Source organism: Nocardia sp. NPDC052112 (genome assembly GCF_040680135.1).
GTDB lineage: Bacteria > Actinomycetota > Actinomycetes > Mycobacteriales > Mycobacteriaceae > Nocardia.
This window is the reverse complement of record NZ_JBFAWD010000021.1, coordinates 1-56,674: the sequence shown is the minus strand read 5'-3', so window position 1 is coordinate 56,674 and position 56,674 is coordinate 1. Positions and strand designations below refer to the sequence as shown.

Here is a 56,674-nt window from a genome sequence, read left to right as displayed (position 1 = left end):
GCGCCCGAGGTCGACCTGGTGTGCGCCGGAGACCAGCAGCAGCACCGGATCGTCGTCCAGGAGGAAGACCAGTGATTTCGTAATGGCGCCCACATCGACACCGAGTGCCCGTGCGGCATCGGCGGCGGTGGGCGTGGGGGCGGACTGAGTGACGATGACACCGTGGTGGCCGCGCGCGATCAGGGTATCTGCGACCCGGCATGCGACTGGTGGAAGCGACCTGCGCATGGATCCAGAGTAGAGCGATTGCGGGCCGTACGCCGGTCGAGTTCGTCGATAAGTATTCGGGCCGATCAGTATTCGGGGTAGCCCTCGGCGGGGCCGAGCAGCCGGTCGATCCGATCGTGCACGATCCGCGCCAGCTCGGTCACGCTGCGCTGCGCGACCCGTTCGTGCACAACCGAATCGAAGGCGCGATCGAGATCGGATTGGGAAAGTGCGAGCAACTCGACATCTGCCTTGGCCAGCAGCGCATCTCGATCCGGATAGGGGCGGGCATCGGCGAGTGTGGCCGCCCAGGTGACATTGCAGCAGACTTCGAACAGTGCGTGGACGGCGCGGGCGGGCGCCATCGCGTTGAAGCGGTCCAGCCCTATTCCTTGATGCATCAACATGATGGCCTCCAAGCCGGATGATGCGAGTTTGCCGACTCGACCATGATGCGGCCGATGTCGACGTCGGAACCAGTGCGTGGCGGCAATTTTGCACAGCATTTACACGGGGGACGGACTGGACGACTGGCCTGCTCACACCTGCTTTACGCTGAACGAATGACTGATTGGCAGGCCTTCACCGTTGAAACCAAGGATCACATCGCGCAGGTCACCCTGACCGGCCCCGGCAAGGGCAACGCCATGGGTCCGGACTTCTGGCGGGAGCTGCCGGAGATCTTCCGCGGGCTGGACGCCGATCCGGAGGTGCGCGCCATTGTGCTCACCGGTTCCGGGAAGCATTTTTCCTACGGACTCGACCTGCCCGCGATGGCCGGGACCTTCGGTCCGCTGATGGCGGATAAGGCGCTGGCGGCGCCGCGCACCGACTTCCTCTATGAGGTGCGCCGGATGCAGGCCGCGGTGACCGCGGTGGCCGATTGTCGCAAGCCGGTCGTCGCCGCGGTCTCCGGCTGGTGCATCGGCGGCGGGCTGGACCTCATCGCCGCGGCCGATATTCGCTACGCGAGTGCGGACGCGAAGTTCAGTCTGCGCGAGGCGAAGGTCGCGATTGTCGCCGATATCGGATCGCTGCACCGGCTCCCCGGCATTATCGGCGAGGGGCAATTGCGCGAACTCGCCTACACCGGCAAGGACATCGATGCGGCGCGCGCCGAGAAGATCGGCCTGGTCAACGACGTATTCGCCGATCAGGAGGCGGTACTGGACGCGGCGCACGCCATTGCGCGCGAGATCGCCGCGAATCCGCCGCTGGTGGTGCAGGGCGCGAAGGATGTGCTCGAGCAGCGCACCAAGGATCAGGTGGCCGCCGGGCTGCGCTATGTCTCCGCGTGGAATTCCGCATTCCTGCCGTCCGAGGATCTGACCGAGGCCATCCAGTCGGTATTCGAGAAGCGAGCCCCGGAGTTCAAGGGCCGGTAAAGGCTCTTTAATCGCTTGCCCCAGCCGTTGGCCTGCGGACATACTTGTATCACGCAACTAATTGATTGATGCAAGTAAAGGTGAGTCGAGTGGATGAGGACGAGCTGTCGGTCGAGGCGATCGCGATTCAGCTCACCAAACTGCAGCGCATCCGCGAACGGACCGCGGCGCAGCTGCGCACCAGAGATGGCGTGGATCCCGCCGCCTTCGCCATTCTGTTCCGGCTGCTGTGCGACGGCCCGATGCGCTCGGGCGAACTCGCCGAGGCGGTGAATTCGGATGCCTCGACGGTCAGTCGGCATATCGCCCACCTCGTCGACCGACATCTGGTGGAACGGCAGGCCGATCGCAACGACGGCCGCGCCACCGTGCTGGTCGTCACCGAGCGGGGTCGCGAGACCGCCGAGCGGATCCGCAGGCGCAGGCACGAGAACCTGACCCGGGTGATGGCGGCGTGGACGCCGCAGGACCGGGCCGTATTCGCCCGACTGCTGCGGCAGTTCGTGGACGACTACGAGCGGGCCAAGCCCGCCATGATCGCGGCCCTCCGCAACGACCAGAACCTGTATGTATTCGAGACGGAGAACGATTCGTGACCGCACCGGCCGCGGTGGCAGAACCCACCGGCTTCACCCATAGACAGATCCTGACCATCATGAGCGGTCTGCTGCTCGGCATGCTGCTCGCGGCATTGGACCAGACGATCGTCTCCACCGCGATCCGCACCATCGCCGACGATCTCGACGGCTATTCGATGCAGGCCTGGGCGACCACCGCCTACCTCATCACCGCGACGCTCGCGACGCCGCTGTACGGCAAGTTGTCCGATATGTTCGGCCGCAAGCCCTTCTTCATGGCGGCGATCTCGATCTTCGTCGTCGGTTCGCTGCTGTGCACGATGGCGCAGTCGATGTACGAACTCGCGGCGTTCCGCGCATTCCAGGGACTCGGTGCGGGTGGCCTGATGTCGCTGGCGCTGACCATCCTCGGCGATATCGTCAGCCCGCGTGAACGGGCCAAGTACCAGGGCTACTTCCTCGCGGTATTCGGCACCTCCAGCGTGATCGGCCCAGTGCTCGGCGGCGTATTCGCCGGACAGGACAGCATCCTCGGGGTCAGCGGCTGGCGCTGGGTCTTCCTGGTGAATGTGCCGATCGGCCTGATCGCGCTCGGCGTCGTCTCCAAGGTGCTGAGGTTGCCGAAGCGGCCGCATTCCACCGATCGGGTCGACTGGTGGGGCGTGCTGGTGCTCGCGATCGGGTTGGTGCCACTGCTCATCGTCGCCGAGCAGGGACGCGAATGGGGTTGGGGCAGTGGACAATCCATCCTCTGCTATGTGATCGGCGTGCTCGGGATCCTCGGATTCGTGCTGGTCGAGAAGGCAATGAAGGACAAGGCGCTGATCCCGCTGCGGATGTTCGCCAACAAGACCTTCGCGCTCGGCGTGGTGATCTCGGTCGTGGTGGGCTCGGCGATGTTCGGCGGAATTTCCCTGCTGCCGCAGTACCTGCAGGTGGTGCGCGGTTCGAGTCCGACGCTGGCGGGTCTGCAGATGCTGCCGATGGTGCTCGGCATGATGACCGGCTCGGTCGTATCCGGCCAGCTGATCTCGCGTACCGGTCGCTATCGGATCTTCCCGCTCATCGGCGCGACCATGTTGACGCTTGGGCTGTTCCTGCTGCACTTCGTGAATGCCGACAGCCCACTGTGGCTCGCGATGATCTTCATGGCCTGCACCGGATTCGGCCTCGGCAATCTCATGCAGCCGCTCACCATAGCGGTGCAGAATGCGTTGCCGCCCAAGGATATGGGCGTCTCCACCGCCGCGGCCACCTTCTTCCGGCAGATCGGCGGCACGATGGGTGTCGCGGTATTCCTGTCGATTCTGTTCGCGCAGCTGACGCCGAATATCTCCACCGAGATGAGGTCCGCGGCCACCGATCCGGCATTCCAGCACGCTGTGGTCGAGGCCGCCCAGAGCAGCAATCCCGCCGATGCCGCACTCGCGAAAGGTCTACTCGCGCAAGATACTTCGGCAGCCGGTGGGGTGCTGAAGGACAGCTCGATCGTGCAGCAGTTGAGCCCGGAGCTGGCGCGGCCGTTCAAGGTCGGTTTCGCGGAGTCCATGTCGACGGTATTCCTGTCGGTGACCGGAATGGCCCTGCTCGCGTTGATCCTGGTGGTGTTCTGGAAGGAAGTGCCGCTGCGGACGGTCGGCGGCATCGAGGCGGCCAAGGGTGAGGCGACCACCAATGGTGGCGGACCGGATGTGCTCGAGCGCACCGGATTGTCGATCGCGGGTGGCGAAACCTCGAATCCGTCCGAGGACACGGTGGATGCCGTGGTGAGTTCCGCGAGCGGTGCCGGCAGCTCGACGAACGGTGCCGGACCGAAGCCGACCGAATCCGCCTGATCCGGTTCGACCGCCGCCGCGCATTTCCGGGCCTCGGGCCGACCTGGCCGTTATCCCGCAACGGTGCCGGACCGAGGTCTGGCGGAACCTATCCGGAGCGAATCGCTCCCGGCCCAGGAGTTTGCCAGGGCTGGGCGCGACCCGTTTCACGGGTGTTCGGCGAGTGCGGGAATCGTCTCGCGATACGGTCGGCTGGAATGACACCGATTCCGCCTCTGCCTCTACTACTGACCGATCCACTGATAGCCGAAATCGGCAGCACCGCACCATAATTGAATACGAAAGCGGGAAGTCCGAACGCACTGGACTTCCCGTCCTTCGTTATGGATCCGGTAGCCGAATCAGCCGACAGAACTCAGTGGCCGCCGTTCTCCTGCAGGCGCTTGAGCGAGGCCTCCACCTCGGCCTCGGCCTCGGCGCGGCCGACCCACTCCGAGCCCTTGACGTACTTGCCCGGCTCCAGGTCCTTGTAGTGCTCGAAGAAGTGCTTGATCGCGGCCAGTTCGAATTCCGGTACGTCGGCCAGATCCTGGATGTGGTCCCAGCGCTTGTCGCCCGCGGGCACGCACAACACCTTGTCGTCGCCGCCGGCCTCGTCGACCATCTTGTACATCGCGACCGGACGCACCTCGATCAGGCAGCCCGGAAATACCGGCTCGGGCAGCAGGACCAGTGCGTCCAGCGGGTCGCCGTCCTCGCCGAGGGTGTTCTCGATGTAGCCGTAGTCGGCCGGGTAGACCATGGACGTGTAGAGGAAGCGGTCGAGCCGGACCCGACCGGTCTCGTGATCGACCTCGTACTTGTTCCGAGAACCCTTGGGGATCTCGATGGTGACGTCGAACTCCACGCCATCTCCTTACTGATGCGTCTGTGGGACTGTCGTGTTGTGGTCGTCGGAACGCCGACTCGACAGGTGTTCGGGGGGAACGGTGCCCGAACGAGGATAGTGTGGTCCGCGGGCACGTGGGTGCGGTAGGTGGGTGGACCTGGCGACAGTGCGACGGTCGGGCGATACGAGACGGAGAGACGGCGGGCACGTGGTGGGTGGCAGCAGCAGGAAAATCGGTGGCTTGGCCACGAAGCGGCGCCGCAATATCTGGATCGGCGTCGCGTTCACGCTGGCCTTGCTGATAGGTGCTGGGGCCGGCGTAGTGATCGCACTGAAGCCGTGGACCGAGGAATTCCGGCACGGTGGGCTCACCATTGCCGCACCGCCCGACCCGGTCGAACCGTCTCCGCAGGTCGAGCCCGCGCCCTCGAATGCGTCCGCGCCGACTCCCGCCGGTATCGCCGCCGCGCTCGCACAGGTGGTCGCCAATCCCGACCTCGGTGCGTTCGCCGGTGAGGTCACCGATGCGGACTCCACGACCGTGCTGTGGAGCGCCGAATCCGATAAGCCGATGATTCCATCGTCGACCGCCAAGATCCTCACCACCGCCGCCGCCCTGCTCACCCTGCCCGCGGATCATCGCGTGACCACCCGTGTCGTCACCGGATCGGTGCCCAATGAACTGGTGCTGGTCGGCGGTGGCGATCCGACGCTGACCGCGCAGCCCGATGGCAAGGGGTATTACCCGAATGGGCCGCGCCTGTCGGATCTGGTGTCGCAGATCAAGGCCTCCGGTCATCCCGTCGACACCATCGTGGTCGACACCTCCGCGTATTCCGGCCCGCCGATGGCGCCCGGCTGGGATCCGGTCGATATCGGTGAGGGCTCCATCGCACCGATGGATCCGGTGATGCTCGACGGCGGTCGCCTCGACCCGCTGGTGGAGTACTCGCCGCGTACTCCCACTCCGGCGCTGGTCGCCGGACAGCGCCTGGCCATCGACCTCGGACTCGATCCCGCCAAGGTGCGGATCGGCAATGCCGCCGCCGATGCCGCCGAGGTGGCGAGCGTGCAATCCGCGCCGCTGCGGGACCGGCTGCGCGACACCATGGTCCACTCCGACAATGTCCTCGCCGAGGCCATCGGCCGCGAGATCGCGATCGCATCCGGTAACGAGGCATCGTTCACCGGGGCCGTCTCCGCCCTCGAAACCGCGCTGGGCAAGGGCGGATTCGACCTCACCGGACTTTCGATGCGCGATAACAGCGGCCTGTCGACCGAGGACCGGGTACCCGCCCGGCTACTCGACAAGATCATCGCGACCGCGGCCAAGCCGAACGGGGCCAATGCCGTGCAGCCGAGCAATACCAAGGCCAAACCGGAAACCGACCGCATTGCGACCACCCTCGCGCCATTGCTCGACGATCTGCCGGTCGGGGGTGCGACAGGGTCGCTGAGCAGCCGTTATGTCACGCAGAACCGGGGCGGCGCCGGATGGGTGCGGGCCAAGACCGGAACTCTGTCGGTGGCGAGCACGTTGGTCGGTTATGTGCTGGACAGCGACGGGCGGGTATTGACCTTCGCACTGATGTCGAACGATCGGCCACCGGAGCTGAGTCGACCCGCATTGGACGCCATCGCCGGCACGCTGCGCAACTGTGGATGCTCGTGACGGGTGGTTGACCATGTTCGAAGGCATTGATGAATCGGGCGCCGTGCCCGCTGTGAATTCGGGTGCGGACGCTGCGGCCGAGCGGCGACGCTCCGGATTTTCCGGTGCCGTCGATTGGCACCTTGCCGCGCGCACCGGTTCCGCGCTGGTGCCGTCCGGGCCGCGGACCTCGCGGTATTCGGCCGAACAGGTGGTCAGCGAGTTGGCCGAGGCGTCGGTGCGGGCGGAGGGGCCGGTCCGCGAGGTGAGCGGACTGCTCGACGACCAGCCGGTGCCTTCGGCACGGGTCGTCGACCGGCCCGGCTGGATCAACGCGGCCGCCGATTCCATGTCCCAGTTGACCGGCACCGGGCAGGCACCGGATAAAGGCCTGCTTGCCGGAAAGCCCGCGGGTGTGCAGGCGGGCGCGATGCTGGCGTTCCTGTCCACCGCGATCCTCGGCCAGTACGACCCGTTCACCGGCCCCGACGGGACGTTGCTGCTGGTCGCGCCGAACATCATGGCCGTCGAGCGCGCACTCGGCGTCTCGCCGACCGACTTCCGATTCTGGGTGTGCCTGCACGAGGTGACCCACCGCGTGCAGTTCTCCTCCGCGCCATGGCTGGCCGACTACATGCGCGCCAATGTCGACGTGCTGGGCGAGGTCGGCGACGAACCGCTCGCCGATATGCTCGCCCGTCTAGTCGCAGAGGTGCGCGACCGTCGCCGCGGCACCGGCCCCGAGGACCCGAATTCCCGCGGCGTCGTGGGTCTGTTGCGCGCCACCCAGGCGCCACCGCAACGTGAGGCTCTGGACCGCCTGCTGATGCTCGGCACGCTCTTGGAAGGCCATGCCGACCACGTCATGGATGCTGTCGGCCCCGCCGTCATCCCGACCGTCGAACAGATCCGTAGCGCCTTCGACAAACGCCGCAAGCGCCCGACCAACCCCCTTCAACGCCTCCTGCGCGCCCTCCTCGGTGTCGACGCCAAGGTTGCCCAATACGTCCGTGGCAAGAAATTCGTGGACGCCGTGGTAGCCCAGGTCGGCATGACCCAGTTCAACACCATCTGGACCAACCCCGAAACCTTGCCACTTCCAGCGGAAATCGAAGATCCGCAACGCTGGATCACCCGCGTCCTCGGGTAGTTCGCGAGTTATCCGCCGCGTACTCGACGGCACCTCGATCGCCCACCTTGCCAGCGTCCTGCTCGACGGCGCTTCCGGTCTGGGTGGCACGCATGGCGAACACATCCGTCGTGCGCGGCCGCGTCATCGAATGGCTCGGCGACGACGCGGCCTGGCCGATCGTCGACCAGTTGGCCACCGAATACATCGGTCAGCCGTACCGCGAGACCGAAAGCGCGTCGTCACGGTCATCGAACCCGAGCGACAGCAGGTGGGCATGGCATGAGCCGAGGCAGGGCAGGTGCCGGTTCGCGTCCGCGGCCCGCGCGCTGGCCCTGGTCGACTCGGTAGTCTCCGGAATATGAGCCGTACGGCGGGAGCGATGCCCGGAAACGCTCGGCGGCTGCCCGAGACCGAGGCGGTACTCGAGGTACGGCGGGCGGTGCGGGGGTGGTTGGCCGATTATGCGACGGACGCGCCGAGCGCGGTGGCGGTCGCGTTGTCCGGGGGTGCGGATTCGTTGGCATTGACGGCTGCCGCCGTAGTGGAGGCGGGTCGGGTCGACGCGCTGGTTGTCGATCATCAGTTGCAAAAGGGATCGGACAAGGTGGCGGCCGCGGCGGCGGCCGCGGCATTGGCGCTCGGGTGTCGGTCGGCGCATGTGCTGGCGGTCGAGGTCGGTGGGGACGGCGGGATGGAGGCGGCGGCGCGGGCGGCTCGGTACGCGGCGCTCGACGGGGCGCGGGGTGGGTTGCCGGTGCTACTCGGGCACACGCTCGATGATCAGGCCGAGACCGTGTTGTTGGGGTTGGGGCGGGGGTCGGGTGGGCGGTCGATTCAGGGGATGGCGGCGTTCGTGGCCCCCTGGGGGCGGCCGCTCTTGGCGGTGCGGCGGACGGTGACCAGGCAGTTGTGTGCCGATATCGGGTTGACGCCGTTCGAAGATCCGCACAATTCGGCGGCGGAATTCACCAGGGTGCGGTTGCGCAATGAGGTGCTGCCGCTGCTGGAGGAGGTGCTCGGGGGCGGGGTCGCGGGGGCGCTGGCGCGCACGGCCGAGCAGTTACGCGATGACGGTGCGGTATTGGATGCGCTGGCCGATGAACTACTGCGCGCCGCGAGTGATGACCGAACTCTCGTGATCGAGACCCTCGCCACTGCCCCCGCCGCCTTGCGTCGCCGCGCAATCCGTGCATGGTTGCTGGCGGGTGGTGCTAAAGCCCTGACCAACAAGCATTTACAGGCGGTTGACGAATTGATTACCGCGTGGCGCGGGCAGGGCGGTGTCGCGGTGGGTGGTGGACAGCCGGGGCGCAGGTTGGTCGCCACGCGCGAACATGGCAGGCTGACTTTGCGTCTGCACGGGAGCCGATGACACATAATGGATCGGCCGGGGAGACACCAGGGAAGGGAAACCAACTGACGTGTACGAGGGCGATATCGCGTCGGTGCTGATCACCGAGGAACAGATCGCGGCCAAAACCCAGGAGCTGGCCGAGCTGATTGCCAAGCGTTATCCGGCCGACGCCCCGGAGGGCGATCTGCTGCTGGTCGGCGTGCTCAAGGGTGCCATCTTCTTCATGACCGACCTCGCCAAGGCGCTGCCGATTCCCACCCAGATGGAATTCATGGCCGTCTCCTCCTACGGCTCGTCCACCTCGTCCTCCGGTGTCGTGCGCATCATGAAGGACCTGGACAAGGACATCGCGGGCCGCAATGTGCTGATCGTCGAGGACATCATCGACTCCGGTCTCACGCTGTCCTGGCTCAAGCGCAATCTGTCCACCCGCAATCCGGCCTCGCTCGAGGTCGTCACCTTGCTGCGCAAGCCGGACGCGCTACGCACCCACGTGGAAGTCGCGCATGTCGGCTTCGATATTCCGAACGAATTCGTGGTCGGCTACGGCCTCGACTATGCCGAGCGCTACCGCGATCTGCCCTATATCGGCACCCTCGACCCCAAGGTCTACGGCGGCGCGTAGACCACGGCATGAGCGAACGCGGTGAAACGGCTATGCCGGAGCCGCGCCCTGGCGAGGCAGCGGCGTCAGCGCGAATATCGTTGCGGGCGAACCGGATCCGCCGCTGTACAGCGCACCGCCGACCAATACCCAGGCGCCGGTGGCGGGCAGTTCGGCGAGATTGGCCAAACATTCCAAGCTGATCCGATGTTCGCGATACAGCAGCTTCGACACCGTATAGGTGTCGTCGGTCCCCAGATCTGGTCCGAACGTATCGATCCCGAGCGCCCCACGCCGCCCCAGCCGCCCGGTCCGCAATAACCATTCGACCGTCTCGACCGCGAATCCCGGTTGATGATCGGCACCTTCGCCGATTCCGATGAATTCCGGCGTCCCCCACTTCTCGTCCCACCCGGTCCAGGCCACCACCGCCGACCCATCGGGTATCCGCCCGTGCCGACTTTCCCACTCCCGCAGATCACCGATGTCGATCGCGTAATCCCGATCGCGCGCACACTGCTCCCGCACGTCGATTTTCACCGCGGGCAGCAGCAGATCGTCGAGATCCAATTCGTCCGCGGCCAGTCCGTCGGCATGGAAGTGGATCGGGGCGCCCCAATGGGTTCCGGTGTGCTCGCCCTGCTGGATATAGCGCAGGTAATAACCGTCGTTCGCGACGGTCGCGACAATATCGGTCCGGAATTCGGGATCACCGGGAAATAGCGGAGCCGTCGCCGGATCGTGGAGGTGGGAAAGGCTGACCAGCCGTCCGAACGGCCGCGGGCCGGTCATCGCTTCCGTTGTGGAATCGCGCGTGCCAAGGCCAGCAGATCGGCCTCCAGCATCCGGAACAAACGATAGGTGAGCACGAATGCCAGGATGCCCCCCACGCTGAGCACCCGGACCGAAACGATCACCAAATCCAGATCGGCGGCCTCGACAAAGGTCGCGCTGGCCACACCGAGCAGCGGAACGGATGCGGCGACGCCCAGATAGAAGTTCCCGCGTTTCGCGAGTTTGCGCAGTTGCTCCTCGTCCTCGGCACCGATACCGCCGCGCACGAGCAGCTGTGGATAAATCGAACGCACCGCGTAAACCATGATCGGGAAGAACGGATACGCGAGCGCGATCGCGGCGCACACCACCTGTGCGGCGAAGAAATGCAGAAAGGTTGCGCGCGGTAATTCGACGCCGAAGAGGACCGGCGCCAATGGCCAGACGAACCCTGCGACCAGCCAGAAGCCGAACGGCACCCAAACCGCCCAATCACCCATCTGTAGCGTGTCGCGTCGCGCCGCGGCCAGGGTGCGTGGGGAGTATTCGTGACCGCGGGCCAGGCGGAATCCGATGGTCAGCGGGCGGCGGGTGAGGAATAGCAGCAGCAGTCCGGCGAGCGGGAAGGCGATGAGATTGGTGATCAGGCCGCCCGTGGCGAACCGTTCCTGATCGGTCGGCGTCATCCGATCGATGATCAGTGAGTTGTTCAGGTTGATGTTGTAGATACTGGCGAGGACATTCGGCACGCCGACACACAGCGTGAGGATCGGCACCAGCCAGCCACGCGCCCGATTCGCCAGGCTGTTCGGTGCGGGATCGACCAGTTCCCTGGCGCGTTCGTCGAGGCACAGATCCAGTTGGGCGGCGAGTTCGGCGCCATTGCGCCAGCGCCGTTGTGGATCCGCCCGCAGACATTCCAGCAGCACCCGCCGCAGCGCGTTCGGGGTGTCGGCGGGCAGCCGCTGCAGTGCCGCCGCGCTGACGCCGCGCTCGCGCAGCGCCAGCATGGTCGCGATGGTTTCGGCGCGGGCGTCCGGATCGGCGGGCATCGGCGGATCGTCGAACGGCACCGCGCCGGTCAGCATTTCCCACAGCAGTGCGCCGAGGGAGTAGATATCGCTGCGCGGGCCAGGTGGCGCGGCGGCCGGATAGAGGAGTTCGGCGAGTTGTTCGGGCGAGCGGTACGGCAGCGCATCCGGTGCCACGGCCAGCGGATTCGCCGCCGTACGAGGTGCGGCCGCACGGACCGCGAAGTCGGCGAACTTGGGAATGCCCTCCGCGGTGAACAGCACATTCGCCGGTTTGATATCGCGATGCAGTACGCCCTGCTGTTCGGCGTAATTGAGCGCGTCGGCCAGCCGCCTGCCGATCCAGGCCACCGTCTCCGGCCAGCTGAGTGCGGCGATTTCGGCGCGCACACTCGAATCCGACGGCCGGATCTCGCCCCTGGCCTCCATGGCGCCATCGACGGCACGCAACAGCAGGGCGCCGCCTGCGGATTCCGGACCGCGCCGCCGCTCGGCGAGCACCCCGGCCGCCGTGCCGCCGGGCAGGTACTGCATGTAGACCAGCCGGGTCGATGCGGGGGCCTCCGGTGCGGTGGACGGTGCGGCGGTGATCAGACGCTGATCGAAAACGCGCACCAGATGTGGATGGTCCAACTGCGCCATGCTGTGCCCGCCGGCCACTCGACCCGTCGAAAGCCGCACGGCGACAAGGCGTTGCATAGAGCGCTGCCTGGCGAGAAAGACCCGGCCGAGCGTGCCGGTGCCGAGATCGGTGAGCAGATCGAAGTCATCGATTCGACGGCCCGGTGCCAGGCCGGCGACCAGCGCGGCGGCGCGTTCGGTATCGGCGGCGGTATCGTCTTCGTCGGCGTAGACGGTCAGCCGCGCACGAATATCCTGCGCCAGTTCCGGATATTCGGCGAGGAAATCCGCCAGTTCCAGCGGGCCGTACCGGCGTCGGGCCAGGAACTCCTCACAGAGCAGATCGACCAGTTCCACACTGCGCTCGACCTCGGGAAATTCCTTGCGGTACTCGGCGATGCGCTTGCCGAGCCCCTCCCGGTCCCAGCGGTGGCGCAGATCGATGCGGACCAGATCGGTGAGCACCGCCAAGCGCACCTGGGTGCCGTCGGGGATGTACTCCGCGATCGGGGGCGGATCGTTGCGATCGCCACGCAGGCAGCGCTGCCAAGCTTCGGTGAATCTCGTTATGGGGTCGGTCTCGCCTCGGTCCGCGAAATCGGCGGTTGTCACGATCGCGGCTCCGGTACGGCGCGTTCGCCGTGCTGCTGCTCCGACGAAACCCGTTCGCGGTCAAAGGAATCCACTGGCGCCACCACCCGCTCCAGTGCGCGCAGATCAGCTTCCAGTGCCCGGAAGAGCAGGTAGGAGCCGATGAACGCGATGATGCCGCCGACGCAGAGCACGCGCACCGCGCCGATCACCCTCGGAATATCCTCGGGCGGCAGGAACGTCACCCCGGCCACCGCGAGCAGCGGCACCGAAGCCGCGATCGCCAGATATCCGTTGGCGCGGCGGTCCAGACCGCGCAACCAGACCGCGTCCTCGGTGCTGATCTCGCCGTGCCGCAGGAAGATCGGATAGATGCAGCGGACCATGTAGAAGCACACCAGGAAGAACGGATACGCCACCGCGATCGCACCGCACACCACGATCGAGGTGAGGAAATGCACCACCGCGCGTGCCGGTACATCCCCGGCCGCCAGTTGCAGCGCGATCGGGAAGGTGAAGCCGGCGAGCACCCACAGCGAGAAGACCACCATGACCGCTCGATCTCCGAACAGCAGGGAATCCGCCCTGGCCAGCCGCAACGTCGCCGCGTCGTAGCGGCGGTGGCGGCGCAGCCCGTGCGGCACAATGAGCATTCTTCGGGACATGTAGAGGATCAATATCGCGCCGAGTGGGAAGAAGATTCCGTTCACCACGGTGGTGATGATCACGAAGGTGCGGCCGGCATCCTCGGGTAACCGGTCCACGATCAGATGCTGGTTGTGCTGGATGTTGTACGCCGAGGCGAGGATATTCGGGATGCCGATGGCCAGCGAGATGATTACCAGTCGCCACCAGCGCAGCCGCAGCCGCCAACTGCCGGGCGGCGGATCGACCAGATCCCGGGCCCTGGCGTCCAAGCACACGTCGAACTGCTTGGCAAGCACCGCGCCATTGGCCCAGCGCCGCGTCCGATCCGCTTCCAGGCAGGTCAGCAGGACTCGCTGCAGCGCTGCCGGACAGTTCGCCGGAACTCGTTGCAGCGTAACGTCATCGACCCCTGCGGTACGGCGTTCCAGCATGCCCTCCAGCGCGGTATCGTCGCCGTGGTCGGTCGCGCTCGCGGTGGAATCGTCGAACGGTTTCGCACCGGTGAGCAGTTCCCACAGCACCACACCGAGCGAGTAGATATCCGAACGGGTGTCCAGATCCTCGGCCGAGCGATCGCGGCCGGGATGGCAGGCCTCCAGCTGTTCGGGCGACATATACGCCAGCGACCCGCCGAAATAGGCCACCGGGCTGGTGCCCGCCACATTGCGGCTGAAGCTGATATTGAAATCGGCCAGTTTCGGCACCGCCTCGGCGGTGAGCAGGATATTGGCCGGTTTCACATCGCGGTGCAGCACGCCGTGCGCGGAGGCGTATTCCAGCGCTTCGGCCAATCTGCGGCCCAGCCAGGCCACCGTCTCCGGCCAGCTCAGTCCGGCGATCTCGGCGCGCACGCTGGAATCGGTCGGGCGGATTTCGCCCTTCTCCTCCATGGCCGCATCGACCGCGTCGAGCAGCAGTTGTCCGCTGCGTTCGGCGGGCGGGGTCGCGCGCACCCAGCGCAGCGCCCCGAGCAGGGTGCCGCCGGGCAGGAACTGCATGTACAGCAGCCGGAGGCGGCGCATGGCCGGATCGCGGGCTTCATCCGAGCCGAGCAGCCGCTGATCGAAGACGCGCACGATGTAGTCGTGGTCGAGTTGGGCCAGGGTCTGCGGTTCGGTGCCGTGGTCGGCGGAGATTTTCACCGCGACCAATCGCTGCAGTGATCGCTGTCTGGCCAGGAATACTCGGGCGAAGGCACCGCTGCCGAGGCCGGTGAGCAGGTCGAAATCGTCGATGGACTGGCCGATCTCGATGCGGTCGAGCGCAGTGAATTGCCCCGGACCGGTTCCGATCGTGGTCGGAATGACGGTCGCCGTCTCTACCGGATCGGCGGTGGCTCGAGTCACATCAGTAATACGAACGAAACCCTGGGTTCGGTTCAGCCCGACGGTTTGATCGGACTGCACGGTTCGGCTCAGTTCGGCCGCCGCCCGCGTATTGGCGAACTCGGTCAGCACCGAATCCTCGAGCGAAGCCCGGCGGGTGCTCTGGTCGACATCGTCGGCATTGAGCAGCGCGCGCAATTCCGCCGCTTGTTCCGGATATTCCTGCAGACAATCCTTCGGATCGACACGTTCACCGCTGTGTCTGCGGATGACGAACTCTTCGTACACCAAACCGGCCGGAATGCTGCCCGGTTCGAGTTCCGGAAACTCGGCGCAGTAGTCGAATAGCCGCTTACGCGGCGTCGGCGCCTCGGCCCGCCGGACCCACCGATGTCGCAGGTCGACGCGGATCAATTCGATCAGGGCCGCCCGGCGCAGGGATTCGGCATCTGGAAGAAAGTCGGCGATATCCGGTGGTCGACGCGCCGATTCCCATGCGGTCGAGAAGGCCCCGACCACATCGTTCTCGTTGTGCGACATCGGTCCGCCCCAGTCTCTGGTCGGATCGGCCTGGATACCTGATCGGTGCGTATTTTCCGGATCAGCACTCATTTTCGGACCTACCTGCTGAGCGGATCTCGAGTATCCGCAGTGGCCGTTCGGTGGATGTGCCCGTGAATTTCCGCCACACCCGACGACATCGTCCCCCGAGCAGTAATCGAAATGATAACTTGCGCCACAACAGTGGATCACCCGAATTCGACAACCATGCGATGGGGGAGAACCAGCACATGAACAACACAGCGGCGCGAGCGACGGGCGCTGAGGCGGTAGCGGAGCGTGACCACGAGGCGCCTCGGGAGCGTCGCAATTCAGGGACTGCGGCGCGAGCGACGGGCGCTGAGGCGGTAGCGGAGCGTGACCACGAGGCGTCCCGGGAGCGTCGCAATTCAGGGACTGCGGCGCGTGCGACGGCCGCCGAAGTGGCGGAGCGCGACCGCGGAACAGCGCGGGAACAGCGCCGTAAATCGAATACCGTGGGTGACGTCGCGACGACAGACCCGACGGCGACGGATTCGACTGCTCCGGAGGTAGCAGCCCCGGAGGGGCAGACCGCCCGTGAGGTCGCGGTGGGCGAGACCGACACCGTACATGCTTCGATGGATTCCAGCATGCCACGCGAATCCGGCCTGTCACGCGGCCCGGCGGTGGCAATCGCGGCGAGTGTGCGCGATGGCTCGCTGACGCCCACCGAAACCGTCGATGCCGCCTTGGATCTGATCGCCGCCGAGAATCGAAACACGAATGCGTTCACTGTCGTTCGCTCCGCCAAGGCGCGGGCCGAGGCGCTCGCGCTCGAACAGCGTACCGATCTGGACGTGCTGCCATTGGCGGGCGTCCCCATCGCGATCGAACACAACATTGCGGTCGAAGGTGAGTCGACACTGGTCGGTTCCGCGGCCACCGATACCCGTCCGGCCGCCGCCGACCATCCGGTGGTGCGCCGACTGCGGGCCGCTGGTGCCGTGGTGGTAGGGCTGACCGCGGTATCGGAGTTGGGGCTGTGGGCAACCACTGAGAGTGAGGGCCGCATCAGCCGCAACCCGTGGAATTCTGCGCGCAGCACCGGCGGATCGTCGGGCGGATCGGCCGCCGCGGTCGCGGCCGGGCTGGTACCGGTGGCACAGGCCAATGACGGGCTCGGTTCGGTGCGCATACCCGCGGCCTGCTGTGGGGTGTTCGGGATCAAGCCAGGGCGGCATATCGTGCCCATCGAGGTCGGCGCCGATTCCTGGTCGGGAATGGTTGAAAACGGTGTACTTGCAACGACGGTCGCTGATGCGGCGCTCACGCTATCGGTGCTGGCCGCACGCCCGGACCTAGCCGATCTGGATCCGCCGGGCCGACTACGCATCGGGCTGGCCGTCGAGCCGCCCGCACGGTTGTTCCGGGTCGATCGACACTGGGCCGCGGCGGCTCGCACCGCCACCTCGGCCGCCCTCGCGGCCGGGCACCTGGTGGAACCCACGACCCTGCCCTACGGCGAATCGATCATCTCGGTGGGCCTGCGCTGGCTGGCATTCTGCGCCCGGGAGGCCGCGACGCTGGCCCGACCCGAACTTTTACAGCCGCGCACTCGCCGACACCTCGCACTCGGCCGGTTGGTCCAGCGCCTGCGGCTGTTCCGCCCGGCTCAAGTTGACCGGGTGGAGGCGCGACTGCTGGAATTCGTCGAGCGCTACGACGTAGTGATCACCCCGACGCTAGCCGCGCCACCGCCGCGGGCCAGAGCCTGGCACAGGCTGGGTTGGCTCGCGAATGTTGTTGTCAGTGTGCGGTATTCACCGTTCACGCCGTTGTGGAATATGGTCGGCTGGCCCGCCGCATCGATCCCGATGGGCATGCACCCGGGATCCGGAACACCGGTCGCCGCCCAACTCGCCGGCCCGCCCGGTAGTGAATCGACCCTGTTGCGCCTCGCGGCGCAACTGGAAGCCAGCCATCCCTGGCAGCGAACCATTCGGACCTAACGCCACGGAGTGTCCTACGGACCACCGCGAAGCGAGTCTTACGAGCGACGTTCGGCCCGTCTCGCGTCCGCGCCGCAGGCGCGACCATCGAACACAGCCGAGCCGTCGAAACGCACGCGATGAAGTCGCGAGTCTCGACACGCGCGCATCAGGTGCCGAACGCTCCGCCATCACCGACCACGACGGAGCGAGTCTTAGGGGTGACCCGTTCGCGGCCCGTCTCGTGTCCGAGTCGTCGAAGCGCATACGGCAGGCACCGGACTCACCCGTCCGACACGAATACACCGGGTGCCGAACGCTCCGCCATCACCGACCACGACGGAGCGAGTCTTAGGGATGACCCGTTCGGGCCCGTCTGGCGTCCGAACCGTCGAAGCGCATGTGCGGCGGGCACGGGATTCGCCAATTCGGCGTGTGTACCTCATGTGCCGGACGCCCGGCAGTGACCACCGCGAAGCGAGTCTTGCGAGCGACCGTTTGCGGCCTGAGACAGCAGGGGGCCGCGAACGGTCGCGCCGCAGGCGCGGCTAAGCGGACAGAGCCTGATGCTGCACTGCGAAACCGCCCTCTACCGCGCGCGCGGCGAATTCGAGGATGGTGGGTCGGTTGTCGTCGGCGCGCCAGGCCACGGCCAGCTCGCACGGGGCGAGGCCGGCGAGCGGGCGGGCGGTCAGACCGGGCCAGCGGTACATCGGCACATTGTTCTCGGCCAGCAGGCAGACGCCGAGGCCAAGGCTCACGGCCTCCAGCTTGTCCTCCGGGGTCGCCGCCTCGGCGCCGATCTTGGGCTGACGGCCGTTGCGGGCATCGTTGCCGAGCCAGAAGTCGCGCACCGCACCGGCCTCGGTGGGCAATGCGATGAACGGCTCGTCCAGCAGATCGGCGAAGTCGATGGTCTCGTTCTCGGCCAGCGGGTGGTTCTCCGGCAGCAGCACCCAGCGCGGTTCGGTGCGCAGCACCTGCCAGCGGTACCGGTTCGGATCGGGTAGCGGCAGCCAGACCAGGGCGAGGTCGGCCTGCCGACCGGCCAGACCGCTGGACGGGTCGGTCCAGGAGGCGGCGTGTAGCGCGAGGCGGTGCCCGCTCGCGCTCTCCAGATCGTTGAGCAGCCCGCGGCCGAGTGCGGACTGGATGCCGACGCGCAGCACTTCACCCGCCTCCTGCAGGGAGACGTTGGTGACCTCCCACAGCTCCAGGATCTTGCGGGCGCCTTCGAGCAACTCCTTACCCGCGACGGTCAGCGCGACACTGCGCTGGTTGCGGTCGAACAGGACCACGTCGAGCTGGCGTTCCAACTGACGAATCTGACGCGACAGGGTGGGTTGAGCGATGTGCAGCCGCTGAGCGGCGTTGGTGAAGTGCAGTTCCTCAGCGACGGCGACGAAATACCGCAGGTCGCGCAAATGCGGGTCCATAGCCCCTTGCTATCAGAATCGGTCCTGAATTTCCAGCCTATTAAGGCCAGAAAGTCTGGATATGGCAGCCGAAACAGTCGGCAGGTTTGTTAGAGACAGCATATGGCTTGTCATGGTCATTTGCATCATCGACTCCGCGAATCTCCGGCACTCGCGACCTGCGCTGCCGTTGGCGAGTTAACTGGGCGTATGACCAGCAATGATGTGCCGCAGGGCGGGTTCGGGGGGCGTATCGAAGGGGTGCTGAAGTGTGGCCGGTCACAGTCGAGAAACCGGCCCGCAACGGGAGCGGTGCTTTTACGGGGGTATCGAGTGATGTTGGTCACAATTGTGTTTGCCGTCTCGTTCGGACTACGCGGAGACCGCCGCCGCGCGGGTGCCCGAACGTGCGCAGGCGCCGTGGTCGATGACACGACCACCGCGCCTGCTTCGCCTCGCTCAGAGGCTGCGTGCCCGATCCTCGTAGGCCTGGCGCTTGGCCACATCCACATCGTCGAGGAACGCATTGCTCGAACCCAGCGCCCTCGCCAGCCCATCGGCCACCGGCTCGGGCAGCAGATTCACCAGCTGCGAGAGGAATCCGGCCACCGCGGTGACTCGGACCTTGGACTTCGGCTCGGCGATCAGCGCGACGATCGCATCGGCGATCTCCGCCGGTTCGGCGGGACGCAGCAGCCTCGGGCCGCTCACACCGGAGCCGAGTTCGGTATTGGTCAGCGTCGGCAGCACCGAGGAGAACGCGACACCCGAACCCCGATACTCCTCGCGCAGGGTGTCGGTGAAGCCGAGCACCGCATGCTTGCTGGCGTTATAGGTCGCCAGGCCCGGAATATGCGTCTCGCCCGCGAGCGAGGCGATATTGATGATGTGCCCGCGCTTGCGCGGCAACATGCGTGCCAGGCCCAGCTTGGAGCCCAGTATCACGCCGTAGATGTTGATATCGAGAATCCGCCGGGTGATCTGGTCCGGCTCATCGGCGAATCTGCCGGTCGGCATGATGCCCGCATTGTTGATCAGCACATCGATCGGGCCGACGGTGCGCTCGACCTCGTCGAGAAAGCTCTCGAACGAATCCGGATCGGTGACATCGAGCCGCCCGTACAGCTCGAAATCGCGGGCCGTGCCGGACTCCTTGACCGTGGTCTCGTCGATATCGCCGATCGCGATCCTGGCGCCGAGCGCCTGCAGTGCGATCGCCGCGGCCAGTCCGATACCGCGCGCGCCACCGGTGACGACGACGACCTTGTCGCGAATCTTCGCCGCGTCTGTCACTTGTTGTCTCCCTTGAGTTTCAGAATTGCCGCAATGTCGATGCGCCGCAGTCCGCGGGCACCTGCGGCACGCATCGCACCGAGCCCGAACAGCACCTTCGGCATCTGGTACGGGAACCAGAGCAGTTCTTTCTGCTGGGTCGGCAGGATCGGCGTGGTTATCGCCTTCTGCCTGCAGTACTTGCGAACTCCGTGCGCACCGCCCCAGCGCGCACCGACACCGGACTGCCCCCAGCCACCCATCGGCAGTGCGAAACTGAACAGGTTGACGAAGACATCATTGATATTCACCGCGCCCGCATCCAGGGCACGGGCCACGCGCTCGCCGCGCTCCTTGTCGCCGGTCCATACCGAGGCCGACAGACCATAGATCGAATCATTGGCCAGTCGAACGGCTTCCGCCTCGTCGGCGACCTTGATCACCGGGAGGGTCGGACCGAAGGTCTCCTCGGTAATGCAGGACATCGTGTGGTCGACATCGATGAGCACGGTCGGTTCGAACAGGGTGCCGACACCGGCGCGCTTGCCGCCGGTGGTCACCTTGGCGCCCGCCGCGACGGCCTCGTCGACATGCCGTTGCACGATCTGGACCTGGTTCTCATTGGCCAGCGCGCCCACGTCGTATTTGGATTCGCGGCCATCGAGGCCCTGGCGCAGATTCTCGACCGCATCGGTGAGCTTGGCGACGAATTCGTCGTAGACCGGAGCCTCGACATATACCCGCTCCACCGAAATGCAGACCTGGCCCGCGTTGAACATGCCGCCGAAGGCGATGCCGTGCGCGGCCCGATCCAGATCCGCGTCGGCCAGCACGATCGCCGGATCCTTACCGCCCAATTCCAGGCTGTAGGGAATCATCCGCTCGACACAGGCGGCGGCGATCTTGCGCCCGGTCGCGGTCGAACCGGTGAACTGGATGTAGTCGGCATTCTCGACTACGGCGGCACCGGTCGCACCCGCACCGGTGACCACCGCGAAGACCGGCGGCGCACCGATTTCGGCCCAGCCCCGTGCCAATTCGACCGCGGAGAGCGGAGTCACCTCCGACGGCTTGAGGATCACCGCTGCCCCGGCGGCCAGCGCCGGGATCACATCGATGACCGGCATGGCCAGCGGAAAGTTCCACGGCGTGATCACGCCGACGACCGGATACGGCTTGTACACCGTAGTCAACTTCTTGACCCTGGCCAGCGGGCTGTGCGGCGACGGATGGTCGTCGGCAAGGAATTTGGCGGCCCGGCGTGCGTAGTAGCCGATCAGGTCGGTGGAGAAGGCCGGATCGATCAGTGCGTCCACCCGTGGTTTGCCCGCCTCGGCCTGCAGCACATCGGCCAGCTGCTCGGTGTTGTCGATGATCCAGTCCTGCAGTTTCAGCAGCCACTCCTTGCGCCCGTCGGGGCCGATGGCCTCCCATTCCGGCTGGTACAGGCGCAGTTCACGGATCTTGGCCGCGACCGCGTCGGCGCTCTCGTTCGGTACGGTGCCGACCACCGCACCGGTGCCCGGATTGCGCACCTCGATGACGGCGGGAGCTGTGTCCGATCGGCCGCGTTCGCGTGGTCCTCCGGGGCTACGCTCCGCTACCGCCTCCGGGCCCGTCGCTTGTGCAGCGGCTTTCTTCGGCGCCGTCTTGCGTGCCGTTGTCTTGTTGGCCGCGCCGGGCACCGATTCGGTGTTGGTCACTGCTGTTCTCCCACTGACGTTGTGCTGAACCGCTGGTGCCGATTCTGTGAATCAGCTCACTGGTCTATGATCGTGACACAAGATTGCACGACTTTCTTGGGTCGATTTGTCAATGGACTCGGCCATATTTGTACTCAGAGAACAATCCGGAGGAATTATGGCCGCCGCCTCGGCAGGTCGGTTCGCCGCCGCGAAACCCTTGCGGACCGATTCCGATCCGAACGTCGAGGTTGTGCGCGACTGGCTGGCCGAATATGTCTACGAGACGATGCGGACCCAGACGCTGGAGCAGATCGTCGACCGTCTCGACAATGCGATCATCGCGCGCATTCCGGAACTGGCCGACCGCGATATCCGCCGTGATCTCGCGGCCAGCACCAGGGCGCACGCCAGGGTCATGCTGAGCGGACTCACCAGTGACACCTTCGATTTCACGCTGCCGGAAGAGGTGCACGCCTTCGCGCGCACGATCGCCCGGCGCGGTTTCCACCTGCGCCTGCTGCTGCGGACCTATCACGTCGGGCAAGAAGCCGTCCTCGATTACATGACCGATGCCATCGATGAGCGGCGTCCGCCACAGGAAATCGAGCGGGCGGTCATGTTGCGGCTGTTCGAGCGATCGACCAGGTGGGTCGGCAATTCGGTGGAGGCGCTGACCGACACGTACATGGAAGAACGCGAGCGGATCCTGCGTGCCGACCTCAATCGCCGCACCGAGACCGTCCGCGCGCTGCTGACCGACGACGAATCGGACCTCGACCAGGCCTCGGTTCGGCTCGGATACCGTCTGGCACAACAACATTTGGCGTTCGTGTGCTGGGCCGACGAAACCTCGGGCGATGCCGAGACGAGCGGGCAGCTGGATCGGGTCGCGGCTCGGCTCGCCGGTGTGCTCGGCAGCAATCGGGTGCTGACCGTTCCGTCCGGGGCGAGCGGGATGTGGGCCTGGGTGGGGTTGGACGATGAGGCGCGTGCGGCGGAACTGGCCGAGCCCGCTCGACTGGTCGAGTTGGTGGCCGGGCAGGTCGATGCGCCGGTGCGGGTCGCGTTCGGGGTGCCCGCGCCGCAGGCCGCCGGGTTCCGGCAGAGCCATCACGAGGCGGTCGCGGCCAGACACGTCGCCGAGCGCGGTCCGGCGGATCGCGCGCGGGTCACCGCATATCGCGAGGTGGAGATCGCCTTTTTGGCGGGCGCCGACGACGCGGCCATGCGCGGTCTGATCGGACGCGAATTGCGCGCGCTCGCGGGCCGCGATGTCAATGCCACACGACTGCGCGAAACACTGCACGCATATCTGAAAAGCCACCGCAGCCCGGAGGCCACGGCGAAATTACTCGGTGTGCACAAAAACACGGTCCGCTACCGGATCCAGCGGATCGAGGAACTGCTCGGCCATCCGATCGAAGCGCGCAGCCTGCCGCTGGAGATCGCACTGGCCTGCGTCGCCACCTACGGCACGGACGCCCTACCTTGAAACGCTACGAACTACTCCGCCTCCGCGACCTCGCGATCATGGCGTAGCTGCGGTTCGGTGACCGGTGCGACCCGCACATCCGGTAGATCGGCGAGCAATTGCGTGGTCGCTGCCGCGATTGCGTTCACCGCCTTGTCCACGGCTGCCTTGGTTGTCGTGCTCAGGCCGGACACGCCACCGACCGTACGCACGTACTGCAGTGCGGCAGCATAGATTTCCTGCTCGGTAGGCGCAGGATCCAGGCCACGAAGGAGGGTGATGTTGCTACTCATGGGAGCACATTAGCGGTGTTTGATTTGCAGTGCTGCGCGCTACGCGAACGTGGCTCGTAAGAGTCACGCCATGGTGGCCAACAGTGCGCATGGGCCGATCGCGGCCCGGTAACCGACAACCGCGAATTCGATTCCGAATACACAGGTTCATCCAAGATCGATGGGGAACAATCGGGATATGCCTGCCCGCGGTGTACCCACCTTGACGACATTCCCCTACGACGAGCTCGACAAGCGGGAAGAAGACCATTGGTCCGGCGCGGCGGTATCGGATGACGAGCTGCGCGCGCTCGCACTCGGCGGCTTCTATTCGGCGCGCTGGGATGCCTTCCACGATGCGCTGCTGCTCGGCCCCGAGCGCGACCATCCGCTCGGTGACCGGCGCGAACTCGCCATCGACACGCTCACCGGAGCGTGGGGCATCACCGACGGCACCGAGGCGCAGGCCTCCATGGAGCAACTGCTCGAAGGGATGCACGCGCCGCTGTACGCGATGGTGCATCCGCTGGTGATGGCATCGATCAATGCCAGTGAACGCGACCGGTTCGGTGAGCGGGCCGATCGGCACCGGGCCTTTCTGCGCCAGGTCGGCTCGTTCCGGGGGATGGACAATCCGGAGGCGCTGGTCCGCGATTACGACATCTGGTCGCAGGCGATCAAAATCGGTTTCACCGATCATCTGGCCCGCCCGCTGCCGAGCGATATCCATGCCTGGGATCTGGCCAGGGTGGTCGCGGTGGCTCGAATGGCCTTCACCGCGGGCTATCTCGACGCCGAGCTGGCCTGGGACTATCTGATGCGGGCGCTGCCGCTGGCCCAGCGCAAATACCAGAATTGGCGCCAATTCGGCGATGCCTACCTGACCGGCTGGACTTACTGGCAGGCCTGTGAGGATCTGGCCGAACTCAAGAACGGCGGCGTGGATCGGCGCATGGAACTGCTGCGCCTGTGGTTGCGTCCGACCAGCCCGTGGCGGCGGATCACGCTGCAATCAGTTCCCGTCGGGGAGTGAACGCAGAATTCCGCGGCCGTAGCGCTGGAACTGTCCGTCATCGACCATGCCGAGGGAATGCCGCTCCACCAGCAACTCCCATTCGGAATAGAGCTGGGCGACACCTGGATCGGCCGGGCCTGCCGCGCCGTCGGCCGAATCGCGCCGGACGGCGAAATTCACCGCGCAGGCGACGCGCTCGGTATCGGCCCGATCGGTGCCGGTGAAATGCAACGTGACGTTTCCGTCGTGTACATCGATGCCGGTCTCACCGCGCACCGAGCCGATCTCACCCGGTGTCGTCATGGCGCCATCGGTGGTGCGGGCCCACATGACGACCGGAATGGGTAGCTCGTGCGCGTACCGTTCGCCGGGGCCGATGGAGATGAACAACAGCCGTCCGGTGGTCGCGGCCAGCAGGCCGGGGCCGCTGCCCGCGGGTGCCTGGGCCACGACGATGGCGGTCTCCAGCACGTATTCGTCGATGGTGACGTAGCGATGCAGAGCGGCTATCGCCGCCTTGGCTTCGCGTTTGGGTGCCATCCGCCGCACGGCTCGGTCGACATCGGCTCGGCTCGGGCCGGTCTTACCCCACTGCGGCGCAGGCGGCTGTAGATCGGGTGCGGCCACATCGATGCGCTGGCTGGCCAGGATCTGACCGTTGATGCGATCGACGATTTCGGCGGCCGCGGGGAAATCGTGTTCGGCTATCAGTACCGGCAACGGGGTGCGGTCGGCGGGCACGCCCGTGAGTACAGGCGTGGGATAACGCAGATATATCTCGATGACGACCGCATCGTCGGCACGGCGGTTCAGCCGAACTTTGAGCAGGTCGGTGACCGGCACGTCGAGTACGCGCTCGCCATCGCTGCCAGGGCGTAGAACGATCAGTCGTCCACGGCCGTGCCGCAGTATCGCTGTGGGTGTCCGTAGCTCAACTATGTCCATACCCCCTGCGCTCAAATGTGTCGTCGCTCACGATAGGCCGAACATGACATGATTGTGACCACTTGGCGTAACCCGACCGGAGACTTCGGGAACCACGGACGTTCCCCGACCGTTTACCTGTCGAACTACACCAGCTGCCGAACTGCGCGATGTATCGACTAGACCGTACGCGGTAACGTGGCATGTCCGCATCCGAACCACCGGACGGGACGCGCCCAACGCCACGCTAGGCATGCACCGGAGACACCGGAAAGGACTGGCCGCCCGGCCTACGCTCTATGAACCGCAAGACTGTGTTTCGCACCCTGGCCATAGTCTCGGGCATCTTGCTCGTGATCTATGCGTTCAGCTATTTCGGCAATGACACGCGCGGCTGGAAGAGCGTCGATACCTCGGTGGCGTTGAGTCAGCTGAACGACAAGAGCAACGTCAAGAACGTCCAGATCGACGATCGCGAGCAGCAGCTGCGTATCGAGCTGAACAACGGGAACGACGCCACCTCCGGCTCGAAGAAGATCATCGCCAAGTATCCGGGCGGCAGTGAGACCTCCAACCAGGTCTTCGATACCGTGCAGAAGTCCGGCGCGCCGTTCAACACGGTGGTCAAGCAGGACAGCTGGTTCACCCAGATCCTGCTGTTCGTGCTGCCGATGGTGATCCTGCTCGGCCTGTTCATCTTTGTGATGTCGCGCATGCAGGGCGGTGGTCGCGGCGGCATGATGGGCTTCGGCAAATCGAAGGCCAAACAGCTGACCAAGGACATGCCCAAGACCACCTTCGCGGACGTGGCCGGCGCCGACGAGGCCGTCGAAGAGCTCTACGAAATCAAGGACTTCCTGCAGAACCCGGTCCGCTACCAGGCGCTCGGCGCGAAGATCCCGAAGGGCGTACTGCTCTACGGTCCGCCCGGTACCGGTAAGACCCTGCTGGCGCGTGCCGTCGCCGGTGAGGCCGGGGTGCCGTTCTTCACCATCTCCGGTTCGGACTTCGTCGAAATGTTCGTCGGTGTCGGCGCCTCCCGCGTGCGCGACCTGTTCGAACAGGCCAAGCAGAACAGTCCGTGCATCATCTTCGTCGACGAGATCGACGCGGTCGGCCGTCAGCGCGGCGCCGGGCTCGGCGGCGGTCACGACGAGCGCGAGCAGACCCTGAACCAGCTGCTCGTCGAAATGGACGGCTTCGGCGATCGCACCGGCATCATCCTGATCGCCGCGACCAACCGCCCCGACATCCTCGATCCGGCGCTGCTGCGGCCGGGCCGCTTCGACCGACAGATCCCGGTGAGCAATCCGGACCTGGCCGGACGGCGTGCCATCCTGCGGGTGCATTCGCAGGGCAAGCCGATATCGCCCGAGGCCGATCTCGACGGTCTGGCCAAGCGCACCGTCGGCATGTCCGGTGCGGATCTGGCCAATGTCGTCAACGAGGCCGCCCTGCTCACTGCCCGGGAGAACGGCGCGGTGATCACCGGCGAGCAGCTCGAGGAATCGGTGGATCGCGTCATCGGTGGTCCGCGCCGCAAGAGCCGCATCATCAGCGAGCACGAGAAGAAGATCACCGCCTACCACGAGGGCGGCCACACCCTGGCGGCCTGGGCGATGCCGGATATCGAGCCGGTGTACAAGGTCACCATCCTGGCCCGCGGCCGCACCGGCGGCCACGCCATGACGGTGCCCGAAGACGACAAGGGCCTGATGACCCGCTCGGAGATGATCGCCCGCCTGGTCATGGCGATGGGCGGCCGCGCGGCCGAGGAACTGGTATTCCACGAGCCGACCACCGGCGCGTCCTCGGATATCGACCAGGCCACCAAGATCGCGCGTGCGATGGTCACCGAATACGGCATGAGCGCGCGTCTGGGCGCGGTTCGCTATGGCCAGGAGCAGGGCGACCCGTTCCTGGGTCGCTCGATGGGCATGGGTTCGGACTACTCGCACGAGGTCGCCGGCGCCATCGACGAGGAGGTGCGCAACCTCATCGAGGCCGCGCACACCGAGGCGTGGGCCATCCTCAACGAATACCGCGATGTGCTCGATGTGCTCGCCACGGCGCTGCTGGAGCGGGAGACCCTGCACCGCAAGGATCTCGAGGAGATCCTGGCCGCGGTGGAGAAGCGGCCGCGCATCACCGCGTTCAACGATTTCGGCGAGCGGGTGCCCTCGGATAAGCCGCCGGTGAAGACCCCGGGTGAACTGGCCGCCGAACGCGGTGAGCCGTGGCCGCCGCAGGAGCCGCCGCGGCCGAAGCTGCCGCAGCGAGAACCCGCCGCGGCGAACGGCTATCCGGACGGCGGTTACCAGGAACCGCGCTACGGCGGCGGCTACGCCCAGCCGCCCGCGCCCGGTTACCCGCTACCGCAGGCGCCGTCCCCGGCCTACCCGCGTCAGGGCGCGACGCACGGCTCGCGACCGGATTACGGTGCCCCGGCCGGTTGGTCGGCGCCGGGGTGGCCGCCGCGCGACGAGCCGCAACAGCAGTCGGGTCAACCCGGCTACGGCGGCTGGCAGGGTGAGCCGCAGCCGCGCCACGGGTATCCGCAGCCGCAGCAGCCATGGGGCCAGCAAGGCCGCGGCCATGACGGCTATGACGAGCCCGCCAACGGCACCGGGAATAACGAGGGCGAGAACCACGATTGGGATGGACCGAACGGTCGGCACTGACACGTGCCGATTAGGCTCGACCATCTGGGTGCGGGGTTATTGCTCGCACTCGAGATTTTGGAGGTGTCCTCGATTGTCGGCCAACAATCACGTCGGTGGCCCCGGGTATCTGAACGGCGGTGCCGTTGCGAATGCCAGCGCTTTCGACGACTTCGACGAACCGGTCAGGTACAACGGAGCGGGCCCGGCCGAGCCGGACTTGATCGCACTGGAAACCGGCCGCCCATTCGATCAGGACCGCGCTGAGGCCGCGATCCGGGAATTGCTGATCGCGGTCGGCGAGGATCCGGACCGGCCCGGCCTGATCGATACGCCGGCCCGGGTCGCCCGCTCCTATCGGGAGATGTTCGCCGGGCTCTTCCTCGAGCCGGATTCGGTCCTGAACACCACCTTCGACGAGGGGCACCAGGAGTTGGTGCTGGTTCGCGATATCCCGCTGTACTCGACCTGTGAACACCATCTGGTGTCCTTCCACGGCGTCGCGCATGTCGGCTATATTCCCGGCCAGCACGGTCGGGTGACCGGACTGTCCAAACTGGCCAGGCTGGTCGATCTGTACGCCAAGCGCCCGCAGGTGCAGGAGCGGCTGACCAGCCAGATCGTCGATGCCATCATGCGCAAACTGGATCCGCGCGGCGCCATTGTCGTGATCGAGGCCGAGCACCTGTGCATGGCCATGCGCGGTATCCGCAAGCCCGGTGCCAGCACCACTACCTCCGCCGTGCGCGGTCTGCTGCAGTCCAACGCCGCCTCGCGGGCCGAGGCCCTCGATCTGATCCTGCGGAAGTGAGGCATCGCGCGGTGTCGACCCACGCCCCCGATGCCCTCCGGAGCAGTGTCGCGCCGCGCGATGGACGCTCGTGTGTGGTCATGGGCGTGGTGAATGTCACCAGCGATTCCTTCTCCGACGGCGGCCGTTATCTGGATCCGAGCCTGGCCATCGCACACGGCATCGAGCTGTACGAGGCGGGCGCCGACATCATCGACATCGGTGGCGAGTCGACCCGGCCCGGTGCGGTGCGGATCGACCCGGAAACCGAGGCCGCGCGGGTGGTTCCGGTCATTCGCGGCTTGGTAGCCGCCGGTGTGCCGACCAGTGTGGACACCATGCGGGCCGGTGTCGCCGAGGCGGCGATCGCGGCCGGAGTTTCCGTCGTCAACGATGTCTCCGGTGGTCGCGCCGACCCGGATATGGTGAAAGTCGTTGCGGCGGCGCAGGTTCCGTGGATTCTCATGCACTGGCGAGCGGGTGCGGACTATCGGCACACCGGTCCGGCCGACCACTACGACGATGTGGTCGCCGAGGTGCTCGCCGAACTGAGCGCGCAGGTGGAGTTGGCCGTGGCGGCCGGTGTGGACCGGTCTCTGCTGGTACTCGATCCCGGCCTCGGATTCGCCAAGAATGCCGAACACAATTGGGCGCTGCTCGGCGCGTTGCCCGAATTGGTCGGCAACGGGCTGCCGATTCTCATCGGCGCCTCCCGAAAACGATTCCTCGGCGCCCTGCTCGCCGATGCCGATGGCCCGCGCCCACCCGATGGCCGGGAGACCGCCACCGCGACGGTGTCGGCGCTGGCCGCCCTGTACGGGGCCTGGGGTGTCCGCGTCCACGATGTGCGCGCCTCGCTGGATGCCATTGCCGTAACCGACGCCTGGCGGCGCGCCACCCGAAACAGCACCCGAGGAGCCACGCCATGACGGCAGCAGCGCGCAGCGATTCGATGAGCGGCGCCCGCGAGACGGACCGGATCGAGCTGCGCGGCCTGCGCGCCTATGGCTATCACGGCTGTTTCGACTACGAACGCCGCGACGGCCAGGAATTCCTGGTCGATCTGACGGTATGGACCGATTTCGCCGCCGCCGCGGCCACCGACGACCTCGCGAACACCATCGATTACGGCGCCCTCGCCGAGCGTGCCGTGCGGATCATCCAGGGGCCGCCGCGCAATCTCATCGAAAAGGTGGTCGCCGAGATCGCCGACGATGTGATGGCCGATCCCCGCATCGAGTCGGTCGAGGTCGTCGTGCACAAACCGTCCGCGCCCATTCCGCACACCTTCGCCGATGTCCGCGTGGTCACCTCGCGGCGGCGGGGAGTGGAGCCATGAGTCGCGCGGTGTTGTCGATCGGCTCGAATCTGGGCGATCGGCTCGCGCAGCTGCGCGGTGTTGTCGCCGGGCTCGGGCATCGGGTGGTCGCGGTTTCGCCGGTGTACTCGACCGCGCCGTGGGGCGGTGTCGAACAGGACGACTATCTCAATGCCATTGTGTTGGTTGATGATCCGGAGTTCGGCGCGCACGACTGGCTGCGCTTCGGCCAGCGGCTGGAGCGGGCCGCCGGGCGGGTACGCGAAGTGCGTTGGGGTGCGCGCACTCTCGATGTCGATGTGGTGTGGTGTATCGAGGACGGCGTGGTCTGCCGCAGTGACGATCCGGAATTGACCCTGCCGCATCCGCAGGCGCACAACCGGGCCTTTGTCCTCATCCCGTGGCTGGATGTGCAGCCGGACGCGGAACTGGAGGTCGATGGCACCGTGCGGCCGGTGCGCGACTGGCTCGCCGGACTCGACGCAGCCGAGCGCGCGGGTGTCCGGCCGACCGAATTCGTGCTGTCGGCAGCCGCGGAGGGATCGGTGTCGTGAAACTGAAGCCGACCCGGATCCTCGATCTCATCGCGAATGTCGTCGTCGCGGCCCTTATCGCCTGGCTGCTCACGCGGATCGCCTATGGCAGTTTCCCGCCGATCTCGATTTACGCGGGCGCATCGCTTTATCCGGTGGCCGCGATCGAAGTGGCGCTCGGTTTCGTCATCCGCGCACGGGTCAATGAACATCAGATCGGCGACGGCAGTCATCAGCTGCATCCGATCACCGCCGCCCGCGCGGTCGCATTGGCGAAGGCGTCCGCGCAAGTCGGCTCGCTTGCCGCAGGTGTCTGGCTGGGTTTCCTTTTCTGGGTCTTTCCGCAGCGCGACACCTTGAATGCCGCGGGTGCGGATAGTCCCGGCGCCATTGTCGGGATGCTGGCGGGGGCGGCTTTGGTAGCTGCGGCACTGTGGCTCGAGTACTGCTGTCGGGCTCCGGAGGACCCATCCGATGATCCGGCAACTACTTAGCAAATAAACCCGTCGGAATCTTCGCGCGGGAATCTGGGCGCGGCTGGCTGATCAAGCTACCCTGGCGTGCATGGTTTCACCCTCCCGTAGCAGCACCTCTCGTCGACGGCGGGACGACGCGGGAAAATTGTTCATCGGCGTATTGATTCTGCTCGGTCTGGTTGCCAGCGTTTTCCTGGTTTTCAGTGACCGTCTGCAGTTTGTTCGGATCGGCTTGGTGGCGGCGCTGTGGGCGGCCGTCGTCGGCGCTTTGGCCGCGACGCGGTACCGCAAGGAAGCCACGATCGACAAGGCCAAGGTCCGTGACCTGCAGACGGTGTATGAACTCCAGTTGGAGCGCGAGGTGACCGCCCGACGCGAATACGAGCTCGGCGTCGAGGCGCGGGTGCGCGCGGAGGTGGGTGCCGACGCGGCCGAAATGGCCGCCCTGCGCGCCGAACTCACCGTGCTCCGGCAGAGTCTGCAGCGGCTCTTCGACGGTGATCTGCCGATGGACCGGCCCGCGTTGCGCGCCGATGCGACCCGGATTCACGAGCTGCCGAGCGCATTCGGAAATTCGTCGGACAATAGCTCGGCGAATGCCGACAGCTGGCTGGACACGGCTTTCCAGCAATCTCGTAGCACCTTCACCCCGGTCTTCGAATCGGATCATCCGCAGGCCCCGCAGTTCGCCAGTCCGTTCGACGATCCGGTGACCGCGGAGACCGCGATCGTCTCCGCCGACGACTTCGACGACGCCGAGATCGCCGAGGATGTTCGTGACACCGACCCGTTCGCCGCCACCACCGGCTGGGCCGATGCGTTCACCGAGGATCCGGAAAAGACCGGTGTCCCGCCGCGACTGCAGCCGCTGGAGTACACCGTGCCGCCGCACTCGTCGCCGCCGGAGCCGACCCCGTACGAAGCCGAGTCACACGGGTTCTCGACACCGGACCCGCACACCCCGCCCCCAGAGCCGGAGCCCGCCCCGCACCCGACGACCACGGTCCCGCCCCTCGGCACCGCAAGTTCCCGCCGTCGCCGCCGCGTCGATCCGGACGCCGACTCCGGCAACTCGTCGCGCCGACTTTCGGTCGCCGAGATCATGGCCAACCTGCAGTCGGAGGAAAAGGGACGTACCAACCGCTGACGAGCGTCCAGCGGTGACGATTCCGCACCGCCGACCACCACGGCTGTCTTATGACGACCCGCTCGCGAGACGGGCCGGAGTCGTCGAAGCGCACGCTCCGTGCGCGCGAGGCTCGGCGGCTCGGACGCGAGACACAAATCACGCGGATGCCCCGTGGCATCGGCGAGCCATGGGCCGATATTCTCGGTGCGCAACGTCTGGTACCCGGCTGTCCGGGACTGGAACGATATCGAGAGGACAATGTTGACCTCGAGAAGCGTCAACCCTGACAACGCTGCTTCGGGTGACCCCGCGCCTGCGCGCTTGACGGTGGGAATCGTCTCGGCGGGACGCGTCGGCTCCGCACTCGGCGCGGCCCTCGAACGCGCCGGACACGTGGTATTCGGCGTAGCCGCCATATCCGATGCCTCGGTGCACCGGGCCCGCACTCGACTACCTGAATCCGAAGTCCTGCCGGTCGAGGATGTGGCCGCACGCAGCGAACTGCTGCTGCTGGCCGTGCCCGACGCCGAACTGCCCGGGTTGGTGCGCGGGCTCGCATCCGCGGGTGTGGTCCGGCCCGGCACCATAGTCGCGCATACTTCCGGCGCCAATGGCGTCGGCGTACTGGCCCCACTGGCCGAGCGCGGCGCTCTGCCGCTGGCCATTCACCCGGCAATGACTTTCACCGGACACGACGAGGATGTCGCCCGTCTCGGCAATGCGTGCTTCGGCATTACCGCCGCCGACGAAATCGGTTTCGCCATCGCGCAATCGCTGGTGATCGAAATGGGCGGCGAGCCGGTCCGGGTCCAGGAAGAAAATCGCCAGCTCTATCACGCCGCTCTCGCGCACGGCAGCAATCACCTGGTCACGGTGGTTCTGGACGCGGTCGACGCACTGCGCGCCGCGCTGGCGGGCCCCGGCCTGCTCGGCCAGCAGATCGTCGACGATCAACCCAACGGTCTGGCCGAGCGGCTGCTCGCCCCCTTGGCCTCGGCCGCCCTCGACAATGCCCTGCGCCGCGGCCAGTCCGCGCTGACCGGCCCGGTTGCGCGTGGCGACACGGCTGCCGTTGCCGCACATCTGACCGCCCTGGAAGCGGTCGACGTCCGGCTGGCCGCGGGCTATCGCGCCATGTCGCTGCGTACCGCCGAGCGCGCCAAGACCAATCCGGCTCTGATCGAGCTGCTGGAGGGAGGCCGATGATGGATCCGAAATTGCGTGGCGCGTACCGGCGCGGTGAGCTGACCGTGCACCACGATCCCGAGGTGATCACCGCGGTCTCCAAGGCCCTGCGCGGTGTCGGGCGCACGGTCGGGCTGGTGCCGACCATGGGCGCACTGCATGAGGGCCACCTCGAGATCGTGCGCCGGGCCAAGCGGACGAATCAGGTGGTCATCGTTTCGATCTTCGTGAATCCGCTGCAATTCGGTGTGAACGAGGATCTGGACAAGTATCCGCGCACCCTCGATGCCGATGTCGAATTGCTGCGCAACGAAGGCGTGGAGCTGGTGTTCGCGCCGAGTGCGTCGGATATGTATCCGGACGGCCCCCGCACTACCGTGCATCCTGGCCCGATCGGCGCCGAACTCGAAGGCGCCAGCCGCCCGACGCACTTCGCGGGCATGCTGACCGTGGTCGCCAAGCTGCTGAATATCGCGCGCCCGACCGAGGCGTTCTTCGGCGAGAAGGACTATCAGCAGCTCACGCTGATCCGGCAGATGGTGCGCGATCTGAATGTGGATGTGAAGATCGTGCCGCTGCCGACGGTTCGCGAACCAGACGGCCTCGCGCTGTCCTCCCGTAATCGGTATCTCGATGTGGCACAGCGGGAATCGGCGCTGGCGCTGTCGGCGGCGCTGGCCGCTGGTCGGCATGCGGGTGCGCTCGGTGCGGATGCCGTGCTCGCGGCCGCCCGCGCGGTGCTCGACGCGACCCCCGGTGTCGATGTCGATTACCTCGAATTGCGATCATCCACACTCGGCCCCGCGCCCGCGAACGGCAATGCGCGACTGCTCGTCGCCGCCAGGGTCGGCTCGACCCGCCTGATCGACAATGCGGCCGTCGCGCTCGGCGCACCGGTCGATGGTGGCCACCCCACACTTCCCGATTCACGCACCGCCGCGACCGACTCCCAGCCTGCCAGGGCCAATATTTAGGAAGGGCGACAACGATGTTGCGCACCATGATGAAGTCGAAGATCCACCGTGCCACGGTGACCCACGCCGATCTGCACTATGTCGGCTCGGTGACCATCGACCAGGATCTGCTCGATGCCGCCGATCTGCTCGAGGGTGAGCAGGTCTGCATTGTCGATATCGATAACGGCGCCCGCCTCGAGACCTATGTGATCGCCGGTGAGCGCGGTTCGGGTGTCATCGGGATCAACGGCGCCGCCGCCCATCTCGTACATCCCGGCGATCTGGTCATCCTGATCGCCTACGGCCTGATGGACGAGGCCGAGCTGAAGGAGTACGCCCCGAAGGTCGTCTTCGTCGACGAGCACAATCGTGCGACCGATCTCGGTTCCGATCCGGCGCACGCCCCGGAGGGTTCCGGGCTGGTCACCCCGCGCTCACTGACCACCGTCTGATGCTGCTGGCCATTGATGTCCGTAATACGAGTATCGAGCTCGGATTGTTCTCGGGCAGTGGTAGTCATGCGAAGTTGGCGCGGCACTGGCGGATGCATACCAATCCGCTGCTGACCGCGGACGAATTCGCCATGCAGGTGCGCGGATTGGTGGGTGCGCAGGTCGCGGAGATCGTCGGAGTTTCGGCATTGTCCACGGTGCCGCCGGTGCTGCGCGAGATCAGATCGATGCTCACTCGCTATTGGGATCAGGTACCGCATGTGGTGGTGGAACCCGGTGTGCGAACCGGTATTCCGCTGCTTGTCGACAATCCCAAGGAAATCGGCGCGGATCGCATCGTGAACACCCTTGCCGCACATCATCGTTTCGGCACGGCCGCGATTGTCGTGGATTTCGGCACGGCCACCACCGTTGATCTGGTGTCGGCCAAGGGCGAGTTTCTCGGCGGCGTGCTCGCACCGGGCGTGGAGATCTCCAGCGAGGCGCTGATCGAGCGCGCCGCATTGCGCCGGGTCGAGTTGGCGCGGCCGCGTTCGGTGGTCGGCAAGAACACCGTCGAGGCCATCCAATCCGGTGCGATATTCGGCTTCGCCGGTTTGGTGGACGGCCTGATCGATCGGATTCGCGATGAATTCGACGCATTCGCCGGTGACGATGTCGCGGTGGTCGCGACCGGCCACACCGCACCGTTGATCGTGCCGGAATCGGAGACCATCGACCACCACGAGCCGCATCTCACATTGACCGGATTGCGCCTGGTCTACGAGCGCAATCAACGGCGTAAGGGTGGTTGATACGCCCACCCGGGGTGCAACCGTATGACCGGCCGCTTTGCCGCCGGTTTTTGCACTGCTACACTCGCATCCGTGTATTACCGCGTGCGCACCCAGGAGTGTTGTCGAGGCTGACCTGCCTCGACCGATCGAGGCGGACCAAGTCCCTCGACCGTTGACATACTCCTGGAGATTCGCTCATGCGTTCTTCTGTTCTTTCCCTCGATTCCGCACGTAGTGCCCTGTCGGCCACTCCGCCGCTGGATCGTGCCGTCGCCTCCGCATTGCCCACTCGTCTGCGTCCCGCCGATTTGCTCCGGCTGACCGACGAGGGAGCCGAAGACGTACTCGCGGGGCGTTACGACCATCTGTTGCCCGCCAACGGAATCTGGCCGACCGATGAGCGCTGGGCCACCCGGCTGCTTTCCGATGACGAGGTCGATGTCTGGCTGATCAGCTGGACTCCCGGCAAATCCACCGAATTGCACGACCACGCAGGCTCGTTGGGCGCATTGACCGTGCTGAGCGGTGCGCTATCGGAATTCCGCTGGAACGGAACGGAACTGCGCCGACGCACCCTGACCGCGGGTGATCAGGCCTCGTTCCCGATCGGCTGGGTGCACGATGTGATGCGCGCACCTGCCGCTGTGGAATCCGCGGGGCCGCTCGATCCGACGCTCAGTGTGCACGCCTATTCACCGCCGCTCACCGCCATGTCCTATTACGAGGTGACCGGCCACGGCACCTTGCGGCGCTCCCGAACCGTTCTCACCGACCAGCCCGAAGGTGATATGTGATGACCCGTTTGACCATCGATCAGATGCTCGAGAACGCGCGGGCCCGCCTGAATCGTATCTATGCCTTCAAAACGCCGGAGGCGCTCGATCGGGGCGCGATTCTGGTCGATATCCGGCCGCAGGCGCAGCGCGCACGTGAGGGCGCGCTACCGGGCGCGCTGGTGATCGAACGCAATGTCTTGGAATGGCGCCTGGATCCCTCGAGTTCGGCCCGGCTGGCGCTGGCCACCGATCACGATGTGGAATGGATCATCGTGTGCTCGGAGGGCTATACCTCCAGTCTCGCCGCGGCCGCACTGCAGGAACTCGGTCTGCATCGGGCCACCGATGTGATCGGTGGCTATCAGGCATTGAAGGCGGCCGGTCTGCTCAGTGTCGGAGTCCGGGCGCCGCACTTCGCCCGTGAGGTCGAGGCGCTGGCAACACTGTAAATTCGGGCCGAACCACTTCCATCTCGAAACATACGGGCGCGCACTGGCTTTCAGATGTCTGCCGGAGCACGCCCGCTATTCGGGGTGCCGGAGAAGGCCGCGAAACAGGGCATCACGGACTGTTCCGGCGGCCGCCGATTCGTTTCCGGCCGGTCGTGCACGGGCGGCCCGCAAATCGATTTCCGGTGCCCGCTAGTGTTGTTGAACGTGAGCAACCCGAACACGCCTTCATCCGGTCGCTCCGCGGGTTCGGTTCCTGCGGGGCAAGCCAACCGTCCCGCGCCCGCCGCGGACGACGTTCCGGAGCAGATGCGGATTCGGCGTGAGAAGCGCGAGCGGTTGATCACCTCGGGCGGTGAGGCCTATCCGGTCGTGGTGCCGCGCACCCATACTCTCGGCGAAATTCGGGCCGCCTATCCGGAGCTCGAGCCCGACACCCGGACCGGTCTGCAGGTCGGTGTCGTCGGGCGCGTCATTTTCCTGCGTAATACCGGCAAGCTGTGTTTCGCGACGCTGCAGGAGGGGGACGGCACCAAACTGCAGGCGATGATCAGCCTCAACGGTGTCGGAGCCGACGCTCTCGCGGCCTGGAAGGCCGATGTAGACCTCGGAGACTTCGTATTCGTGCACGGCGAAGTGATCTCCTCCCGGACCGGTGAATTGAGTGTCATGGCCGATTCCTGGGCCATGTCGGCCAAGGCTCTGCGGCCGCTGCCGGTGGCGCACAAGGAGATGAACGAGGAGTCGCGGGTACGGCAGCGCTATGTCGATCTGATCGTGCGTCCCGAGGCCAGGGAAATGGCCAGGACCAGGGTCGCGGTGGTGCGCGCGCTGCGCGCTGCGCTCGAGCGCCGGGGTTTCCTCGAGGTGGAGACGCCGATGCTGCAGACGCTGCACGGTGGTGCGGCGGCGCGGCCCTTCGTCACCCATTCCAATGCCCTCGATATCGATCTCTACCTGCGAATTGCGCCCGAGCTGTTCCTCAAGCGATGTGTGGTCGGCGGCCTGGAACAGGTCTTCGAGATCAACCGGAACTTCCGTAACGAGGGGGCGGACTCCACACATTCGCCGGAGTTCGCAATGCTGGAAACCTATCAGGCATACGGCACCTACGATGACTCCGCGCGGATGGTTCGGGAATTGGTGCAGGAAGTTGCCCAAGAGGTCTTCGGCACGCAGGTGGTAACCCTTGTGGATGGCACCGAATACGATCTCCGTGGCGAGTGGGCGACGGTCGAGATGTACCCTTCGCTGTCGGATGCGCTGGGTGTATCGGTGACTCCGGAAACTTCGATCGAGGAATTGCGTGCACTCGCCGATCGGGTCGGACTCGAAATTCCCGAGGACAAGGGCTATGGCCACGGCAAACTGGTCGAAGAACTATGGGAACACCAGTACGGTGACAAGCTCTACGCCCCGACTTTCGTGCGCGACTTCCCGGTGGAGACATCACCGCTGACCAGACAGCATCGCAGCAAGCCCGGAGTTACCGAGAAGTGGGACCTCTATGTGCGCGGCTTCGAGTTGGCAACTGGCTATTCGGAGTTGGTCGATCCGGTGATCCAGCGCGAGCGGTTCGCGGATCAAGCGCGGCTTGCCGCACAAGGTGATGACGAAGCGATGGCACTCGACGAGGACTTCCTCGCGGCGATGGAGCACGGCATGCCTCCGACAACGGGTACCGGTATGGGAATCGATCGCTTGTTGATGGCACTCACGGGATTGGGAATCCGGGAAACGATACTGTTCCCAATTGTGCGTCCAGTCACGCGCTGACGATCGGATTGCATAGTTCGGCCCTCGTCTTGGAATTTTTCGAATTCGGGGTATTCTTGCCTCGGGTAATCGGCCTAGTATGCGGGTCGCACGATTTCGAGAGGACGTTCATCTCATGGCAAAGAAGGTCACCGTTAGCCTGATCGACGATGTCGATGGTGAGTCCATCGCGGACGAGACCATTGAGTTTGCGATCGACGGTGTGTCGTACGAGATCGACCTGTCGTCGGCAAATGCGGCGAAGCTGCGCGACGGTTTGGAAGAGTGGGTTTCGAGTGCTCGGCGCGTGAGTGGTCGGCGGCGGGTCAAGGCCGCGGCCGCTGCTCCCGGTGGTCCGAAGAGTCGGGTCTCGATCGATCGTGAACAAAGTGCGGCAATTCGCGATTGGGCGCGTCGGAATGGACACAAGGTGTCCGCGCGTGGGCGTATCTCGGCCGACATCACCGAGGCTTACAACAAGGCCGCGAAGGGCTGAGTTCTTATTTAATTGGGGCCGCTGCCCTGGCGAATCGTGCGACGCCTGGGCGGCGGCTCGTTTGTGATACGTCTTCTGTGATACGTCTTCGATATGAGGAAGGTCAGGAGTCGACTCGATCTTGCTCGCGGTCCCAGGACGCGGCACCATGGAACTGTGCGAAGAGCGTCACTGGCGGTATGGAGAGTTGAGGTATCGGCGCAGTGACTGGTTTCGTCGGATCGCTTTTGCGATTCACTGATGACTCGGGTCGGCAGCAGGAGTTCATGCTCACCCCGGACCAGCAGCGCGTCACCATCGGGCGTTCCCCGCAGGCCGATCTGGCGCTGCGCTGGGACGCGGAGGTCTCGCGGCTGCATGCGGCGGTCGAATATCTCGGCGCACACTGGACGATCGTCGATGACGGCCTGTCCCGCAACGGCACCTTCGTCAACGGCGAGCGACTGGTCGGGCGGCGGCGGCTGATGGCCGGCGATCGGATCCGGGTCGGCACCTCCCTGGTCTCGTTCCACGATTTCGGTGGCGTTGTCGATGATGCGACCCGAACCTCGACCGGCACTATTCCCACGCTGCGCTCGCTGACCGACACGCAGCGCGCGGTGCTGATCGCGCTGTGCCGTCCATATAAGAACGGTGCGGGTTTCGCGACTCCGGCTTCGAATCAACAGATCGCCGAGGAATTGTTCCTGAGCGTCGATGCGATCAAGACACATCTGCGGGCACTGTTCGCCAAGTTCGGTGTGGAAAATCTGCCGCAGAATCAGAAAAGAGTCCGACTGGCCGGTTTGGCCATGCAGAGTGGGTTGATCTCCGACCGAGACTTGTGACGCCGCGTGGACGCTCGCTTAGGTGGCCGAGCGCTTGAACCATGGATGCCGGCGCCGGCCAGCGGTGTACTTGAAACATCGCCGGACCGAGTTAATCGGACCAGGTCCGGGTTTCGAGGCAGGAGAAATTCATGTTCGCGCTACGACTCGCCGCGCTGGTGGCGGCCGCACTCGCAACCGGCTTGATCGCGGGCGTTTTCTACGCTTACGCGATATCGGTGATGCCCGCGCTGAACCGCACCGACGATCGCGCGATGATCGATGTGATGCAGAAGATCAATGTCGTCATCATCAATCCATGGTTCATGATCGGCTTCCTCGGCACCGTGGGCTTCACCCTCCTCGCGGCGGCGCTGCACCTGGGTAAGGAACATCGCACCATCTTGATTTGGCTCGGTGTGGCCTTGGCGCTGAATGTGATTGCCTTCGCGGTCACCTCCGGCTTGAATGTTCCGCTGAACGATCAGCTGGCGGCCGCGGGTGATCCGGCGCGGATCGGTGATCTGGCAAAGGTGCGCGCCGATTTCGAATCCGCTTGGGTCCGTTGGAATATCCTCCGCGCGATCCTGCACACCCTGGCCTTCCTGGTGCTGACCGGCGCACTGTTCGTGGCGGGCATCCAGCACGGCCGCACACAGGCTGCGGGTTTCGTTGACGCACAGCAGGCTTCGCAGGCCCAGCCGGTGCCGAGCGTCGGTCCGCAGACCGTCGCTCAGCCGTACCGGGCGTCGATCATGGCCCAGCCCTACGGATTTGGGCACTCCGGCGCGCAGCCGACAGGTACGCATTCCCTCGCTTAGGAACCAACCGCATTACTGCCGCCGTCGGCGGGCCGATCAGCGATCGGCCCGCCGACGGCGATTTTGTATGCGAACTCCGAATCCGACAGGGCGGAGCACATTCTCGCGGAGACTTACATGGCGGGCACGTCGCATTCTCCAGTGCGGGTCGATCGCGCCGGGCGAGTGCCGCAGCAGCGACGGGAAAGCGCCTGACAGGCCGTATGCGGGCCGAAAAGGTGTGTCCGAGGAGCGTTGGTATCGGACGCTCGATGCCCGTCGTGCCGCGCGACCGGGACGGCCATCGCGCACTCATCTGCGCGGTACTACCTGCCGAAATGCGTGCCGCTCGGCGGGCGGCGACCGAGCCGGGCGAAGTAGGCGATTTCGATGCCGTACGCCTTCTGGATCGACGCCGGTAACTCGCGCTGTACGAACACCGCCGCAACGCTGACGGCCGCTAGCTGGTGAGCATCGGGAGGGGACCGAGATTCGCGCGCGGACTTGCGCGAACTCCCCGCCGGGTGACGATAAGTTGCGCTACGTTCTGGAACACGTTTTAGATTTTGGAGGTCGCCATGCGGCGTGTTCCCGGAGCCGCGCTCGTCATTGCCGTGCTGACCGTGCTGTGGATCGGTGCGAGTGGTACCGCGCAGGCCGAGTATCCGGTCGACTACAACTTCTTCGCGGGGATTCCGAATGAGCTGGTGAATCATGGTGGCTCGTTGCCGGGTTCGAATGATTGGACGTGTCGGCCCAGTGCGGCGCATCCGAATCCGGTGGTGCTCGCGCACGGAACCGGTGGCGGGGCGCAGACGAACTGGGGGCTCTACGCGCCGCTGCTCGCGAACGAAGGTTATTGCGTCTTCGCGCTGACCTATGGCGCCTACGAGCTGCCGTGGCCGATCTCCGCGGTGGGTGGGATGCTGCCGATCGAACAGAGTGCGGTGCAGTTCGCTGCGTTCGTGGATCGGGTGCTCGCCGCCACCGGGGCGAGCAAGGTCGATGTGGTGGGACATTCGCAGGGCACACTGATGCCGAACTACTACGCCAAACGGCTGGGCGGTGCGGACAAGATCGATAAATATGTATCGATCGCACCGGCCTGGCGCGGTTCCAATGCGGGCGGCGGCGCGGACGTGGCAGCCTTCGCCGACCGGCTCGGCGCCGGGCCCTACTTCCAGGCGGCGACGGGTTCGCTGTGCCAGGCCTGCACCGAGCTATTTCGCGACTCGACCTTCCTGCGGGATCTGAACAGCGACGGCGTCTACGTTCCCGGCATCACCTACACCAACATCATGACCTCTCTCGACGAGATCGTCGTCCCGTACGACTCCGGCTTCGTCCCCGGGCCGAACACGACGAATATCGTGGTCCAGGACGGCTGCGGTTCGGACTTCTCCGAACATCTGGCGATGGCGGGCAGTCCCCGCACCGCCCGCTTCGTCCTGAATGCCCTCGATCCGGCGCATGCGCGGGAGGTGCCGTGCGAGTTCGTCCCGCCGTTCACCGGGTAACACCACGGCTGGGAAGCCGCGATCGACGATTTCGCTGAGGGCAAAACCTGAGCGGAAACGTATCCCGCAACTAGCACGTTATGAGTGAATGACCGTGTTGTCGCCGGTCCCCAATAGGGTGGACTGGAGGCGGCTTAATCCCCTGCCAACTAGAGTGGAGGCCGGGGCCGCAACCCCCGGGCTTCATGGCAGGCTGACGCCAAAGAAGCGTCGGACGCCAGAATGTCGGAGCAGGAGAGTGAGGGAGCGATGTTCGAGAGGTTCACCGACCGCGCGAGGCGCGTCGTTGTCCTGGCCCAAGAAGAGGCCCGGATGCTCAACCACAACTACATCGGCACCGAGCACATCCTGCTTGGGTTGATCCACGAGGGCGAGGGCGTAGCGGCGAAGTCGCTGGAATCCCTTGGTATTTCGCTGGAGGGTGTGCGCAGCCAGGTGGAGGAGATCATCGGCCAGGGCCAGCAGGCCCCGTCCGGTCACATCCCGTTCACCCCGCGTGCCAAGAAGGTGCTGGAGCTGAGCCTGCGCGAGGCGCTGCAGCTCGGCCACAACTACATCGGCACCGAGCACATTCTGCTCGGCCTGATCCGTGAAGGTGAGGGTGTCGCGGCGCAGGTGCTGGTGAAGTTGGGTGCCGATCTCAACCGGGTGCGTCAGCAGGTCATCCAGCTGCTGTCCGGATATCAGGGCAAGGAGCCGGTGGAATCCGGTTCGCGTGGCGAGGCCGGGACGCCGTCCACCTCGCTGGTGCTCGACCAGTTCGGTCGCAACCTGACCCAGGCCGCCCTCGAGGGCAAGCTCGACCCGGTCATCGGCCGCTCGAAGGAGATCGAGCGCGTCATGCAGGTGCTGAGCCGGCGCACCAAGAACAACCCGGTCCTCATCGGCGAGCCCGGTGTCGGTAAGACCGCCGTGGTCGAGGGCCTGGCGCAGGCCATCGTCAACGGTGAGGTCCCGGAGACGCTGAAGGATAAGCAGCTCTACACCCTCGACCTGGGTTCCCTGGTCGCGGGCAGCCGCTACCGGGGTGACTTCGAAGAGCGCCTGAAGAAGGTGCTCAAGGAGATCAACACCCGCGGCGACATCATCCTGTTCATCGACGAGCTGCACACGCTCGTCGGCGCGGGTGCCGCCGAGGGCGCGATCGACGCCGCATCGATCCTGAAGCCGAAGCTGGCCCGTGGCGAGCTGCAGACCATCGGTGCGACCACCCTCGACGAGTACCGCAAGTACATCGAGAAGGACGCCGCCCTGGAGCGCCGGTTCCAGCCGGTGCAGGTCGGCGAGCCGACGGTCGAGCACACCATCAATATCCTCAAGGGTCTGCGCGACCGCTACGAGGCGCACCACCGGGTCTCGATCACCGATGGCGCGCTGGTTGCCGCCGCGACGCTGGCCGACCGCTACATCAACGACCGGTTCCTGCCGGACAAGGCGATCGACCTGATCGACGAGGCCGGTGCGCGCATGCGTATCCGTCGCATGACCGCCCCGCCGGACCTGCGCGAATTCGACGACAAGATCGCCGATGCGCGTCGGGAGAAGGAAAGCGCCATCGACGCGCAGGACTTCGAGAAGGCGGCGCGGCTGCGCGATAAGGAAAAGCAGCTGGTCGCCAAGCGTGCCGAGCGCGAAAAGCAGTGGCGCTCCGGTGATCTTGATGTCGTGGCCGAGGTCGACGACGAGCAGATCGCCGAGGTGCTGGCCAACTGGACCGGCATTCCGGTGTTCAAGCTCACCGAGGAGGAGACCACCCGTCTGCTCCGCATGGAGGACGAGCTGCACAAGCGGATCATCGGCCAGGAGGATGCGGTCAAGGCCGTGTCGAAGGCGATCCGCCGTACTCGCGCCGGTCTGAAGGATCCGAAGCGCCCCTCGGGCTCGTTCATCTTCGCCGGTCCGTCCGGTGTCGGTAAGACCGAGCTGTCCAAGGCGCTGGCGAACTTCCTGTTCGGCGACGACGACGCGCTGATCCAGATCGATATGGGCGAGTTCCACGACCGCTTCACCGCATCGCGGCTCTTCGGTGCCCCGCCCGGGTACGTGGGCTACGAAGAGGGCGGCCAGCTCACCGAGAAGGTGCGCCGCAAGCCGTTCTCGGTCGTTTTGTTCGACGAGATCGAAAAGGCACATCAGGAGATCTACAACACCCTGTTGCAGGTCCTCGAGGACGGTCGCCTCACCGACGGCCAGGGTCGTACGGTCGACTTCAAGAACACCGTGCTGATCTTCACCTCGAATCTGGGTACCTCGGATATCTCCAAGGCGGTCGGCCTGGGCTTCACCCAGTCCAATGCCGAGGGTTCGAACTACGAGCGGATGAAGCTCAAGGTCAACGACGAGCTGAAGAAGCACTTCCGGCCCGAGTTCCTCAACCGCATCGACGACGTGATCGTCTTCCACCAGCTGACCACGGACCAGATCGTGGAGATGGTGGATCTGATGATCGGCCGCGTCGCCACGCAGCTGAAGAACAAGGATATGGAGATCGAGCTGTCCGAGCGGGGTAAGGCCCTGCTGGCCAAGCGCGGCTTCGATCCGGTGCTCGGCGCCCGGCCGCTGCGTCGGACCATCCAGCGCGAGATCGAGGACCAGCTCTCGGAGAAGATTCTCTTCGGCGAGATCGGTCCGGGACAGACCATCGTGGTCGATGTCGAGGGCTGGGACGGCGAGGGCTCCGGCGAGAATGCCAAGTTCACCTTCACCGGCAAGGCGAAACTGACCAAGAAGCCCGCGACCGAGGAGAAGCCGGAGGTCGTGCTCACGGGTGCGGGCGAAGGCACCGTGGCCGAGGCCGCCGGCGACTAAGACTCAACGGCTGGAAATGCCGCCCACCGGACTTCCGGTGGGCGGCATTTTTGTGGAATTCGCACGTGCGAGCGGCGGCGTACCGTGGGGAGCGGTCAATCGGACAACTATCACGGGGGTGCTAGGTGACAAATTCAGATCTGACATTGATCGCGGTGCTGCTGGATCGGTCGGGTTCCATGCAGGCGATCAAGACCGATACCGAGGGCGGCTTCGATGCGTACATCGAAGAACAGCGCAAGGTACCGAAGACGACGCTGGTGACGCTGGCGCAGTTCGATACCGAATACGAGCTGGTCTATGCGAATCGGCCGATCGCCGAGGTGCCGGCGCTGAGCCTGGCGCCACGCGGCGGTACTGCGCTGTACGACGCGGTGGGGCGGTTGGTCACCGATGTCGGGCGGGAGCTCGCGGCCCGGCCCGAACATGAGCGACCGGGCACGGTGATCGTCGTGGTGCTCACCGATGGTCACGAGAATTCCAGTCGGGAATGGACCCATGCCGCGGTGCGGGCGCTGATCACGCAGCAACAGGAGGTGTACTCCTGGGATTTCGTGTTCCTCGGCGCGAATATGGATGCGGTGGCGGTCGGATCCAAGTTGGGATTCGATCCGCGTCGCTCGCTCACCTACGGTGCGACGCCGGCGGGTGCCGCCGGAGTATTCGCCTCGGCGGCGGCGTATTCGGCGCGGCGCAGTATGGCCGCGCCCGGACAGGCTGTGGAAGGTTTCACCGACGCAGAACGGCGGGCCGCGAATCCGGACGGGCAGTAGTCGGTTGGTGCGTGTCGCCGCCGAGCTTGCAGCCGCGCGGCTCTACCGCGCGCCATTGGCGTGGTAGGGCAACTCGCCATCGACGTCTGCACCGAACTTGCTGCCCATTCCGAGCACGAGCGGCCGGGCGGGCTGTGGCTGGATTCGCCGGTGCCGAACGGCGGGCGGCGAATTCGGACGCCGGTAATTTCTTCGCAGACAGGCTGGGGTCGGGGTGGGCTGATCGATCGAGGCGCGCACCAGCACAACGCCGCGGTCGCGTGGAATGCGACCGCGGCGTCTGGGCGTGTGCGGCCTGAGGGGTGTGGGCCGGTGGCTTACAACCTGGGGCTGGTGGCGCGGGCCGCGGCCCGCGTGTGCAACCTGCGGGCATGCCGTGCCGGGTACGCAGTCTCAGGTAGCGGTGAACCGGTCGAGTGTCAGGGCGAAGGCGTCGGCCAGTTCACCAGGGACGATCAGTTCATCGATCCCATATTTCTCCCTGCGGTATTCGAGTACCTCGGCGACGGCGGCCGGATCGCCGTCGAGTACACCCGCCGATCCGGCCGCGCGCAGTCCGTCCGCGGTGAGTCCGAGCCGCTTGCTCAGCCAGAACGGCAGTTCGTCACCGATGCCGACCAGTTGATGGGTGAAACGCACGTCGCGATCGGTATTGTCGCGCACGATCCGGACCATTTCGGCGAGATCGGCCTCGGTCGCCTCCGGTCCGGCGGCCAGCAGCACTCGATCGGCTAAACCCGCTGCGACAGTGAGCATTCGAGGTCCGTTCGCGGCAACGACGATCGGCGGCGCCGGATCGACCTGTGTCCGAACGGCATCCGCGGCGGCGATGAGTTGCTCGCGCCGCTGGGCCGCCGAACCCCAAGACATGCCGAGCCGTTCGGCCTCGGTACTCGCATCGGGACGCCCCGAACCGATGCCGAGTTCGAATCGTCCGTCCGAAAGCAGTTGCAGTGCGGCGGTTTCCCGCACGGTGGCGGCCGGATTTCGCAGCGGAGCGGCGAGTACGTTCGGGCGCAGCCGGACGGTGCTGGTCACCGCGGCGGCGGCCGCGAGTGTCGGGAAGGGCGAAGGGGTGTTCAGGGTGTCCGGCAGCAGGATCGTTCGGTAGCCCTGCTGCTCGGCGTTCTGTGCCGCGCGGGCCCATGCGGTGCCCGATCGCGGTGTGATGACGATTCCGAAGGTCATGCTCATGGTGTGGGTCTCCCGTGATTCGGGTCGAATGATCAGTGGTCGGAGTGTGGCCGTTGCTGGCGACGTGCCCGCCGCTCATAGCGGGCACCGCCTTCGTCGAATGATTCAAGTGGTGGGAGCTGCGCCGCCGCGCGATTTACCGTCGCGTTCGCGCAGCACCGCCAGTCGACTCCGATATTGGTCCTCGGTGATCTCGCCGCGCGCGAATGCCGTACGCAGCGCGCCGATTCCGCTCTGGTGCGCCCAGAACCGCCGCCGCGCGAATACGAAGACGACAATGACGGTGGCCCAGAACAGCATTGGGAAGATCCAGAAGAACGGCCAGGGGTGCCACCCGCCGTCATAGTGATCGGCCAGAAAGGTCATGGCCACGGGTTGCGTGAAAATGTTCATGTCCCAACCCTGCGCCCGACACCCCCACCTGGACATCGGCCTGCCGACGATATTCGCCGTACGTCTGTGCGCGTAGCTCGCATGACCACTGGGCTCCTCGCACCCGCTGCGCGAGGAGCCGGGAAGTCAGGCGAGGGCGGCGTCGAGGGTGATGTTGTCCACTCCGGCGAGGGCCTTGCTGACCGGGCAGCCCGCCTTGGCGGCGGCCGCCGCGGCGGCGAAGCCGTCCGCATCGAGGCCGGAGACCCTGCCGCGGACGGTGAGTTCGATGGCGCTGATGCGGAAGCCGCCGTCCGGATCCGGGCCGAGGGTTACATCGGCGGTGACATCCAGGCTCTCTGGCGTGCCACCGGCATTGCCGATCTGGGCCGAGAGGGCCATGGCGAAGCAGGAGGAATGTGCCGCCGCGATCAGTTCCTCGGGGCTGGTGGTGCCGTCGGCATCGTCGGCGGCGCGCTTGGGGAAGGAGACGTCGTACTTGCCGACACCGGAACTGGCCAGCTCGACCTGGCCGGAGCCGTCCTGGAGGCCACCGGTCCAAGCGGTGCGCGCGGTACGTGTGGGCATCACGGTCCTTTCGAAGATGTGTGATTCACAATTCGCAGTCGAACCTACCCCCGCCGTCCCCGTGACGCGTGCGCAGGCGGCAGCCGAATCGAGCGCCCCGGCGGACAACGGCTCGAGTGGGTTCGGTCGTGCGCTGATCGAGCTGTTCGAGCACCAGCGGCCAGGTCCGTGAATGCCGATCACGGCCCGCTTCATCGGCAAAACCCGCGTGCGCCCGGCGAAGTCGCGTACCGGAGTCGGTCGGCGCAGGTTCGACCGTCACCTCGCTTCCACACCCTCGGTGCCGCCCGCGCCGGTCACCCAGGTCAGCCCGACCAGCCGAGCCGGGATCAGCCGGAGAAACCGTCGGTAGTGCGGACTGCGCATGCCCTGATAGTCGGTCTCGAAGAAGGACGGCTCGTTCACGGCCGGTCGCATGCGGACCGAACCGGGGCCGCGAACCAGTGGTCGAACCGCTCGGTCCAGGCCCGATACCGCGTCGGTGGCGGCGCGGTCAGCGTGCGTGCTTATCCGCGAGACGTGCAGCTGACTACGGCTCACTCCGGATTGGTGACGCGCGCCAGTACGATGCCGCCGAGAATCAGCGACAGCGCCAGCAACCGTCCGACGCTCATCGGATCCTTGTTGATCACGACACCGAGGCTGATCGCGCCGACCGCGCCGATGCCGGTGAAGACCGCGTAGGCCGTGCCGACCGGCAGGGTCTGCATGGCGCGCGACAGCAGATACACCGCGACCGCGCCGAGGACGAAGCAGATGACGGTCGGGACGAGGCGGGTGAAATTCTCCGTCGGCTTGATGCTCTGCGACCAGATGATCTCCACCAGCCCGGCGACACCGAGAACGAGCCAATTCATCAGTACCCCATCGCCAGCTCGCGCGCGGACTTCATTGCGGCCGAATAGGACTCGTCATGCCTGGCGCGCAGCTGCGCAAGTGCCGGGTCCTGCTTCGAGTTGGCGAGTTCCGCACTGACGAAAACGGTGTCGGTTACGGCGAAATGGCCCGCGAAGAAATCGCGGAGATAACGCTCTTGATAGTCGAAGGCGGCCTTCGTGGCCCCAGGTGAATAGGCCCCGCCGCGCGCGGAGCAGACGACGAATCGCCTGTCGCCCAGGGACATGCGCGGGAAGGTCACCTGATCGAGCCACGCCTTGAGTGCGGCCGGGATCGAGTAGTTGTACATCGGGGTGCCGATCAGAATCACGTCGGCGGCGAGGAGCTCGGTCAGTAGCGGCTCCACGATCGCCCACGCGGCGGCTTGCCCCGGCGTGCGGACCAGTTCGGCGAGGCGATCCAGGTCGGTGCCGGGTTGGGTGAGCACGGTGTCGCACAGTTCGGTCCATGCCTCGTCGATGCAGGGCACGGGCTCGGCCGCGAGGTCGCGATAGCTGTATCCGCCGTCTGGCTTCTGGGCGCGCCAGGCCTCGGCGAATGCCGCGCTCAGTTCCCGGCTGATGGAGCGCCGTCGGGCGCTGGCATCGAGATGCAACAACGTGGTCATGATCGGTCTCTTCTGCTGTTGGGCGAGATAACTGGACACTGTGTCCGTTTGATATGGTACCGACAACTGGACGCTATGTCCAATTATCCGGGAAGTCGCGTACAGTCGGGGTCATGAACAGCGATATGGACCTGCTCGGCGGGCATTCGACGGCGGAGTCCGCGGTGCCGACCGAGCGCGCGGACGCGGCGCGCAACCGGGCCAAGGTGCTTGCCGCGGCTGCCGAACTGTTCGCATCGCGGGATCCGCGCACCGTCACGATGGACGACATCGCCAGGGCAGCGGGGGTCGGGCGCGGCACGCTGTATCGCCGCTATCCGGATAAGAACGCGATCGCCGTCGCACTACTCGACGAACACGAACGCGCACTGCAGGAACGGTTATTGCGCGGCGAACCGCCACTCGGCCCCGGCGCACCACCCGCCGAACGGCTCGCGGCCTTCTATGCCGCCATGGTCGAATTATTGGACGGGCATGCGGATTTGGTGCTCGGCGCGGAGACCGGCGGCGCGCGGTTCGCGACCGGTGCGTACGGTTTCTGGTTCCTGCACGTCCGGTCACTGCTGGTGGCCGCTGGCAATCGGGAACCGGATGCCATGGTCGATTCCCTGCTCGCGCCGTTGTCCGCCGAGGTGTACCGGCATCAGCGGGCCCGGGGTCTCACCTCCGCGCAGATCGCGGCGGCACTGGCGGAACTGGCTCGTTCCCTGCTGTCCGAACATCGGCCTCGAATGCCCCGAAACCGCTGACGAACTGGTGTCCGCCAACGGTTTTCGGTGCTCGCCGGATCAAGCCATATCGCGCCGCTGAACCAGCCGGATCGTGGCCGCCGCAAAGAGCGCGACGTAGGCCACCAACGCGATGAGCGACTGGGTCCGCGACAGGATGTCGAGCACACCTGGCGTCGACGGCCCCGCGACGGTCCGCATCGCGCCGGCCAGCGAACCCGCTGCCGTACCGGGCAGATGATCGGCGAGCACCTTGATCGGGCTGAAGATCGCCGCGACACCGCGCAGCAGATTCTCCACAACCAGCACCCACACCAGGCCGAGTCCGACGGCCAGCGCCGGACCGCGCGCGATCGCACCGATCAGTGCGCCCGCCAGCGTCCACATTCCGAGAATCGCGGTGCCGGTGATGATTCCGTTCACGGCCTGACCAAGGCCGGGGAGTGCGAGCGACTGCGCTTGAATCGTCGCGATAATCGAGGCAACCGCGATATCCACCACGAACGCGACGCACACCAGCCCGACAACCGTGAGCGCCAGGCCGATCAGCACACCGCCGACGGCATTGGTCCGCGATGGCCCCTGGGTGAGCACGGTTTTCCAGGTGCCCCAGCCGTATCCGCTACCGATGGTCAATGCACCGAGGATGAGCATCAGCGCACCACCGAACATTGCCATGCCCTGGGTGAAAACCTCCGGGACGGCCGCGGGCAACATCTGCTGCAGCAGTACGTCTTTGGGTACGCCGTTCGACATCGTCTTCATATCGCCGGAGGAGTAGGCGAGGTAGTTGAACAGGTAGGCGAAGGTGAGATTCAGCAGAATCCAGGTGCCGAGAATGATCCAGAATGCGGGCCACTTCCGCAGTCGCAGCAGTTCCGCTTTCGTGCTCGCCATCAGGTCTTGCATTGCCTGTCCGTTCATTTCGCGGGCTCCAATCGGGTCATTTCGAAGAACACTTCTTCCAGGGACTTTTCATCGGTCCGCAGTTCCAGCAGATCCGCGCCCGATTCGACGACGGCACGTGCGACCAGCGGGGCGCTGCCCGCGCCGGCCTCGATCCGAATTCCGCCCGCGGTCAACATGGCCGAGCGCTCGCCGACCGCCCGGCGCACCGCGGGAAATGCCACCTCCAGCGGTTCGGCCCGCAGCAAAAGCGAGGAGGCGCCGCGCAATTCGGCGACCGTGGCTTCGGTGAGCAGCTTCCCGCCGGAGATCACGCCGACGCGGTCGCAGATCTCCTGTACCTCGCTGAGCATGTGGCTGGACAGCAGCACGGTATGACCATCACGGGCGAGAGCCGTGATGAGCTGTCGCATTTCGGCCATGCCCTGCGGGTCGAGGCCATTGGTCGGCTCGTCCAGGATCAGCAAGTCCGGACGACCGAGCAGGGCCGCACCGACACCGAGGCGCTGCTTCATGCCGAGGGAGTACGTACGGAATTTGTCGTCGGCGCGATCGGTGAGGCCGACGCGGTCGAGTGCGTCCGTCACATCGGCAAGCTCGAGGCCGCGGTATTTCGCGAGCACTCGCAGGTTGTCGCGGCCGGTGAGGTACGGGTAGAAGCCCGGCCCCTCGATGAGGACGCCGATGCGGCGGACCACGGCCGGATCGCCCGGGGTTCGGCCGAGCACGGTGGCGGTGCCCGCGGTGGGGCGGATCAAACCGACCAGCATTCGCAGCGTGGTCGTCTTACCAGCGCCGTTCGGGCCGAGGAAGCCGTAGATCTCGCCGGGCGCGACATTCATGTGCACGCCGTCGACGGCGGTGTGGGTGCCGTAGCGTTTGGTCAGCCCTGCGGTGACCACGATGGAATCTGTCATGCACCGAGAATCCGCCCCGACCAGGAGTGACACATCCGCCGCGGGGCGACGTTCGACATACGTACAGCGGCCTACGAAGCACCGCGACAGCGGTCGCTGCGACTGATTTCGCAAGCCCATGGTGAGTCGTCGGGAAGGCCCGAAACCTCGACCGACGGTCGCGACGTGACCATCGCGGGACCGAAGACCGCAGAATATTGCGGGGAGGTGGGCGAGCATACGTAGCGCGGCGGACGTCCTGGCGCGTTCGGGCTAATAGGCTGCAAGTGTGACAGCGCCAGGGGAATCGAAACGTGGCCCAGTGGTTCAGGACTGGGTGCTCGCGCTCGTCGTCGCGGTGATCCAGGTCGGCGGGGGACGCAATGCCAACCTGCGCCAGACCGGAGTGCACTCGCTCGACGCGTTCGGCTACGTGCTGTTGCTCATCGGACCGGTGGCACTGCTGCTACGCCGGTCCTACCCGCGGCCCGCACTGCTCGTGACGATCGCGTCCTGCGCGGTGTACCTGCTGCGCGGCTATGGCTACGGCCCGATTTTCATCTCGCTGGTGATCGCCTTCATCAGCGCCGCGATCGTCGGATCACGCTGGTGGACATATCCGCTTGTCCCGATCGGCTATCTCGCACTGGTCTGGCCGCTGCCCGCGATAGTCGGGCATCCGGCCGATCCGTGGCTGGCATTCGGCATGATCGCCTGGCTGGGTGTGCTGGTTGCGATCGCCGAGGGGATTCGCCAGCGCAAGGCGGTGCTGGTGGCGCGCAGACAGCGTGCCGAGGCAGCGCGCCGCGATGAGGAGGCGCAGCGGGAACGGCGGGCCAGTGAGGAACGGCTCGCCATCGCACGCGAACTGCACGATGTACTGGCACATAGCCTTTCACTGATCAATGTGCAGTCCTCGGTGGCGCTGGAGCTGTTCGACAAGAAGCCGGAACAGGCCGAATCGGCGCTCGCGGCCATCAAAACGGCGAGTAAGGATGCGTTGGCCGAGGTGCACACTTTGCTGCTCGCGATCCGCAGCGGCAGCCCCACGACCGGTGCGGCAGACACCGCTGTCGAGCCGGTTGCTGAATCCGTGCCCGCCCGCGGTGAATCCGAACGGGCCCAAGACAATTCGGCTGCCCGCGACGCCGAGGCCCGCCCGCCCGCCCCGCGAAGCCCGGCCCCGAGCATCGCGGACCTGGACACACTGCTGCAGCGCACCCGCGCGGCCGGTCTGACGGTCGACACCCGCATTATCGGCACCGCGCACAAGCTGCCCAGCGTTGTCGATGTGGCGGCGGCCCGCATCATCCAGGAGTCGCTGACCAATGTGGTTCGCCACGCGCCCGGCGCGCAGGCCGCGGTGACCATCCGGTATGCCGCCGATTCGGTCGAGATCACCATCGACAATGCGCGCGCCACCGGCACGCAAACGAAGTCCGGACCGAGCGGCGGCAACGGGATTCTCGGCATGCGCGAGCGCGCACACGCCCTCGGCGGCCAGCTCATCGCCGGTCCGCGGCCCAGTGGCGGATTCCGCGTGGTGGCACGGCTGCCGTCCCAGGTGGGGACTCAGGAGGAGGCGCGATGAACGCAGGATTCCGGGGCGATTCGATAGGCGGTCGGGAGACGGGTGGGCCGGTTCGGGTGCTGGTTGCCGACGATCAGGCCCTGGTGCGCGGCGGTTTCGTCGCACTGCTCGACGCACAGGACGGCATCGAGGTCGTCGGTGAGGCCGATAACGGCGAACAGGCCGTCCGTATGACCCGCAGTCTGAGCCCCGATGTGGTCCTGATGGATATCAGAATGCCCGTCCTGGACGGACTCGCCGCCACCAGAATGATCGCCGAGGATCCAAAGCTCGCCGATGTGAAGGTGGTCGTCCTGACCACTTTCGAACTCGACGAATACGTCTTCGAAGCAATGCGCTCGGGTGCAACGGGTTTCCTGGTCAAGCACACCGAACCGGCCGACCTCGTGCGCGCCGTCCGGGTCGTAGCCGCGGGTGACGCCCTGCTCTCGCCCGGTGTCACCCGCCGCCTCATCGCCGAATTCTCCGCCCACGCCAAACAACCCCCGCCGGCCGCCTTCACCGAACTCACCGACCGCGAGCGCGAGGTAATGACCCTGGTCGCGGAGGGCCTCACCAATGCCGAAATCGGCGAACGCCTCTTCATGAGCCCCGCCACCGCGCGCACCCACGTCAGCCGCATCCTGATGAAACTGGATGCCAGGGACCGCACCCAACTCGTGGTGATGGCCTACGAATCCGGATTGGTCCGCCCCGGCTGGCAGTAACTCCATGCGAGATGGCCACTATCTGTGCGAAACCAACTGTTTCGCGGGCCGGAAGTAAGCGCGGGCGCTGTGGTGGTACATGGCGGGGATCGCGATGAGGACGGCCAGGATGTGTCCGGTGCGGAAGGTGCCGGTGATCACGGCGGACGCGGTCAGATTATCGAATAGGTCGCCGATTTGCTTGGCGGACAATATGGCTGCCAGGGGTCCGATGATCAGCGAGGCCAGACCGATTACGCCGATACCGAAGGTGAGCACCGTCCTGGCCCAGCGGGCACCGCGCGCCATCCGGACGGCGACGCCGAGCACCACCAGATAGATGCCGCCGCGAATGGCCAGACCTGTTGCGAGCGAGCCGATATCGGCGTCCGGCCGGTCCAATTGTCCGGCGGCGTAGGTAATGGCCTCGCCGACACCGCAGAGCAGTGCTGTGACGAGTCCGATGAATGCGACGGAAACCGAGCGTGGTGGGTCGGTTCGTGGCCGTACGGAAAAGGCAGTGCCGGTCATGAGACCGACACTGCCTTTCGCCATCCGAATTCCGGATCAGCCTGCGGTAGTGGCCGATTCTCGTACCGGAGTGCTATCGCGCGTGGCGAATTCGGTAAGCGCGGCGAATCCGAGGCCGAGGCAGGCCCACAGGGTGGCCGTCTCGCCGAGCGATGTCGCACGGAACTGCCACAGCAGCACCGCCGGGAAGTTGTCCTTCACCTCGTTGACGCCGGGCAGCAGGATGTACCCGAGCGCGACAATGAGCACGAATGCCCCGACCCCGGCGATCAGGCGGACCGTACCGAGTTGTGCGGCAAGCAGTTTGTAGACGAACAGCCCGATACCGACGGCAGCCAGTCCGAGTAGCACTGCCGCCAACCACAGCAGGGTGCGCTGGTTGATGGTGTCCGGTTCACCGACGGCGGGGGGATTGGCCGGGTACTTGAAGAACGGCACCGCCACGATCGCGGTCCAACCGGCCAACGCCAATCCGAGTGCGAGCTTCGGCCCCGACAAGGTGGTGTACCGGCGTGCGAAATACGCGACCGAAGCGAAGATCGCGCCGAGCGCGAGCCCGGCGAGCCCGAGCGCGAGGAACTGCCCGAACTTCTGCCCGGACCGACTGACCAGCGGTTCTGCTTCGTCACCGTGCGTATGCCCGGCTGGTTCGTTGGCGTGCTCGGCGGCCGGTTCCTTGGCGGTATCGGCTTCTTCGATGGAGATGGCGGCGTCGATCTTGGGCTCGCCGACGAAGTAGCCCACTGTCGCGGCCAGCAGACCGGCGATGAGACCGGCCAGCAGGCCACGGAGCAGCAGGGTCTTGAGCGATCCGTCCAGGGGGACGGCAGCCGACGGAGTCGGCTGGGTGGGTGAATTCAGTGGCACGGCACACCGAGCAGGTGACGTCCGTCGTGCATGAGCTCATGCAGGTACATCCCGCTGCGCGAGATGACGCCCTGGTCGAAGCCGACCAGGTACAGCGTGAGCAGTGCGAGAAGAACGACGCCCACTGCGATGAGCAGTGTGCCGAGTGAATCAGTTGCCCGACTCGGTGAATGCGCGATAGCCATTCGAGTCCTCCTAGGGATGCGCGTCCCGTGAGTTGTTCGGTACGAAGGTGCCGGTGTCTGGCTTTCCGGCACCGAGGACTCGGTGCAAGAACACAGTGGCGCGACCGCTTCGGAATTTCACCGAATTACCGCTTCACCCTCGCGTTTGTCATTCGAACTGTGACATCCGGTCGCACTCGCCGTCAATACGGCGGGCGACTTGCCCAGGCCGGGATGGGCGAGTCGCGCGCCGCGTCTTTCCAGCGGTTTCAGGAAGCGGACTCGGCCGCGACGTCGAGTACGACCTCGAATTCCAGCAGCGAGGCACCCGTCGACACCGGCTTCTGCCGCTCGCCCGCGTGCGCCTCCCGCGCGGGCCCGTCCCGCCATGCGGCGAACGACTCCTCCGAATCCCACTGGGTGACAACGAAGTACCGGTTCTCCCCGGCCACCGGCCGCAACAACTGGAAGCCGAGGAAGCCCGGCGAGCCCTCGACCGCATGGGCGCGATGGGCGAATCGCTTCTCCAACTCGGGGCCCGCGCCTTCCGGAACCTCGATCGCATTGATCTTCACAACAGCCATGCTTCGACGATACGTCCGCGCCGACCCAGCACCCCGCAGCGCATGCGCCGTAGTTCTTCGGACGCGAGTTGACGGCGAGACTTTCCGACACCGGAGCGAGTCTTATGAGCGACGTTCGCGCCCGTCTCGCGTCCGAGCCGTCGAAGCCCATGCGACGAAGTCACGAGACTCACCCATCCGGCGCGTGTACACCAAGTGCCGAGCGATTCGCACGGAGCGACAGCACGGAGCGAGTCTTACGAGCGACCGTTCGCGGCCCGTCTCGTGTCCGAGTCGTCGAAGCGTATGCGCCGTAGGTGCGGGACTCACCCGTCTGGTGCGTATACGTCGGGTGCCGGTCACTCCGCTAGCAGTGACCACCACGGAGCGAGTCTTACGAGCGAGGTTCGCGGCCCGTCTCGTGTCCGAGTCGTCGAAGCGTATGCGCCGTAGGTGCGGGACTCACCCGTCTGGTGCGTATACGTCGGGTGCCGGTCACT

At 65.9% G+C, this 56,674-nt stretch carries 57 protein-coding genes and 1 riboswitch (1 of these 58 cut by a window edge); of the genes, 34 read left to right on the top strand and 23 right to left on the bottom strand.

Annotated elements, in window-relative coordinates; translation table 11 throughout:
* Both AB0L58_RS32350 and AB0L58_RS32345 read right to left on the bottom strand, forming a co-directional pair.
* Positions 1-228, bottom strand: the 5' portion of a protein-coding gene (locus AB0L58_RS32350; protein WP_364392705.1) for a YbaK/EbsC family protein. The gene continues 246 nt to the left of window position 1, outside the view; the window shows 228 of its 474 coding nt (coding positions 1-228); the start codon lies at positions 226-228; the stop codon falls past the left edge of the window.
* A gap of 65 nt (positions 229-293) precedes the next feature.
* A complete protein-coding gene (locus AB0L58_RS32345) occupies positions 294-614 on the bottom strand; it encodes a 2-oxo-4-hydroxy-4-carboxy-5-ureidoimidazoline decarboxylase (RefSeq protein WP_364392703.1) in 321 nt (106 codons plus the stop codon).
* 156 nt (positions 615-770) lie between these two features.
* Here AB0L58_RS32345 and AB0L58_RS32340 point away from each other — a divergent pair, with 156 nt between their 5' ends.
* From AB0L58_RS32340 to AB0L58_RS32330, 3 genes are all read left to right on the top strand, one after another.
* Entirely contained in the window at positions 771-1,592 is an 822-nt protein-coding gene (locus AB0L58_RS32340; protein WP_364392701.1) for a crotonase/enoyl-CoA hydratase family protein, read from the top strand.
* A gap of 89 nt (positions 1,593-1,681) precedes the next feature.
* Positions 1,682-2,188 (top strand): MarR family transcriptional regulator, encoded by a 507-nt coding sequence (locus tag AB0L58_RS32335; RefSeq protein WP_364392699.1) that lies wholly within the window; start codon positions 1,682-1,684, stop codon positions 2,186-2,188.
* Positions 2,185-4,005 (top strand): MDR family MFS transporter, encoded by a 1,821-nt coding sequence (locus AB0L58_RS32330; protein ID WP_364392697.1) that lies wholly within the window; start codon positions 2,185-2,187, stop codon positions 4,003-4,005. The genes AB0L58_RS32335 and AB0L58_RS32330 overlap by 4 nt, the downstream gene beginning before the upstream one ends.
* A gap of 355 nt (positions 4,006-4,360) precedes the next feature.
* Here the strand turns inward: AB0L58_RS32330 and AB0L58_RS32325 are convergent, their stop codons facing one another.
* Positions 4,361-4,852, bottom strand: a complete 492-nt coding sequence (locus AB0L58_RS32325; protein ID WP_364392695.1) for an inorganic diphosphatase — start codon at positions 4,850-4,852, stop codon at positions 4,361-4,363.
* Between the two features lie 214 nt (positions 4,853-5,066).
* On the opposite strand from AB0L58_RS32325, the gene dacB reads away from it, so the two are divergent.
* From dacB to hpt, 5 genes are all read left to right on the top strand, one after another.
* The gene (gene dacB, locus AB0L58_RS32320; RefSeq protein WP_364392893.1) at positions 5,067-6,506 is read left to right on the top strand and encodes a D-alanyl-D-alanine carboxypeptidase/D-alanyl-D-alanine-endopeptidase; all 1,440 of its coding nucleotides are present in this window, start codon (positions 5,067-5,069) and stop codon (positions 6,504-6,506) included.
* A gap of 13 nt (positions 6,507-6,519) precedes the next feature.
* Complete coding sequence (locus AB0L58_RS32315; protein WP_364392693.1) at positions 6,520-7,635, top strand: zinc-dependent metalloprotease; 1,116 nt, start codon at positions 6,520-6,522, stop codon at positions 7,633-7,635.
* A 92-nt stretch (positions 7,636-7,727) separates the two neighbouring features.
* Positions 7,728-7,979: a hypothetical protein gene (locus tag AB0L58_RS32310; protein WP_364392691.1), complete on the top strand. Its 252-nt coding sequence runs from the start codon at positions 7,728-7,730 to the stop codon at positions 7,977-7,979.
* Positions 7,980-7,996: 17 nt separating this feature from the next.
* Positions 7,997-8,989 carry a tRNA lysidine(34) synthetase TilS gene (gene tilS / locus AB0L58_RS32305; RefSeq protein ID WP_364392891.1) on the top strand — a complete coding sequence of 331 codons (993 nt, stop codon included), beginning with the start codon at positions 7,997-7,999 and terminating at the stop codon, positions 8,987-8,989.
* 49 nt (positions 8,990-9,038) lie between these two features.
* Entirely contained in the window at positions 9,039-9,596 is a 558-nt protein-coding gene (hpt, locus tag AB0L58_RS32300; protein WP_063042806.1) for a hypoxanthine phosphoribosyltransferase, read from the top strand.
* A gap of 30 nt (positions 9,597-9,626) precedes the next feature.
* Here hpt and AB0L58_RS32295 read toward each other — a convergent pair whose 3' ends face one another.
* From AB0L58_RS32295 to AB0L58_RS32285, 3 genes are read right to left on the bottom strand one after another with little or no spacing between them, the layout of a single operon-like run.
* Positions 9,627-10,367 (bottom strand): cyclase family protein, encoded by a 741-nt coding sequence (locus tag AB0L58_RS32295; protein WP_364392689.1) that lies wholly within the window; start codon positions 10,365-10,367, stop codon positions 9,627-9,629.
* Positions 10,364-12,613 (bottom strand): serine/threonine-protein kinase, encoded by a 2,250-nt coding sequence (locus tag AB0L58_RS32290; RefSeq protein ID WP_364392687.1) that lies wholly within the window; start codon positions 12,611-12,613, stop codon positions 10,364-10,366. The genes AB0L58_RS32295 and AB0L58_RS32290 overlap by 4 nt, the downstream gene beginning before the upstream one ends.
* The gene (locus tag AB0L58_RS32285) at positions 12,610-15,105 is read right to left on the bottom strand and encodes a serine/threonine-protein kinase (RefSeq protein ID WP_364392888.1); all 2,496 of its coding nucleotides are present in this window, start codon (positions 15,103-15,105) and stop codon (positions 12,610-12,612) included. Before AB0L58_RS32285 ends, AB0L58_RS32290 begins: the two co-directional genes overlap by 4 nt.
* Before the next feature lie 632 nt (positions 15,106-15,737).
* Here AB0L58_RS32285 and AB0L58_RS32280 point away from each other — a divergent pair.
* On the top strand, positions 15,738-17,096 hold the full coding sequence (locus AB0L58_RS32280; protein ID WP_364392885.1) for an amidase family protein: 1,359 nt from the start codon (positions 15,738-15,740) through the stop codon (positions 17,094-17,096).
* Positions 17,097-17,623: 527 nt separating this feature from the next.
* On the opposite strand, the gene AB0L58_RS32275 is transcribed toward AB0L58_RS32280, so the two are convergent.
* From AB0L58_RS32275 to AB0L58_RS32265, 3 genes are all read right to left on the bottom strand, one after another.
* Positions 17,624-18,511, bottom strand: coding sequence for a LysR substrate-binding domain-containing protein (locus AB0L58_RS32275; RefSeq protein WP_364392685.1), 888 nt, complete (start codon positions 18,509-18,511; stop codon positions 17,624-17,626).
* Positions 18,512-18,949: 438 nt separating this feature from the next.
* Positions 18,950-19,783 (bottom strand): SDR family oxidoreductase, encoded by an 834-nt coding sequence (locus AB0L58_RS32270; protein ID WP_364392683.1) that lies wholly within the window; start codon positions 19,781-19,783, stop codon positions 18,950-18,952.
* Positions 19,780-21,303, bottom strand: coding sequence for an aldehyde dehydrogenase family protein (locus AB0L58_RS32265; protein ID WP_364392882.1), 1,524 nt, complete (start codon positions 21,301-21,303; stop codon positions 19,780-19,782). The genes AB0L58_RS32270 and AB0L58_RS32265 overlap by 4 nt, the downstream gene beginning before the upstream one ends.
* A 319-nt stretch (positions 21,304-21,622) precedes the next feature.
* Between AB0L58_RS32265 and AB0L58_RS32260 the strand changes: the two genes are divergently transcribed.
* Positions 21,623-22,939, top strand: coding sequence for a helix-turn-helix domain-containing protein (locus AB0L58_RS32260; protein WP_364392681.1), 1,317 nt, complete (start codon positions 21,623-21,625; stop codon positions 22,937-22,939).
* Between the two features lie 11 nt (positions 22,940-22,950).
* Here the strand turns inward: AB0L58_RS32260 and AB0L58_RS32255 are convergent, their stop codons facing one another.
* Positions 22,951-23,211 (bottom strand): DUF2277 domain-containing protein, encoded by a 261-nt coding sequence (locus tag AB0L58_RS32255; RefSeq protein ID WP_364392679.1) that lies wholly within the window; start codon positions 23,209-23,211, stop codon positions 22,951-22,953.
* 178 nt (positions 23,212-23,389) lie between these two features.
* Here AB0L58_RS32255 and AB0L58_RS32250 point away from each other — a divergent pair, with 178 nt between their 5' ends.
* Entirely contained in the window at positions 23,390-24,223 is an 834-nt protein-coding gene (locus AB0L58_RS32250; protein ID WP_364392677.1) for a DUF1266 domain-containing protein, read from the top strand.
* On the opposite strand, the gene AB0L58_RS32245 is transcribed toward AB0L58_RS32250, so the two are convergent.
* Positions 24,203-25,150 carry a hypothetical protein gene (locus tag AB0L58_RS32245; protein WP_364392675.1) on the bottom strand — a complete coding sequence of 316 codons (948 nt, stop codon included), beginning with the start codon at positions 25,148-25,150 and terminating at the stop codon, positions 24,203-24,205. The two genes, AB0L58_RS32250 and AB0L58_RS32245, sit on opposite strands and share 21 nt — an antisense overlap.
* Positions 25,151-25,428: 278 nt before the next feature.
* On the opposite strand from AB0L58_RS32245, the gene ftsH reads away from it, so the two are divergent.
* The 20 genes from ftsH to AB0L58_RS32145 all read left to right on the top strand — a co-directional run bounded on the left by ftsH (position 25,429) and on the right by AB0L58_RS32145 (position 45,584).
* Complete coding sequence (gene ftsH / locus AB0L58_RS32240) at positions 25,429-27,810, top strand: ATP-dependent zinc metalloprotease FtsH (RefSeq protein ID WP_364392673.1); 2,382 nt, start codon at positions 25,429-25,431, stop codon at positions 27,808-27,810.
* Between the two features lie 199 nt (positions 27,811-28,009).
* Positions 28,010-28,600, top strand: a complete 591-nt coding sequence (folE, locus tag AB0L58_RS32235) for a GTP cyclohydrolase I FolE (protein ID WP_364392877.1) — start codon at positions 28,010-28,012, stop codon at positions 28,598-28,600.
* A gap of 80 nt (positions 28,601-28,680) precedes the next feature.
* Positions 28,681-29,508, top strand: a complete 828-nt coding sequence (gene folP / locus AB0L58_RS32230) for a dihydropteroate synthase (protein WP_364392671.1) — start codon at positions 28,681-28,683, stop codon at positions 29,506-29,508.
* Complete coding sequence (folB, locus tag AB0L58_RS32225) at positions 29,505-29,918, top strand: dihydroneopterin aldolase (protein ID WP_364392668.1); 414 nt, start codon at positions 29,505-29,507, stop codon at positions 29,916-29,918. The genes folP and folB overlap by 4 nt, the downstream gene beginning before the upstream one ends.
* Positions 29,915-30,451, top strand: a complete 537-nt coding sequence (folK, locus tag AB0L58_RS32220) for a 2-amino-4-hydroxy-6-hydroxymethyldihydropteridine diphosphokinase (RefSeq protein ID WP_364392666.1) — start codon at positions 29,915-29,917, stop codon at positions 30,449-30,451. The genes folB and folK overlap by 4 nt, the downstream gene beginning before the upstream one ends.
* 2 nt (positions 30,452-30,453) lie before the next feature.
* A complete protein-coding gene (locus tag AB0L58_RS32215) occupies positions 30,454-30,924 on the top strand; it encodes a DUF3180 domain-containing protein (protein ID WP_364392875.1) in 471 nt (156 codons plus the stop codon).
* Positions 30,925-30,994: 70 nt separating this feature from the next.
* A complete protein-coding gene (locus tag AB0L58_RS32210; protein WP_364392664.1) occupies positions 30,995-32,053 on the top strand; it encodes a DUF6779 domain-containing protein in 1,059 nt (352 codons plus the stop codon).
* A gap of 240 nt (positions 32,054-32,293) precedes the next feature.
* The gene (locus AB0L58_RS32205) at positions 32,294-33,241 is read left to right on the top strand and encodes a DUF2520 domain-containing protein (RefSeq protein ID WP_364392662.1); all 948 of its coding nucleotides are present in this window, start codon (positions 32,294-32,296) and stop codon (positions 33,239-33,241) included.
* Entirely contained in the window at positions 33,238-34,194 is a 957-nt protein-coding gene (panC, locus tag AB0L58_RS32200) for a pantoate--beta-alanine ligase (RefSeq protein ID WP_364392660.1), read from the top strand. The genes AB0L58_RS32205 and panC overlap by 4 nt, the downstream gene beginning before the upstream one ends.
* Before the next feature lie 14 nt (positions 34,195-34,208).
* On the top strand, positions 34,209-34,628 hold the full coding sequence (gene panD / locus AB0L58_RS32195) for an aspartate 1-decarboxylase (RefSeq protein ID WP_364392658.1): 420 nt from the start codon (positions 34,209-34,211) through the stop codon (positions 34,626-34,628).
* Positions 34,628-35,422 carry a type III pantothenate kinase gene (locus AB0L58_RS32190; protein WP_364392656.1) on the top strand — a complete coding sequence of 265 codons (795 nt, stop codon included), beginning with the start codon at positions 34,628-34,630 and terminating at the stop codon, positions 35,420-35,422. Before panD ends, AB0L58_RS32190 begins: the two co-directional genes overlap by 1 nt.
* Positions 35,423-35,601: 179 nt before the next feature.
* Complete coding sequence (locus AB0L58_RS32185; protein WP_364392653.1) at positions 35,602-36,198, top strand: cysteine dioxygenase family protein; 597 nt, start codon at positions 35,602-35,604, stop codon at positions 36,196-36,198.
* Between the two features lie 8 nt (positions 36,199-36,206).
* Positions 36,207-36,629, top strand: a complete 423-nt coding sequence (locus AB0L58_RS32180; protein WP_364392871.1) for a rhodanese-like domain-containing protein — start codon at positions 36,207-36,209, stop codon at positions 36,627-36,629.
* 309 nt (positions 36,630-36,938) lie between these two features.
* Positions 36,939-38,405 (top strand): lysine--tRNA ligase, encoded by a 1,467-nt coding sequence (gene lysS, locus AB0L58_RS32175; RefSeq protein WP_364392868.1) that lies wholly within the window; start codon positions 36,939-36,941, stop codon positions 38,403-38,405.
* Positions 38,406-38,520: 115 nt separating this feature from the next.
* Entirely contained in the window at positions 38,521-38,880 is a 360-nt protein-coding gene (locus AB0L58_RS32170; RefSeq protein ID WP_364392867.1) for an Lsr2 family protein, read from the top strand.
* Positions 38,881-39,146: 266 nt separating this feature from the next.
* Complete coding sequence (locus tag AB0L58_RS32165; RefSeq protein ID WP_364392862.1) at positions 39,147-39,707, top strand: FHA domain-containing protein; 561 nt, start codon at positions 39,147-39,149, stop codon at positions 39,705-39,707.
* A 131-nt stretch (positions 39,708-39,838) separates the two neighbouring features.
* Complete coding sequence (locus AB0L58_RS32160) at positions 39,839-40,507, top strand: anthrone oxygenase family protein (RefSeq protein ID WP_364392651.1); 669 nt, start codon at positions 39,839-39,841, stop codon at positions 40,505-40,507.
* Positions 40,508-41,064: 557 nt separating this feature from the next.
* Complete coding sequence (locus AB0L58_RS32155; RefSeq protein ID WP_364392649.1) at positions 41,065-42,003, top strand: alpha/beta fold hydrolase; 939 nt, start codon at positions 41,065-41,067, stop codon at positions 42,001-42,003.
* A 249-nt stretch (positions 42,004-42,252) separates the two neighbouring features.
* A complete protein-coding gene (locus tag AB0L58_RS32150) occupies positions 42,253-44,811 on the top strand; it encodes an ATP-dependent Clp protease ATP-binding subunit (protein ID WP_364392647.1) in 2,559 nt (852 codons plus the stop codon).
* 125 nt (positions 44,812-44,936) lie between these two features.
* Positions 44,937-45,584 carry a vWA domain-containing protein gene (locus AB0L58_RS32145; RefSeq protein ID WP_364392645.1) on the top strand — a complete coding sequence of 216 codons (648 nt, stop codon included), beginning with the start codon at positions 44,937-44,939 and terminating at the stop codon, positions 45,582-45,584.
* A gap of 393 nt (positions 45,585-45,977) precedes the next feature.
* Here AB0L58_RS32145 and AB0L58_RS32140 read toward each other — a convergent pair whose 3' ends face one another.
* The 6 genes from AB0L58_RS32140 to AB0L58_RS32115 form a co-directional block, all read right to left on the bottom strand.
* Complete coding sequence (locus AB0L58_RS32140; RefSeq protein WP_364392643.1) at positions 45,978-46,778, bottom strand: LLM class flavin-dependent oxidoreductase; 801 nt, start codon at positions 46,776-46,778, stop codon at positions 45,978-45,980.
* Positions 46,779-46,883: 105 nt separating this feature from the next.
* Positions 46,884-47,171, bottom strand: a complete 288-nt coding sequence (locus AB0L58_RS32135) for an SHOCT domain-containing protein (protein ID WP_364392641.1) — start codon at positions 47,169-47,171, stop codon at positions 46,884-46,886.
* Positions 47,172-47,297: 126 nt separating this feature from the next.
* Positions 47,298-47,738 (bottom strand): OsmC family peroxiredoxin, encoded by a 441-nt coding sequence (locus tag AB0L58_RS32130; RefSeq protein ID WP_364392638.1) that lies wholly within the window; start codon positions 47,736-47,738, stop codon positions 47,298-47,300.
* Between the two features lie 258 nt (positions 47,739-47,996).
* Positions 47,997-48,278, bottom strand: a complete 282-nt coding sequence (locus AB0L58_RS32125) for a hypothetical protein (RefSeq protein ID WP_364392636.1) — start codon at positions 48,276-48,278, stop codon at positions 47,997-47,999.
* Positions 48,275-48,595, bottom strand: a complete 321-nt coding sequence (locus AB0L58_RS32120) for a multidrug efflux SMR transporter (protein ID WP_364392634.1) — start codon at positions 48,593-48,595, stop codon at positions 48,275-48,277. The genes AB0L58_RS32125 and AB0L58_RS32120 overlap by 4 nt, the downstream gene beginning before the upstream one ends.
* Positions 48,595-49,242 (bottom strand): NAD(P)H-dependent oxidoreductase, encoded by a 648-nt coding sequence (locus tag AB0L58_RS32115; protein WP_364392632.1) that lies wholly within the window; start codon positions 49,240-49,242, stop codon positions 48,595-48,597. Before AB0L58_RS32115 ends, AB0L58_RS32120 begins: the two co-directional genes overlap by 1 nt.
* Positions 49,243-49,355: 113 nt before the next feature.
* On the opposite strand from AB0L58_RS32115, the gene AB0L58_RS32110 reads away from it, so the two are divergent.
* Positions 49,356-49,991: a helix-turn-helix domain-containing protein gene (locus tag AB0L58_RS32110; protein ID WP_364392630.1), complete on the top strand. Its 636-nt coding sequence runs from the start codon at positions 49,356-49,358 to the stop codon at positions 49,989-49,991.
* 39 nt (positions 49,992-50,030) lie between these two features.
* Here AB0L58_RS32110 and AB0L58_RS32105 read toward each other — a convergent pair whose 3' ends face one another.
* Both AB0L58_RS32105 and AB0L58_RS32100 read right to left on the bottom strand, forming a co-directional pair.
* The gene (locus AB0L58_RS32105; RefSeq protein WP_364392627.1) at positions 50,031-50,894 is read right to left on the bottom strand and encodes an ABC transporter permease; all 864 of its coding nucleotides are present in this window, start codon (positions 50,892-50,894) and stop codon (positions 50,031-50,033) included.
* Positions 50,891-51,793 (bottom strand): ABC transporter ATP-binding protein, encoded by a 903-nt coding sequence (locus AB0L58_RS32100; protein ID WP_364392625.1) that lies wholly within the window; start codon positions 51,791-51,793, stop codon positions 50,891-50,893. Before AB0L58_RS32100 ends, AB0L58_RS32105 begins: the two co-directional genes overlap by 4 nt.
* Before the next feature lie 268 nt (positions 51,794-52,061).
* Here AB0L58_RS32100 and AB0L58_RS32095 point away from each other — a divergent pair, with 268 nt between their 5' ends.
* A complete protein-coding gene (locus tag AB0L58_RS32095) occupies positions 52,062-53,363 on the top strand; it encodes a histidine kinase (protein WP_364392623.1) in 1,302 nt (433 codons plus the stop codon).
* On the top strand, positions 53,360-54,070 hold the full coding sequence (locus AB0L58_RS32090; RefSeq protein ID WP_364392621.1) for a response regulator transcription factor: 711 nt from the start codon (positions 53,360-53,362) through the stop codon (positions 54,068-54,070). The genes AB0L58_RS32095 and AB0L58_RS32090 overlap by 4 nt, the downstream gene beginning before the upstream one ends.
* An 18-nt stretch (positions 54,071-54,088) precedes the next feature.
* Here the strand turns inward: AB0L58_RS32090 and AB0L58_RS32085 are convergent, their stop codons facing one another.
* The 4 genes from AB0L58_RS32085 to mhuD all read right to left on the bottom strand — a co-directional run bounded on the left by AB0L58_RS32085 (position 54,089) and on the right by mhuD (position 56,195).
* On the bottom strand, positions 54,089-54,580 hold the full coding sequence (locus tag AB0L58_RS32085) for a hypothetical protein (protein WP_364392619.1): 492 nt from the start codon (positions 54,578-54,580) through the stop codon (positions 54,089-54,091).
* A gap of 36 nt (positions 54,581-54,616) precedes the next feature.
* On the bottom strand, positions 54,617-55,399 hold the full coding sequence (locus AB0L58_RS32080) for a CbtA family protein (RefSeq protein WP_364392858.1): 783 nt from the start codon (positions 55,397-55,399) through the stop codon (positions 54,617-54,619).
* A gap of 38 nt (positions 55,400-55,437) precedes the next feature.
* Positions 55,438-55,632 (bottom strand): CbtB-domain containing protein, encoded by a 195-nt coding sequence (locus tag AB0L58_RS32075; protein WP_040686176.1) that lies wholly within the window; start codon positions 55,630-55,632, stop codon positions 55,438-55,440.
* A gap of 30 nt (positions 55,633-55,662) precedes the next feature.
* Positions 55,663-55,815, bottom strand: a riboswitch (cobalamin riboswitch).
* 65 nt (positions 55,816-55,880) lie between these two features.
* On the bottom strand, positions 55,881-56,195 hold the full coding sequence (mhuD, locus tag AB0L58_RS32070; RefSeq protein ID WP_364392617.1) for a mycobilin-forming heme oxygenase MhuD: 315 nt from the start codon (positions 56,193-56,195) through the stop codon (positions 55,881-55,883).
* Between the last annotated feature and the right edge of the window lie 479 nt (positions 56,196-56,674).

Bases quoted from the DNA above. Each gene is read 5' to 3' on its own strand.
- folK (WP_364392666.1), top strand. From the start codon at position 29,915: ATGAGTCGCGCGGTGTTGTCGATCGGCTCGAATCTGGGCGATCGGCTC.
- AB0L58_RS32345 (WP_364392703.1), bottom strand. From the start codon at position 614: ATGTTGATGCATCAAGGAATAGGGCTGGACCGCTTCAACGCGATGGCG.
- AB0L58_RS32100 (WP_364392625.1), bottom strand. From the start codon at position 51,793: ATGACAGATTCCATCGTGGTCACCGCAGGGCTGACCAAACGCTACGGC.
- AB0L58_RS32150 (WP_364392647.1), top strand. From the start codon at position 42,253: ATGTTCGAGAGGTTCACCGACCGCGCGAGGCGCGTCGTTGTCCTGGCC.
- mhuD (WP_364392617.1), bottom strand. From the start codon at position 56,195: ATGGCTGTTGTGAAGATCAATGCGATCGAGGTTCCGGAAGGCGCGGGC.
- AB0L58_RS32140 (WP_364392643.1), bottom strand. From the start codon at position 46,778: ATGAGCATGACCTTCGGAATCGTCATCACACCGCGATCGGGCACCGCA.
- AB0L58_RS32075 (WP_040686176.1), bottom strand. From the start codon at position 55,632: ATGGCTATCGCGCATTCACCGAGTCGGGCAACTGATTCACTCGGCACA.
- panD (WP_364392658.1), top strand. From the start codon at position 34,209: ATGTTGCGCACCATGATGAAGTCGAAGATCCACCGTGCCACGGTGACC.
- AB0L58_RS32340 (WP_364392701.1), top strand. From the start codon at position 771: ATGACTGATTGGCAGGCCTTCACCGTTGAAACCAAGGATCACATCGCG.
- folB (WP_364392668.1), top strand. From the start codon at position 29,505: ATGACGGCAGCAGCGCGCAGCGATTCGATGAGCGGCGCCCGCGAGACG.
- AB0L58_RS32085 (WP_364392619.1), bottom strand. From the start codon at position 54,580: ATGACCGGCACTGCCTTTTCCGTACGGCCACGAACCGACCCACCACGC.
- AB0L58_RS32165 (WP_364392862.1), top strand. From the start codon at position 39,147: ATGCTCACCCCGGACCAGCAGCGCGTCACCATCGGGCGTTCCCCGCAG.
- AB0L58_RS32245 (WP_364392675.1), bottom strand. From the start codon at position 25,150: ATGGACATAGTTGAGCTACGGACACCCACAGCGATACTGCGGCACGGC.
- lysS (WP_364392868.1), top strand. From the start codon at position 36,939: ATGCGGATTCGGCGTGAGAAGCGCGAGCGGTTGATCACCTCGGGCGGT.
- ftsH (WP_364392673.1), top strand. From the start codon at position 25,429: ATGAACCGCAAGACTGTGTTTCGCACCCTGGCCATAGTCTCGGGCATC.
- AB0L58_RS32155 (WP_364392649.1), top strand. From the start codon at position 41,065: ATGCGGCGTGTTCCCGGAGCCGCGCTCGTCATTGCCGTGCTGACCGTG.
- AB0L58_RS32205 (WP_364392662.1), top strand. From the start codon at position 32,294: ATGTTGACCTCGAGAAGCGTCAACCCTGACAACGCTGCTTCGGGTGAC.
- AB0L58_RS32280 (WP_364392885.1), top strand. From the start codon at position 15,738: ATGCCACGCGAATCCGGCCTGTCACGCGGCCCGGCGGTGGCAATCGCG.
- folP (WP_364392671.1), top strand. From the start codon at position 28,681: ATGGGCGTGGTGAATGTCACCAGCGATTCCTTCTCCGACGGCGGCCGT.
- AB0L58_RS32310 (WP_364392691.1), top strand. From the start codon at position 7,728: ATGGCGAACACATCCGTCGTGCGCGGCCGCGTCATCGAATGGCTCGGC.
- AB0L58_RS32275 (WP_364392685.1), bottom strand. From the start codon at position 18,511: ATGGACCCGCATTTGCGCGACCTGCGGTATTTCGTCGCCGTCGCTGAG.
- AB0L58_RS32170 (WP_364392867.1), top strand. From the start codon at position 38,521: ATGGCAAAGAAGGTCACCGTTAGCCTGATCGACGATGTCGATGGTGAG.
- AB0L58_RS32260 (WP_364392681.1), top strand. From the start codon at position 21,623: ATGGCCGCCGCCTCGGCAGGTCGGTTCGCCGCCGCGAAACCCTTGCGG.
- AB0L58_RS32120 (WP_364392634.1), bottom strand. From the start codon at position 48,595: ATGAATTGGCTCGTTCTCGGTGTCGCCGGGCTGGTGGAGATCATCTGG.
- AB0L58_RS32250 (WP_364392677.1), top strand. From the start codon at position 23,390: ATGCCTGCCCGCGGTGTACCCACCTTGACGACATTCCCCTACGACGAG.
- AB0L58_RS32190 (WP_364392656.1), top strand. From the start codon at position 34,628: ATGCTGCTGGCCATTGATGTCCGTAATACGAGTATCGAGCTCGGATTG.
- AB0L58_RS32135 (WP_364392641.1), bottom strand. From the start codon at position 47,171: ATGAACATTTTCACGCAACCCGTGGCCATGACCTTTCTGGCCGATCAC.
- AB0L58_RS32315 (WP_364392693.1), top strand. From the start codon at position 6,520: ATGTTCGAAGGCATTGATGAATCGGGCGCCGTGCCCGCTGTGAATTCG.
- AB0L58_RS32115 (WP_364392632.1), bottom strand. From the start codon at position 49,242: ATGACCACGTTGTTGCATCTCGATGCCAGCGCCCGACGGCGCTCCATC.
- AB0L58_RS32160 (WP_364392651.1), top strand. From the start codon at position 39,839: ATGTTCGCGCTACGACTCGCCGCGCTGGTGGCGGCCGCACTCGCAACC.
- AB0L58_RS32295 (WP_364392689.1), bottom strand. From the start codon at position 10,367: ATGACCGGCCCGCGGCCGTTCGGACGGCTGGTCAGCCTTTCCCACCTC.
- AB0L58_RS32285 (WP_364392888.1), bottom strand. From the start codon at position 15,105: ATGTCGCACAACGAGAACGATGTGGTCGGGGCCTTCTCGACCGCATGG.
- AB0L58_RS32130 (WP_364392638.1), bottom strand. From the start codon at position 47,738: ATGCCCACACGTACCGCGCGCACCGCTTGGACCGGTGGCCTCCAGGAC.
- AB0L58_RS32185 (WP_364392653.1), top strand. From the start codon at position 35,602: ATGCGTTCTTCTGTTCTTTCCCTCGATTCCGCACGTAGTGCCCTGTCG.
- AB0L58_RS32110 (WP_364392630.1), top strand. From the start codon at position 49,356: ATGAACAGCGATATGGACCTGCTCGGCGGGCATTCGACGGCGGAGTCC.
- AB0L58_RS32105 (WP_364392627.1), bottom strand. From the start codon at position 50,894: ATGAACGGACAGGCAATGCAAGACCTGATGGCGAGCACGAAAGCGGAA.
- panC (WP_364392660.1), top strand. From the start codon at position 33,238: ATGATGGATCCGAAATTGCGTGGCGCGTACCGGCGCGGTGAGCTGACC.
- AB0L58_RS32255 (WP_364392679.1), bottom strand. From the start codon at position 23,211: ATGAGTAGCAACATCACCCTCCTTCGTGGCCTGGATCCTGCGCCTACC.
- tilS (WP_364392891.1), top strand. From the start codon at position 7,997: ATGCCCGGAAACGCTCGGCGGCTGCCCGAGACCGAGGCGGTACTCGAG.
- AB0L58_RS32090 (WP_364392621.1), top strand. From the start codon at position 53,360: ATGAACGCAGGATTCCGGGGCGATTCGATAGGCGGTCGGGAGACGGGT.
- AB0L58_RS32210 (WP_364392664.1), top strand. From the start codon at position 30,995: ATGGTTTCACCCTCCCGTAGCAGCACCTCTCGTCGACGGCGGGACGAC.